The organism is Clostridioides sp. LIBA-7678 (assembly GCF_056716065.1).
In genome coordinates this window covers 346029-403699 of the sequence record NZ_CP196987.1, presented here as the reverse complement: position 1 = coordinate 403699, position 57671 = coordinate 346029, and the positions used below count along the sequence as shown (strand labels likewise).

The window sequence follows — 57671 nt, the reverse complement described above, 5'->3', positions numbered from 1 at the left end:
TTTGATATATTCGTTATATATTCTTTGGCATCTTCAGCTAAGCCAGTATTTAATAGAGAATATACTACTTGTAAATGTTTTAAATAGTCATGTTTTTGACTTCTTAATTTTACGATTATATTGTCCTTATGATTTATTCTACTGTCTAATTTTTGTAGCTTATACTCTTGTTTATTGTTATTGTCTAGTAATCTTATAAATTTAAATCCTATATAAAAGCTTAAAATAATTAAAATTAAAAAAAGTATAATATTTAATACTCCTTCAAGTAAAAAATTATATCCTAAACTTAATTGTATATACTCAATACCCTCCATGAATAAAATCCATACAAAACACGATACAAAAAATGTTAATATTCCTCTTTTTAATATGTCTAATTCTTTATAAAACCTGTATTTATTCATTATAAGATTACTAAATATAAACAAAGTTAGTATTACTATAGGAAATATAAAATTATTCTCCATAATTCCCCTCCCATCTACACTTTATATGAGGATTATATCATTTTAGAAAAATTATGTAAAAAGTCAAATTTTACATGTACATTAATTAAACTTGTAAATATGCATATAAATTTGTACAATTAAGTACTCAAAACTTGTAAATACTTACTTTGCTATATATTTTAAATAAACATATAATTGAGTTAGCTAAGAAAGGAAGTGGTAAATATGAAAGATAATTTGAAAATAGTACTAAGATACATAAAAAGTTATAAAGCAAGATCTTTGGCAATTACTCTGAGTATAATTCTTGCTACATCACTCATTGTCGGTATTGGCACCCTCTCAAGAAGTGCTCAGCAAGCAGATGTAGATAGATTTAAAAAAGACCTTGGAACTGACCATGTATACTTTAAGGATATAAATAAAAATCAATTAGAATACATAAAGTCTAGCAAAGATATTAAAAATTTAGGTATAACAGCTCACTATGGCTATACAGATCCTAATGAAAAATTACCTATAAACTTAGAATATGCAAATAAAAATTACCTAACTAATCAATCTAAACTTATAAAAGGTCACCTTCCAAAAGCTAACAATGAGGTGGTAGTAGAAAAATGGGTTTTAAATAGTATGGGTCTAAAACCAGAAATAAATCAAAACCTTACGTTTAAATTATATCAAAAAGAAAAACCAGAGACATTTAAAGTTGTCGGAATACTTGAAGATAGATCTATTCAGAAAAAACAAGGTATGTGCGAAATTTTTTTGAATCTCAATGAATCAAAATTGGATAAGTTTTCTTACACATATATTGAATTTAATGAGGGTAGTGATATAAATACAAATATAGATAATATAGTAAAAGCTACTATGTTGGATAAGAATAGTGTTGGAAAAAACAAAATGCTTATAGAAGCTACTATGGAAAATGGCACTTTAGATAACTCAAATAAATACACTGCAATTGCTATGAGCCTATTTTCTGGTATTGTAATATATAGTATCTATGTTATATCAATATACCAAAGAATACAGGAATATGGTATCTTAAGAGCTATTGGCGCCACTAACTTTAAGATTTTCAAGCTTATGTTTTATGAACTTTTCATACTTGCTTTAATAGCAATACCTATAGGTATATGTGTAGGTATTGGTGGTGCACAAATATTTAATAGAACTGCAGGAAATATTCAATTTGAAGGAAATGTAACAGTTACTCCTTTTGTTATCCCAGATAAAATAATCCTTTTATCAATTGGATGTATAATACTGACAATACTCATTATAAGTTTCTTTACATATTTAAAGATAAGAAGAATTTCTCCTATTGACGCTATAAGAAAAACTTTTGGAACTGATAAAAATATAAATAAGGTCAATTCTTTGATATCAAAATTAACTTTAAATATATCAGTAACAAAATCTATATCTGCTAAGAATATCTTTAGGAATAAAAAAGGATTCATTATAATTATATTATCTATGACTCTAGGAGGTATAATGGTCATAAAGGAAAATTATAAATATTCTTTTTCAGATATACAAAATAAAGATGGTCAAGAAAGAACATATATGAATGCAGATTTTATTCTATCAAATCTTACTTTTAAATTAAATGAAACTTATAAGACTAATTCTATCGCAGATATAAATGGTTTTAATGATAATCAGATAGACAAAATAAAAAATATAGATGGAATTGACAAAGTCAAAATTGCTAGCACCTTAAATACAAAAATAGAATTAGATAAAATAAATAAATTAGATTACTACGACATTATGAATTCAACGCCTTATTTTAAGGAGTTTCCTATATTGACAAAAAATAAGACTACTGGCAAATATACACTATCGCAAAAGTTAAGAGGTTATAATGATGAGATGATAAATTCATTAGAGAAATACTTAGTAAGTGGAAGTATAAACTTAGAAAAAATGAAAAAGGAAAACCTGGCTATAGTGTATGTCCCACAAATTTCTAAAACAAATAAATACAGCAAGAGTTATACTCCTGGTATAGGAACACCTGTTGTAGATATGAAAGTAGGAGATACTATAAAAGTCAAATATCCAAAAGGTGAAATAGATACAGATCTTTATATGAGAAGAAAAGATAATTATGAATATCTAGAATATGAATTTAAAGTTGGAGCTATTGTGAGCTATCCTTTTGCAGATAATAATTCATACTCTTCAGATAATGGTATAGATGTAATAACGAGTAGCGAATATCTAAAAAAATTAACTGGTGTAGATAAATATAACTTAGTTTATGTAGATCTTAAAGAAAATGCAAATATAAAAAAAATAAATACACTTTTAGGTAAAATAGGAAGTGAAGTTCCTGGAACTACAACAGTAAATATGTCAGTGGAAAAAGAAAACTCTGATAAGATGACAGCTAGAGCTCTGATTTATGCTTATGGAATAGTAGCAGTAATGTTTATAATTAGTGTACTTAACATAATAAATAATATAAGTTATAACTTAACTTCAAGAACTAGCGAATTTGGAATGTTAAGAGCTATTGGTATCTCTGAGAGAGGATTTAAAAATATGATACTCTATGAAGGAATATTATATGGAGCACTCTCAAGTGTAATTACTATTGTGGTAAGTCTTATAATACAATTTAGAATGTATTACACTTGTAATTTTGTATCATATGGCTTGGGATTTTCAATAGATTACAAAATATATATCCTAGTTGTTTTAGCAAACATAATTGTAGGTATTCTAGCTACATATATTCCATTAAGGAAAATAAATAAAATTAGTATAGTTGAAGCTATAAACATTACAGAATAGGAGGATTAATTATGCCTATATTAGAGATTCTTAACTTAGGTAAGATTTATGGAAAAAAGGAAACAGCTGTACATGCACTAAAGGATGCAAATTTAAAAATAAATAAGGGTGAATTTGTTGCGATAATTGGTCCAAGTGGAAGTGGAAAAAGCACATTTCTACATTTAGTAGGCGGTCTTGAGAGACCAAGTAGTGGAACTATAAAAGTCGATGGTAAAGATATATGTTGCCTTTCAGATAAAAGATTAGCAAAATATAGAAGACAAAAAGTAGGATTTGTCTTTCAACAGTATAACCTAATTCCAGTATTAAATGTAAAAGAAAATATAGAATTACCACTAAAGTTAGACAATAAAAAAGTTGATGAAGAATACATCGAAGACATTATAAATTTATTGGGTCTTAGTGAGAGGAAAAATCATCTTCCAAATCAATTATCTGGTGGTCAACAACAAAGGGTTGCTATTGCACGTGCTTTATCTGCAAAACCAAGTATAATACTAGCAGATGAACCAACAGGAAATTTGGACAGTAAAACTACAGAAGAAGTCATGGATTTACTAAAAAATTCTATAAAAAAATATAACCAAACTCTTATAATAATAACACATAATGAAAATATTGCTAGAAAAGCAGATAGAATTATATCTATAATAGATGGAGAGCTTAGTTAAACTAATACTCTAAAACTACTTATAGAAAAGAGGATTTAAATGTTATTGGTTTTAGGTAATTTAAATTTAGACTTGGATTTTGACTATAGAATAATAAGAGAAGAAAACGATGATGTAGATGTATTTATAGATATTAATTATCGTAGCTTAGATATAGATACTGACGGTTCTAACTTATTTAATTCTAGAATCCAATTTCCCTTTGTAAGAGCATTGATTCTAAGGGTAAATAAGAACAATCAATGTATGACAATTCATTTATTAAGGGACATAGATTTATTCTCTGCTTTTGCTAACTTTGAAGTAGATTATACTGATTCTATAATAAATATAAAAAATCAAAGTGAGAAAGTTATTCTAAATAAATCTATCAAAAAGTAGTAAGGGGGCCTTAATAGGCCCCAATTCTTTTTGTTTTCTAAACTTATTATATCATGATAAATAAATTAGTCAATAGAATTTTCTGAATATTTTTATAATTTTTTCATAAAGTTTTTTATATATTCTGCTTTAAAATTATATGTAATAAAAAAATTTTCCGACTAATTTTAAAGTTAATTGATTAAATACACATATTCAAAATCAATATGAATTTCTTAACTTTTTATCATTTCCGTTTAAGATTTAAGTTATAATGTATTATTAAAAACTATTTATATACGACTCTAATAAAAATCTATTTATATTCAAATCTAATAATTTATATTCAAGTCTAATAGAACCTATATTGTACAATAAATATTATTTACCATAATAAACTTTTAAATATATCTCTTTTAATTCACTCATCAATGGGTATCTAGGATTAGCTCCTGTACATTGGTCATCAAAAGCTTGTTCAACCATAGCATCTAATCCTTCTAAGAATTTAGATTCTTCTACCCCAGCCTCTTTTATAGTTTTAGGAAGTCCTACTCTTGCCTTTAATTCATCTATTGCTTTTATAAGGTTATCTACTTTTTCTTGGTCTGTATTTCCCTTGATTCCTGCAAAAGAAGCAAATTCAGCATATCTTTGTATACAATCAGGATATCTGTATTGTGAGAATGCACCCATCTTATTTGGAGCTTCTGCACAATTGAACTTAATTACTTCATTTATTAATAATGCATTTGCGACACCATGTTGAACGTGGTGGAATGCACCCAGTTTATGTGCTAGAGAGTGACAAATTCCTAAGAAAGCATTTGCGAAAGACATCCCAGCCATAGTAGATGCCATTGCCATTTTTTCTCTTGCTTCTTTATCATTCTTTCCATTTTTGTATGCACGAGGTAGATATTCAAATATTATTTTACCTGCTTGAAGTGCTAATCCATCAGCTGGTTCAGTTCTTAGCATAGACACATATGCTTCTAGTGCATGTGTTAAGGCATCAACACCTGATGCTGCTGTTAATCTTGGTGGCATCTCCATCATCATGTCAGCATCGATTATAGCCATGTTTGGCATTAATTCATAATCTGCTAATGGATATTTTACACCTGAATCTTGGTCAGTTATAACTGCAAATGGAGTTACCTCTGAACCAGTACCTGCTGAAGTTGGGATAGCAGCAAAGTATGCTTTTTCACCCATTTTAGGGAATGCATATACTCTTTTTCTTATATCCATAAATCTCATAGCCAAATCTTGGAAGTCTACCTCTGGATGCTCATACATTACCCACATTATCTTACCAGCATCCATTGCGCTACCTCCACCTACAGCTATTATTAAATCTGGTTGGAAATCAGCCATAGCCTTAGCTCCTTCTCTTGCACAAGCTAATGTTGGGTCTGGAGCAACATCAAAGAATGTAGTATGCTTAATTCCCATCTCATCTAACAAATCAGTTAGCTTCTTAGTGTATCCATTATTGTAAAGGAAAGAATCTGTTACTATAAAGGCTTTCTTTTTATCCATAACATCTTTAAATTCTCTTGCTGCTACACCTAAACAACCTTTTTTGAAATAAACCTTTTCTGGTGCTCTAAACCAAAGCATATTCTCTCTCCTTTCAGCTACTGTCTTGATATTAAGTAAATGTTTCACTCCTACGTTTTCAGATACTGAGTTTCCACCCCAAGAACCACAACCAAGAGTAAGAGATGGCGCTAATTTAAAGTTATATAAGTCACCTATACCACCTTGTGACGATGGAGTATTAACTAATACTCTACAAGTCTTCATAGCATTTACAAACTTCTCTACTCTATCTGGATGATTTATAGAGTCTGCATATAACGAAGATGTATGGCCATATCCACCATCTGCAACTAATTTTTCAGCTTTAGCAACTGCATCTTCAAAACTTTTAGATTTGTACATTGCAAGTACTGGAGAAAGTTTTTCATGTGCAAAAGGTTCTTCTACTTCAACAGATTCTACTTCACCAATTATTATTCTAGCTGTTTTTGGAACTTCTACATCAGCCATTTTAGCTATCACATGAGCTGGTTGACCAACTATCTTAGCATTTAATGAACCATCAATTATTACTACTTTTCCTACTTTTTCTGTTTCTTCTTTATTTAAGAAATGTGCTCCACGATATTTAAATTCTTTTTTAACTTCTTCATATATTTTTTCTGGCACTATTACTGCTTGCTCAGAAGCACATATCATACCATTATCAAATGATTTTGATACTAATATTGAACTAACAGCCATTTTTACATCTGCACTCTCATCTATTATTGCAGGTACATTTCCAGGTCCAACTCCAACAGCTGGCTTTCCTGAAGAATATGCAGATTTAACCATTCCAGGTCCACCAGTAGCCAATATAAGGTCTGCCTCTGCCATAACAACGTTAGTAAGTTCAATTGAAGGTACATCTACCCAACCTATAAGTCCTTTTGGGGCACCTGCTTTAACTGCTGCATCATGTACAACTTTAGCTGCTTCTATAGTACAGTTTTTAGCTCTTGGATGAGGAGAGAAAATTATACCATTTCTAGTTTTTAGTGCTATTAGGGACTTAAATATTGCAGTCGATGTAGGATTAGTTGTTGGTATAACTGCTGATAAAACACCTACTGGTTCAGCAATTCTTGTGAAACCAAATGCTTCATCTTTTTCTATAACACCACAAGTTTTAGTGTCTTTATAAGCATTATAAATATACTCTGAAGCAAAATGATTTTTTATAACCTTATCTTCAACAATACCCATACCAGTTTCTTCTACTGCCATTTTTGCTAGAGGTATTCTTTGTTGATTTGCTGCAGTTGAAGCAGCTAAGAAAATTTTATCTACTTGCTCTTGTGTAAATGTTGCAAATTCTTTTTGTGCTAGTCTGATTTCTTCTAGCCTCATTTTTAATGTCTCAACACTATTGACAATTTCAGGACTACATACTTCAACATTTAATTTTTCTACAGCTTTTTCTTTCTTCTCCATACTAAAAACCTCCCTAAATAATTATGTATCGCCTATTTTTATAAATCTTAAATACATCATCTATATTTTAACTTATACTTAAAATATTTTTATAGATTTCATGTCTATACCTTAGATTTTATTTACTTTGTCTCTCTAGGTCAAGAAGTTTTTTTCTGAATATTTTGTCAATTTATTTTTTAACAAATACATTATTTTTTTTACTTTTATTTAAATTTTTTATTTAAATGAGATATTTTTCATTTGAATAATTTACTTTGACTAAATAAAATACTAAAATGATAATTTATATCTTTCACTTTTTTTACTTATTAAATTTTATATGTTATTTATGTATTATTTGCATAAATAACATACAAAATTTTTGTCATATTTTCATAAAATAACACTTATTTTTGACTTATATGCAATTTTTCGTTCTACAACATCCGTATAATTTTAAAAAATATATAAACTGAAATTAGTATAGTTTATATAAGTTATTTTTAAATCAATACATACTTAGTATACTTTTCATATCTATAAATAATTTTTATGTTAAATCCGTTAATTTTTTACTTATAACATATATACAAAAAATTTTATAGTATAAAATATTTATAAATTTTTAGTTTATTATCATATTAATTAATTTTTTCGCAGGTATATTTAATCGATTTATTTCAAATAAAAGTAAATTTAATTGAGAATATAATTGGGTAAAAGTATAATATCATAATGATTTTTATATCAAATTCATTGTATTTATGTAAGAAATAAAATTTTATATAATATTTTTTCATTAAATTTTTTTCTTTTTACAACATATACCCACAACCTTTTGATATAATATTTTTATCAATTATTATTTATATTCAAGTTTTGAAAGGAGTATTAAAATGAGTTTATTAGTTTTCGGACATAAAAATCCAGATACAGATTCAATATGTTCTGCAATTTCATTAGCACATTTAAAGAACAAACTAGGAATAAAAGCAACAGCTTATGCTTTAGGAGATATCAGAAAAGAGGCTAAATATGCCTTAGATTACTTTAAGGTAGATGCACCTGAAATTTTAGATAATGTTAGAATACAAGTTAGAGATTTAAATTATGATAAAGTAGTTCCTTTAACTCCAACTTCATCTATATTAGAAGCTTATAATCTTATGGATGAAAAAAATGTTAAGACACTACCTGTAACTTATGATGATGGAACTTTTGCTGGTGTCATTACTATGAAAGAAATAGCTAAAAACCTACTTCATCAACACTTTACAACTATACACACATCACTATCAAATATTTGTAAAAACCTTAATGGTACTATTCTTGTGGATTGTGGTGAAGATGTAAAAGGTAGAGTGGTTACTCTATCATTTGGTATGGAAACTCTAATAGAGACTCTAAAAGAGGGAGACATAGCTATTGTTGGCGATAGATATGATAGTATTGAATATGCTATTGATACAAAAGTTAAACTTTTAATACTTACTAATCATACAGAGATTTCAAAAGATTTACTAGCTCTTGCTAAAATAAATGGAGTTTCTGTTGTTTCTGTTGAAAGTGATAACTATAAAACTTCTAATGTGATAAATCAATGTAGTTTCTTAGACTCTATAGAGGCTACAGAAAATTTAATTACATTCAAAGAAGATGATTACATGGATGAAATTAAAGAAATCATGCTAGAGACAAACTTCAGATCTTATCCTATATTAGATGATGATAATAAGTTTTTAGGATTGATTTCAAAAGGGCATCTATTGAACCCAACTAAAAAGAATGTTGTTTTAGTTGACCATAATGAATATGCCCAAAGTGCTGATGGAATTGAACAAGCAAATATAGTTGAAATAATTGACCATCATAAACTTGGTGGTATTTCTACTGATGTTCCTATGTCTTTTAGAGTTATGCCTGTTGGATGTAATAGTACTATAATTTACCAAATGTATAAAGAAAATAATGTTGAGATACCTTATGAAATAGCTGGACTTCTTTTATCTGCTATATTATCTGATACATTATTATTCAAATCTCCAACAACAACTGACATGGATAAAAAAGCATGTGAAGAACTAAGCAAAATAGCAAATGTAGATATGGAAAAATATGCTATGGATATGTTTAAATGTGGTACTTCTTTAGATGAATATACTATAGAAGAAATAGTAAATATGGACTTTAAAGAATTCAATATGAGTGGATATAAAGTTGGTATTGGACAAGTATTTACTTTAGATATAGATTCTATATTTGCTAAAAAAGATGAATTTTTATCTTATATAAATTCAACTGATTATGATAAATTAGTTATTGCAGTTACAGACATAATTAAAGAAGGCTCTTATTTAATCTATAAGGCAGAAGATAGATTAATTGCTGATGCATTTAGTGTTGAAGGTGTTCAAGGTACATTTGCACCAGGTGTTGTATCTAGAAAGAAACAACTAGTGCCTAATTTAACTACTGCAATCAAGAACTTTAAATAATATAAAATTTTTAAACAGAAAAACTGTTTCAAATATATATTTGAAACAGTTTTTTATTATACATATATTAATATTAAATATAAAGTTAAGTCATAATAGTATCAGCTATTCTAAATATAGTCAAAGCTGCCGCTGTCCCTGCTGATTGACCATTTCTTATTCCTACAGACACAGATGAAAAATTATTTATAGTAAATGTAGTTCCACCAAATAGAAAACCAGCGAAATATCCAGAAACCACACCTCCACCACCTGGCTCAGTAGTGATACCTGCTAAATCTCTCCCTCCTAAAATAGGAAATAAGAAAGAAAAAGAGTATTGATTTATACTTGATGAACCTGGTTGCAATGCTAATGAAACTGAAATGTAGTACACACCATTTTCTTCTACTTTAAATGTACCATTTGCATCCACTGTTATACTTGAACTATTCCCCAATACTGCTTGCCAATTTTTTATAGCTTCCCCATTATTTAAGATTTGTGCAGATGGAGCATTTACAAGAAAATTAGCAATTGGCTGTGAGAAATTACCTGTTGCTCCTGTATTTCCGGTTGGTCCTGTCGCTCCTGTTGCTCCTGTGTTTCCTGTTGGTCCTATTTCTCCTGTTACTCCTGTATTTCCGGTTGGTCCTGTTGGTCCTGTCACTCCTGTGTTCCCTGTTGGACCTGTTACTCCGGTTGCTCCTATTTCTCCAGTTGCTCCTGTATTTCCTATTGGACCTGTTGCTCCGGTTGCTCCTATTTCTCCAGTTGCTCCTGTGTTTCCAGTTGGACCAGTCGCTCCGGTTGCTCCTATTTCTCCAGTTGCTCCTGTGTTTCCTATTGGACCTGTTGCTCCGGTTGCTCCTATTTCTCCAGTTGCTCCTGTGTTTCCAGTTGGACCAGTCGCTCCAGTTGGTCCTATTTCTCCAGTATTTCCGGTTGGGCCTGTTGCTCCCATTGGACCTTCTAACCCTGTATTTCCAGTTGCTCCTGTGTTTCCGGTTGGGCCTGTTGCTCCCATTGGGCCTTCTAATCCTGTGTTTCCTGTTGAGCCAGTTGCTCCAGTTGGCCCTATCTCTCCTGTATTCCCTGTTGGACCTGTTGCTCCTGTTGCTCCTGTGTTTCCTGTTGGACCTGTTGCTCCTGTTGCTCCTGTGTTTCCTGTTGGACCTGTTGCTCCTTCTAATCCGGTGTTTCCGGTTGGGCCTGTTGGACCTATTTCTCCGGTATTTCCGGTTGGACCTGTTGCTCCGGTTGGCCCTATTCCTCCAGTTGGTCCTGTGTTTCCTATTGGACCTGTTGCTCCGGTTGCTCCTATTTCTCCAGTTGCTCCTGTGTTTCCTATTGGACCTGTTGCTCCGGTTGCTCCTATTTCTCCAGTTGCTCCTGTGTTCCCTGTTGGACCTGTTGCTCCGGTTGCTCCTATTTCTCCAGTTGCTCCTGTGTTCCCTGTTGGACCTGTTGCTCCGGTTGCTCCTATTTCTCCAGTTGTTCCTGTGTTTCCTGTTGGACCTGTTGCTCCGGTTGCTCCTATTTCTCCAGTATTTCCGGTTGGACCTGTTGCTCCGGTTGTTCCTGTGTTTCCTGTTGGGCCTGTTGCTCCAGTTGGTCCTATTTCTCCAGTATTTCCGGTTGGGCCTGTTGCTCCCATTGAACCTTCTAATCCTGTATTTCCGGTTGGTCCTGTTGGACCTATTTCTCCAGTATTTCCGGTTGGTCCTATTGGTCCTGTGTTTCCTATTGGACCTGTTGCTCCGGTTGGTCCTATTTCTCCAGTTACTCCTGTGTTTCCTGTTGAACCAGTCGCTCCAGTTGGCCCTGTTATTCCTGCATTTCCAGTTGGACCAGTCGCTCCTGTTGGCCCTGTTACTCCGGTATTTCCAGTTGGACCTGTTGCTCCTGTGCTTCCCATTGGGCCTCTTGGTCCGGTTGGACCTGTAACTCTAATTGGAGGACATCCGAATTTAGGAGGACAGCACTCTTTTTTTCTTTCTTCAAATGTTATAAGTATATATGGTTTGTTACGACCTCTACTAGATGTAAACTCTATAATCTTACAAGGATAATTTAAAGATAAAGCTAATCCATAATTAGGATACTTGCCCACCGCCCATGCTTTTACAATACTTGTAATATTTAAACATATATAGTTAGATGTATCACTTATACCAATTGGTAAATATCCTTCAATATTTTCTATAGGCAATTTATCATTCCATGATATAGTCCTTGAATTATAATATTCGATTATTCTTTTTACTTCAATATCTATTTTTTCATTAAAAATATAATTATTATCTGAATTAATATGAATAAATAACTCTGCTTTTAGTATATTTTTATCTTTTAATATTTCTGGTATTCTTACTTTGAAAAAAGTAAGAAGTTTTTCTTCTACAAAAGTACTTGAATATTTAGTTCCTATTAAACAATATTCTAAAAAACTAAAGTTTTTATCTGGATATTTTCTTGATATAAAGGTATCATCATTTAAATAAAGTATAATATTTCTCATTTATAATCCCTCCATTTTGGGTCTATATTATACTATGTTAAAAAACGTACTTAGTTACAACAAAGTTAAAAATTTACTTTCTTAAATATTTATATAATAATACCAATTTCTGCAAAAAAAGAACCTGTAATTAGAAGATTCTAATTACAGGTTCTTTTTCATTGTTATATATTACACTTTAAATTATTCCTTGACTGGCCTAGCTGGTGTAAACTAAACCAGTCTCTCTCAAATATTAAGCACTTTTTTCTTCTTATGTTTTTTAGGATTTATTGTCTCTATTATTGTAAACCAAAGTTATAAAATTGTAAATAGAAGATATTTCCATGATGATATTTTTTTATAAATAAAAAACATAGAAAAACTTATTTTTCTTAAATAAAATAGATAAAATAGCTTAAAAAGACACTGGAATAATTGTTTTCCATATGTCTTCCATATTTATTTAATATATTATTATATACAAACTTGGATAAAAATATTTTTAGTAAAATTTTTTTAACTATACTTTATTTTTTAATTAAAATTTTATGATACTAATTTTATGGAATAAGTATCATAAAAATCCAATGTTATTTCTAATTGGCACATTCTGTAATTTATTATTTTAATACACAATTTCTTATTATATAGAATAAATAAAAAATGAGATGTATTCGTCTAAAGACGTAACTACATCCCATTTTATCTTCAATAAACAACATATATTTTGACTTTTACTTATAACTAATTTTTATATATGTTTTAATTTTTTTCTACATCAGAGTAATCTATTCCAAAAGTCTCCACAGTAACAGATTTCATAACTTGTGAAGTTTGTGGTTTATCAGCTGCATCTGTTCTAACTGATGCGATTTCATCAACAACCTCTATACCTTCTATTACTCTACCAAATCCTGCATATTGACCATCTAAATGTGGTGAATTTTTATGCATTATGAAAAATTGAGAACCAGCTGAATTAGGTGCCATAGTTCTAGCCATCGATATGACTCCTCTTTCATGTTTTAAATTATTAGTAAATCCATTCCCACTAAATTCACCTTTTATAGAGTGACCTGGGCCACCCATTCCTGTACCATTTGGGCATCCACCTTGTATCATAAATCCTGGTATTACTCTATGAAATATTATTCCATTATAATATCCTTCATTTACTAATGATACAAAGTTTTTAACTGTATTTGGTGCTATATTTGGGTACAACTCAATTTTAATTTCTTTTCCATTTTCCATTTCTATAGTTACTATAGGATTTTTATTTTCCATAATTCATTACCTTCCTTTTCATTAGTTAAATTATACAATTACATTTATTATATTATACTCTAAATTAAAGTCTATCAAGTATATTTTTTCCTATTTCATATCCTTCTTGATAAATAGCTTTACAAAACTCATCATCAAAATTAAGAGTGTCTTTAGGTGCGAACTGAGTATTTGGTCTAACTACTATTATTCTGTCTTCATCGTATGTTTTTTTAATATCTTCTGGCAATTCATAATTATATTTCGTTGATATTAAAATAATCTTATCCACATTATCCACAATTAAAGGATCAATCAATGCACTCCTAATTAGACCTCCATCTAATTTAAAACCATCATATAGTCCTTCTTGAACATCTTTTGCAAATTGTTCTTTAAAACCAAGAGTGGCCTTTGGATTTGATGGTAACAATCCACTGTATGAAATACTGATAATTGCTTCATCACGAGTCATTTTTGATACATCAACAATCTTTTCTGATACTACCTTATTATTGACTTCTACATAGTTAACATAAAACTTCATTTCTTCAATTTTACTATCATCTAGTTCCCTCAAATTGTCTATAGCAGGAGAATTATCCACAGTATTATTTATTATTTTTACATTTCCATTCTGGATATCTTTTATATTTGTCCACATTTTTTCTAAGTTATCAACATTACCTGTGTACAAATAATATCCATTTATTGCTCCTATCGATGTCCCTGAAATTGAATAAAATTTATTTATTCCTCCATCATATAATGCCTTTACTACTCCTGCTTGGTAAGCCCCTTTTGCGCCTCCACCTTCTAAGCATAATCCTAATTTCATAGTCTCATCTCCAAATTGTTTATCTTATATTTATATTTCAAAAAACTTGCTAAACGTTTTATATATACTATAATGGTCTTCAACATTTCCTAATTCTCTTATAGAGTGCATTGCCAAAATTGGACTTCCCACATCCACAGATGGTATATCTATATGAGTTGAAGATATTGGACCTATAGTACTTCCACCTCTTTCATCTGACCTATTAACAAATTCTTGATACTCAACATTAGCTTCTCTACATATATTCTTATAAACAGCTATAGAATACCCATCACTTGTATATGCCTGACTAGCATTTATCTTTATAACAGGTCCTTTTCCCATAACTGGTTTATTAGTTGGGTCATGTTTTTCTGGAGTATTTGGATGGATAGCATGAGCCAAATCTGATGATATCATAAAAGATGAATAAATAGACTCAAAGAACTCTTCCCTATCTTTACCTATTGATAAACAAATTCTTTCCAATATATTTAATAGCATGTTTGAATCTGCACCTTGTTTAGTAGAGCTACCAACTTCTTCATTATCAAATACGGCCATTACATTTACGCCATTTTGACCTTTAGTATCGATAAGAGCATTCAAACTAGCATGTACCATAGCAAGATTGTCTTGTCTTCCTATAGATATAAATTCATCATTAGCCCCTATTAAACTTCCTTTTTCAAATTCATATAAAAACAAATCAAAATCTATGACATCTTCCATATTTACATCCAAATTAGATGCTATTTGTTTTAAAAGGAAGTTATCTTTTTCTAATGTATCATTCAACAAACCAACTAAAGGTAACATATCCTTTTGCTTATTATATGAATGACCATCATTTATACTTCTATTTAAGTGTATAGCTAGGTTTGGTATTATACAAATTGGCTTTTGAAAGTTTATAAGTCTTTCACTTGGCTTTAATACATTATCACTCTTTAAAACTACCCTGCCAGCTATGCCAAGAGGTCTATCTAACCATGTGCTCAATATTGCTCCTCCATAGCACTCTGTATTCAACTTCAAATAAGATTTTTCAGCTTCTATTTCTGCATTTGGTTTAATGCTAAATGTAGGAGAATCTGAATGAGAACCTATTATTCTAAAACCATCTTTCTCTATGTCTTCTGAATTAACTACAAAAGCTACTATAGCAGATAAATTTTTAGTAACATAGTATTTTCCACCCACTTTTAGGTTCCACTTATGATTTAAAGCTAACTCTTCAAATCCATTTTTATCTAGAATTTCTTTAGCACTATCAACTGCATGAAAAGATGATGGACTATCATATATGAAGTCTATTAAGTTCTTAGCAAAATTTATACTATCCATTCCCTATATTAACCTCCATTATAAAATATTTAGTGTTGTATATTCTTTGTTTATCTTTTTAATTCCTTGCTTGTCAAAAGCTATAGTAACATCTGTGCCAATTATAGATACTACTGTCCCAACCCCAAATTTAGGATGATGCACTTTAGAACCAAGTTTTATATCATCTGGATTAGTTTCTTTATTGGAATCTTTTATTGTAGCATTAACCTTGTCAGCAACTTTAGATTTACTTATAGTATTCATATACTTTTTAGTATATTTATCTAACATATTATAGCTTGCTTTAGAATAACTCAGTTCTTTCTTTACTTTGTACAATCTTTCTATACATTCTTCTGGTAACTCCTCCATAAATCTCGAAGCTATTGCAACATTTGTTTTACCATATAATGTCCTCTTCTCTGTCAATGACATATATAACTCTTCTTTAGCTCTAGTTATACCAACATAACAAAGTCTTCTCTCTTCTTCTATCTGTGAATCACTTAGAGACTTTATAGCTCTTGATATAGGGAATAATCCTTCTTCCATACCTATTAGGAATACTACAGGGAATTCTAGCCCTTTAGATGTATGAATTGTCATAAGAGAAACCCTATCATTGTCTTCTTCATCATTTGATTCAGATGTAAGTGCTATACTAGTTAAGAATGTTTCTAAGTCTTTGTTTTCATAATTCTCATCATTACTACTTTCAAACTCCAAAGCTATAGATATGAATTCTCTTAAGTTGTCAATTCTATCTTGAGCTTCCTCTCCCTTACCAGTCAAATCTTTTTCATTTTTATTCCTTATCTCTACAAGTTCATCCATATATCCTGTAGTATCTAAGACCTTTTCTATAAGTTTACTAACAGGATAAACTTCTTTTATAGTTCTAAGTGTACCTATAATATCAACAAATCCACTTATACTTGCTCTTGCTTTAGTAGATATATCTGAATTTGTCTCTATATCAATTAATACTGAATATATACTTTCCTGCTTTAAATTAGCTCTATCTTCAATTTTTTCTATTGTTCTAAGCCCTATACCCCTTCTAGGTACGTTTATAATTCTTTTTATAGATATATCATCTTGTGGATTTTGAATAACTCTTAAATACGCTAATAAATCCTTTATTTCTTTTCTCTCGTAAAATTTTGTACCACCATATATATTATATGGTATTTGACTTCTATTTAAAGCATCCTCTACAGGTCTAGCTTGTGCATTTGCTCTATAAAGTACTGCAAAGTCTTTATATGGTCTCTTCTCTTTTCTAGCTATTTGTGCAATTGAATCAGCAATGAAATCAGCTTCTTCTATTTCACTACCAGTTAATTGTATCTTTATAAGCTCTCCTTCTTTTTTTTCACTCCAAAGCTTTTTCCTTTTTCTTTCTATATTATTAGATATAACTTTATTAGCTGCATCTAATATCACTTGTGTAGACCTATAATTTTGCTCCAATTTTACAACATGTACATTATCATAATCTTTCTCAAATTCAAGTATATTTCTTATATCTGCGCCTCTCCATCCATAAATACTTTGGTCATCATCTCCAACAACACAAATATTTTGATGTTCTCTGGCTAATAATTTTATCAATTCATACTGAGCTTTACTTGTATCTTGATACTCATCTACCATTATGTATCTAAATCTACTTCTATAATATGCTAAAACTTCTTCATTAGCCTTAAAAAGCTCTACAGTTTTAAGTATTAAATCATCAAAATCAAGTGCACTATTTCTTTTTAAACGGTCTTGATATAATGCATAAATATCTGCAATTTTACTCATTCTATTATCTGCCATGTTAATGTCTTTAAACTGTTTTGGAGTATAAAGCTTATCTTTTGCTCCTGAAATAGCACTTATAACTGCTTTTGGTTCAAACACCTTATCACTTAAATTTAGTTCTTTAAGACAGTCTTTAACCAATGTAACTTGGTCTGCTGCATCATAAATTACAAAACTCCTGTTGTAACCAATCTTATTTATATCTTTTCTAAGTATACGAACACAGCAAGAATGGAATGTACTTATCCACATTTCCTTAGTCTCAGAACCTATATTTTGTTCAACTCTTTCTCTCATTTCATTTGCAGCTTTGTTTGTAAATGTTATCGCTAATATATTTGGTGGTTGTACACCTTTATCTTCTATAAGGTATGCCATTCTCGTTGTTAATACCTTAGTTTTACCTGAACCAGCTCCAGCCAGTATAAGTACTGGACCTTCAGTCTTTTCTACTGCTTCTCTTTGAGCAGGATTTAATGTATCTAAATTCATATTTCTCCTCCTGTTAACAGCCATAAATATATTTTAATCTAAAATATGAATTACTTCAAATTATAATTATGTATTGTACTAATAGATTATTTCCAATATATTACAATTAAATAACACTTTACATATAATTTATTTTATTATTTAATAAAAAAATAACCTTATGATTTGGGGAATCATAAGGCACCTTTAAGGGGTCTAGGTTAAGGGTTATTATATATAAATCTATTTTTTTAAAATAGGTTTAGGGCTTAATTATTTGTTTGTATTAAGTTCTCTTTCTTTCCAGTACTTATACAAATCTTCTTCTTTCTTAAATAAAGGTAGGTTCATATTTTTGTGTACCTTTACTAGCCATGGGGATTCTAAGCCAGCTTGTATAATGTTATTTTCATTTACAAATACATTTTCTGCCTTTCCTTCATCAATTAAAATCCCCTTATCCAATACATATATATAATCGCATATTTCATACATTAAATTCATATCATGACTGGATATTACTATTTTTATATTATCTTTATTCAATCCCTTTATTATATCTACAATAGACCTAGTACTTACTGGGTCTAAACCAGCTGTAGGCTCATCAAGCAATATAATTTCATTTTCCATTGCTATAACTGATGCTATCGCTACCCTTTTTTTCTGACCATAACTTAAAAAATGTACTGGTCTATCTATAAAATCTATTCCATTAACAGCTACTAGAGCTTTGTTTATTCTCTCTTTAATTATTTTTTCATCTATACCAATATTTCTCATTGCAAATGCTATATCATCGTATACTTTTGAATAGAAAATTTGTTTTTCTGGGTCTTGAAAGACAATACCCACATTTTTTCTAAGATTATACAAACTTTTTTTATCATATTTTAATTTTTCTTCTTTAAAAAGAATTTCTCCAGATGTAGGTTTTAATATACCCATTAAATTCATAAATAATGTTGATTTTCCCGAACCATTTGAACCTATTATACCTATAACATTTCCCTTTGAGAAATCCATATTAATGTTTAATAATGCATTGGCATTCTTTTCATATTGATAAGTTAAATTATTTATTTTAAACATCATTATCCCCTACTATGTGAAATTTACCATCATACAATTTTATGTCTAATGATATACACATATCATCATACCTTGTCATAAGTCTTTTGTACAGCATACTTCCAAGAATTCCTAAGGATTTATATGAAGTTTTTAAATTTATGTACCCAAATCTTAGTTCTTGTGACTTATATATTTCTGAAAATTCTTCTAAAAATATGAATATAAACCTATATATTAACATTGATAGTTCAACAAAAGTATCAGGCAAATGCATTTTTTTAAAGAAGAATATTAATTGATTAAAAGGTGTTGTAAGTATACAAAAGTATACACAAGTCAAACAAGACATAGCTCTAAATAATACATGAATAGACATGTCAATAGATGCTTTTGATATTCCTACATTGAAACTAAAAATTTCAAAACTATATAATAAGTCTGCCTTATTAAAAGATATATTTACAAGAGTTATTCCTATACTAAGAAATAAAAAGTACATTGGTATTCTGAGTAATTTTAAATAATTCTTTAAATCTATTCCAGCTACACAAACAACTAGAATACTCATTAAAATCATAATTCCACTTAAAACAAATATATTTTTTATTACCATAGAAGCAATCAGAAAGATTACTCCTATGGCTACTTTTTTATTTGGATTTACTTTACTTAATCTATTTGTATATGCATATTTATCAATTATAAGCATAATTAACTTCTCTTTCCTTTTTGAACACCTAATATGTACCCTATTACACCAGCACCTAACGCTGCTTGTGCAGAGAATAATAAACTTTCTATTTCTCCACTTGGTGGCTCATATGGGCTACTAAACCATGGTTCATAATCTGGATTTATCTTAGTAATTTCACTCTCAGCTTGACCATCTGCTCCTCCATATTCAGCTCCCGAATTAACAAGTAATGGGAATATGATAAGAGCTACTACTAATAAAAGTAGTAATATATTAGTTTTCGTCTTTGTTTTAGCACTCATTAGCTTTAACTCCTTTATCATTATTTTCTAGTATGCTTTTTTCTCCATTTTCTGTAATTAAATTATATACAATTACAGTAAGTATACCTTCTGCTATCGCTATTGGTATTTGAGTCATAAAGAAAATTCCTAAAAACTTAATTGCTGAAGCCATCACTCCACCTGATGGGTCTGGGAAAGCCAGTGCTAACTGTATCGAAGTTACTGTATATGTAGCCAAATCTCCTATTGCTGCTGCAAGAAATACTGGCATTGCATTATTTCCGTCTTTTTTCTTTAATGCTTTAAATATTAAGAATGATATAATTGGTCCTATAATAGCCATTGAAAAAGCATTAGCTCCTAAAGTAGTTATTCCTCCATGTGCCAATAGTAATGCTTGGAATATTAGAACTATAGTTCCAAGAACAAACATTACACTTGGTCCAAACATTATTGCTCCAAGACCTACTCCAGTAGGATGTGAACAACTTCCTGTTACTGAAGGTATCTTTAGTGCTGACAATACAAATACAAATGCTCCACATAGCGCTAATAATACTTTCTTTTTAGGGTCTTGCTTTACTATTTTTCCTATTGATTTTAGTCCTACTAAAAAAAATGGTATAAATATAACTCCCCATGCTATAGACCATTTTACTGGTAAGTATCCTTCCATTATGTGCATTGCATTCGATGTAACTGGAGTTAAAATGATTAACATAAGTGCAGCTATAACCCCTAATTTGATATTTTGTTTCATTTTACTATCCCCTCTCTCCCTTTCTAATAATTAAAATATAAATAATATATGTCTGATTTATTTTAAAAATAAAAATAAAAAAGCCTAACTCGATGGCTAGGCTTCTAATTTTCGACAATCCAAATACAAACACATAAAATGAACATATCTGTATAATTATTATAAGAAACTTTCTCCATCCCCGAAGAAATTACTTTAATATTTTAGGCAGGTCTCCTGACTTAGCTTCTTCCTACTCCTCTTCCTTCCCATGAAATATAAAAGTATATCATCATAGTGGCTAACAAAAGTTTCGTCTGCATCACAGTAGCGGGGGCTGTAAAGGAATTTAACCTTTTTCCCTATTAATCTTGCTTGAAGAACCTATAATATTATATATTTAATTTTTAAATTATTCTTAAAATATTTTCTATATAAATCATTGTATACCTTTTCTGTGAAAATTTCTACATTTTTTACAAATTTTATTCATTTTTATATTTTTATGTATATAAATTATTTTTTATAATCTTGATTAATTTCTAATTATCTTCTTTAAATACATCGAAACCACATCAGAAAATCTAGTTATATCTCTTGAATATATAAAATCGTTTCCATATATTAACCTTTCAGCCTCAAGCTCCGATTCTTTCCCTGTGAATACTCCTAATACTAATATATTTTGTTTCCTAGCTTTTCTTACTTCATTAGCTGTATCTCTTAAACCAACTATCCCTCTATAAGCTTTTTCTCCTCTTAAGGTTCTCTCACTATTTTTTCCTATCTTTACATCATTGGGTCTTCCATCACTAAGAACTATCAAAATTTTATTTTCTTCATCTCTATTTATTAGACCACTACATATAGATTTTATAGCTAAACCATCTCTATTATTACCAGCACAAAAGTATTCAAATATATTTTCACTATTTTTTAAACTATCATCATAATCTTTAAATCTTTTTAATATTGTATAATCCAAAAAACTAGAAAATCCCATAACTCTATTTGGTATGCCAACCTCTGTTAAGGCATTTGCAATTATATACGCCTGAATTGCCACATTTCCTTGATTTCTACTTTGAGAACCACTTGCATCTAATAATATATCAATAACATACTTTCCTTTTTCATTTTCTATATCTTTATAAAATATTTTATTATTATTACTTCTACCCACTCTCCAAGCCCTATTTGCTAATATAGTTCCACAATCAGAGTATACTCTTGTTTTAGCATTTTCTTCTCTGAACCTCCCATGACTAAAGTCACAGGGTTCCTGCTTCATAGAATTTTGCATACTGAAATATGTCTTACCAATTCTCCACAGGCTATCCCCATAGTTCCTACGGTTCTTACATACATTATTTATTTTAAACTCTTATTAGTCTTAGTCCTTCTTTTAGTATATTTATACTTGCATTTATATCTCTATCGTGAGTTTCATTACAACAAGGACAAATCCATTCTCTTATACTTAAATTCTTCATTTCCTTGTTTTTGTGCCCACATTTATTGCATATTTGTGAACTTGCAAAGAACTTACCTACCTTTACAATTTGTCTATCATACCAATTAGCCTTGTATTCTAATTGACGAATAAATTCTGACCATGACACATCAGAAATTAGGCGAGATAGTTTACTATTTCTAGTCATATTCTTTACTTGTAATTCCTCTATGCAAATAATATCATTCTCTCGTATTAATTTGGTAGATAGTTTTTGTAGAAAATCCTTCCTTTGATTAGCTATATGTTCTTGAAGTCTTGCAACTTTTAATCTTGCTTTATTTCTATTTAAACTACCAATTGTTTTTCTCGATAATTCTCTTTGTAATTTAGCAAGTTTATTTAATGACTTCTTAAGATACTTAGGATTTTCTATAAAGTCTCCACAACTTGAGATACAAAATTCTTTAACTCCTAAATCTAAACCTATCTGATTATTAGTATTTTCAAATGCTTTAATATCTATATCAGTACAACATAATGATACATAATATTTTCCACTTGGTTCTTTGGATATAGTAGCATTAAGTATTCTTCCTTGAGGTACTTGTTTATCCCTTACTTTAACCATTCCAAGTTTAGGTAATTTTATATATTGACCAAGGTGCATAATATTTCCATTTGTAAAGTTCGTTCTATATGAAAATCTATTAGTTTTTTTTGATTTAAATTTAGGAAATCCTGCATTTTCTTTAAAGAATTTTTTATATGCGTTTTCTAAATCTTTTAAGGTGTTTTGTAGTGAAAATTTATCAGGTTCTTTAAGCCACTCTAACTCTTTTTTTAAGTTGGTCAAATCAGAACTACATAGTTTATAAGTAAAAGTTTCTTTATTGTTTTCATAAACTTCTATTTTTTTAGCAAGATATTTATTATATACAAATCTACAACATCCAAAAGTTTTGTTAATTAACTCTTGCTGTTTTTTATTTGGATACATTCTAAACTTATAAGCTTTTTCCACTACTATCACCTCACTTTAATTGCTTTTTATGATTATTAATATACATATCTGAGTAACTTCTATTTTTCATCACTCATTATAATATTAACAAACGTAATTATCTAAAACAATTATTTCGAAGGTTTTATATTTATTTCTAAATAACATATGTAAAAACCGTAAGTCCTAACTTTTATCATTTTTGAGGTTGTCGTTCACATAAGTTCGCTACTACCTATGCAGTTCTCTTATGAACTTCTTACACTTTCATGTAAGCACAGACTATATCTTATCCTTCGGCATTATCCGTTAAGGTCTACCCACTTCCACTACCGATAACTTGTAGTGTACTTCCCTCAGGAGGAATAGTCGTTGAAGTTTCTCCTATTCGGAGCTTACCTGCTGATTGCCCATTTTAAAGTACTTAGGGTTTAACCTTATACCATCTAACCAATTTTTTCTACTTTCGTAACTTTCACACTTAGGTTTATTTCATCCTTATGTTTTAGTTTGGTTAGCTTTAGGGGTTTCCAGCAATTCAAGTAGTATTGGATAGGTTCTATCCTATCTCTACATATAAGTTTCCCCATATGCTGACTATTTTAGCTACTAACTCACGACTAAAGTCACAAGTGTGCGTAGCTATTTTTTAATCAAAATTCTAGCTAGACTTTCTTTTAATCTCTTTATCTGCTGTCTATACATTCTAGCATGTTCTCTAAATTTCCCTAAATTATTTTCTTTTTGCCTTGTCACATATTTTAACTGGAATACATTATTACACTCACTTCTAAGAACTCCATCTGTAAAGTGTATTCTACACCCTTCATGAACATTTCTACAATTTTGTGTTTCAATCTTCTTAATTTCACCTTTACTCAAATAAGTTTTCCCATAATAATGTTCTATCTTTGAATATATCTTATTTGCAGTCTCTTCATCAACATATATTACTCTGTCTGCTGAATTGCTAGATTGAGAATCCTCAAAATCTCCTACTCCCTCTATAAGCATAGATGAAGATATAGAGTCTATATCACTTTCAATAATATTTTCTTCTTCATCACTATAAAGTTCTTCATACATAAAATCAGCAAATGTATCAAAATTTACATCAACATCTTTTACATTATTTTCATCATATGTAGAACTACTTTCTTCTCCATTTAACATATATTCAAAATAAGTTAAATATATAACATCTAATGCTTTTAAAATCTCCATAATATCTTGATTTGTATCTATATTCTTTATGTCATTAACTATTCTTCTAGTTAGGCTATCTAATGCTGGATGCTTGTCCATATTATAAAGTACAAAGGCATATTTAATTTTATCCATAATATTGTCATTGTGTATTTTGGTAAAACGTGAAACAATATCTTTATAAGCATTTCTTCTTATATCTTCTATCCCTGGTCTATCTTTAATAGCCTTTTCTTCAACTATTGTATTTAATATGACTTGAATCAGACCCAATATAATATCTTTGTCATATCCTTTTCGTATTCTATTTGTAAGGTATTTTTTTACTATGTCCCAATCTACATACTTTCTTCTAGCACCTGCAATTATTGCAAAATATAAACCTATTTCTTTTGAAGAATAATCTTTTTCTGATATATCTATACTTTCATTGTAATCTCCAGCTATTGTCCAAGATAAATTATTTGCTCTGTTTTCAAATTCATAATCATCATATATCCATTTCATAATCTCACCTATATTAAATATGACTTATTGGAAATACATCTATACTCTCCCATTTATTAGGTATTCTAGTTTTAATTACATCTCCAACCATTTCTTTCTCATATATATCGAAGGTCTTTCCTGTAAGTCCCATGTTAATTGCAAGAGTTGGTTTCAACCCTCTTCTTATAGTCTTAAGTGATGCCATGAGACCACGCAAGTCAATAGCTTTACTAGATATTTCACCATTTTGAGACTTCAACTGTAAATCTAGAAATATTCCTGCAAAATGCATTAATTTTTCTTCATCAGCATCTGGAAATTCATTTTTTAAAATCATCATCAACTTATCTTCTTCTATAGGAGGAATATCTATTACCATAAATCTAGATACTAGTGCCTCATTAAGTTCTTTTGTTCCTGCATATTCATAATTCATAGTTCCAATAAATCTCGTTGCTGGATGCAGATTTACTCTTTCATATCCAGGAACATCAATCAGTCTTCTATAATCTAAAGCTGAATGTACTACAACTACAGCATCATTCTTTGCCATATTAATTTCATCAAATACACCAAATCCCCCATTGATGGCACATTCATAAACAGAACCCCTTCTAAGCTTAACTTCATTATCTATAAATGTGTCTGTACCTATAAGTGTTGAACTATCTGTATTTATGTGAAATGATGTATTCCATTGAGGTCTATTAAATATCTCACCCAAGTTGTCAGCAAGTAAGTTTTTTCCTGTTGCTTTTGGTCCTGATAATAATATATTTTCTTCTTCCAAAATAGCTGCTATACACATAGACAAAATATCTCTTCCATAAAAATAAGTTTTAGACTTAGTTACCCTGTATTCTAAATCTTTCTCTAGAGCATAATAACGTCTAAAATATAGTACATCTTCAATAAGTTTCTCATCTACCCCTTGTACCCTTAGATTATCTATTATATCCATATTCTTACCCCTTTTATATAAATAGTATTTGTTTCATTTCTTAACACCATTTTAGCATAAAAGGATATAAGGTGACTAACATATAAATTATTGTATTATTCTCTCTTTTATATTTATTATCTTGACAAGACTGATTTATAGACCTATACTGTACTTAACCAACAAGTACAGTAAGTACAGTATAGGAGGATTAAATGGAAATAATCATTAGTAATAGTAGTGATAAACCTATATATGAACAAATATGTTTGCAGATTAAAAGTCTTATAATGAATGGAACATTATCTGCTGGTGAGATGCTACCATCTATGAGAAGTCTAGCAAAAGATTTACATATAAGTGTAATTACTGTTCAACGGGCATACGAGGATTTAACTCGTGATGGATTTATTGAAACTGTGTCTGGTAAAGGTAGTTTTGTATCTAGTCAAAATAAAGAGTTCATCCAAGAAGAACAGTTACGAATAGCAGAAGAATTATTGCAAAAAGTTTCAGAAATTGGTCGAACACATGGTATATCTTATGAGCAGATGACCAATATTCTCAAATTATTCTATGAAGATTAAGGGGATGTAAACTATGGAAAAGAATAATGTTTTAGTTCAAAACTTATATAAAAATTTTGATGATTTTTCATTAAAAGATGTTTCATTTTGTATTCCAAAAGGTAGAATTGTCGGCTTTATTGGAGAGAATGGAGCTGGTAAAAGTACCACAATTAATTTGATACTGAATGAATTGAAAAAAGATGCTGGAAAAATTGAGATATTTGGGGTAGACAATGCAACGTATTCAATTAAAAATGATATTGGTATTGTCTTTGATGAGTGCAATTTCCATGATATTTTTACTGTAAAACATATCAGTAAAATACTATCTGGCATATATACGTCATGGGATGATACACTTTATCAACATTATCTAGAAAAATTCAAGCTTCCATTAAAAAAAACTATTGGCTCATTTTCCAAAGGAATGAAAATGAAACTTTCTATTATATGTGCTATGGCTCATAGACCAAAACTTCTAATTTTAGATGAAGCAACAACTGGGCTTGACCCTGTTAGTAGAGATGAAATATTGGATTTGTTTTTGGAATTCATACAAGATGAAGAACACTCTATTTTCTTTTCATCCCATATCACATCAGATATACAAAAAATTGCAGATTATGTAATACTAATTCATAAAGGAGAAATTGTTTTTGAAGAACAAAAAGATAACTTAATCTACAATTATGGAATTATTAGATGTGGAAAAGAAAAATTTAAAACTATCTCACAAGATGATTATCTTATTTGCAAACAGACAAATATGAGTATAGAATGCTTAGTTGATGATAAAGAAACTGCAAGAAGAAAATATAAGGATGTAGTTGTTGATAATGCGACATTGGAAGATATTATGCTTTTCTATATTAAAGGAGGAATATTATGCGAGGATTAATTTACAAAGACTTCTATCTTTTTTTTAAAAGTATTGATAAGAAACTTATTATAATTGCAATATTGGCTATTATCCTTCTCATTATGAATATGGGGATATATGCTGGATTAATGACTTCAATTATGTTTTCTATTTCAGTAGGTATGCAAAACATTATAAGTTTTGCAAGTGATGAGAATGTAAACTGGAAAAAATATCAATTAGCTATGCCTGTTAGTGGATATTCTGTAGTGGCAAGCAAATATATTTCTGTTATATGCACATTGGTTTTTAGTTTATCTGGAAGCATTATATTTAGTTTGATGAGCAGTATTTTCTATGGTAATTTTGAAATCAGTATATTGAGCTTATCTATTATTGCAGCAATTATTTTGCCACTTACTTGTACTGCTATTTGCTTACCTCTTACATATTGGTTTGGTTTCCGTTCAGCACAAACAATAGGATTACTTTTCGTCGTTCCTATTTTCTATTTTATCAAATATTTTGAGGATGGACCTGGACTTTCTACCATTATGACTTCTACTCAATCCTATTTGTTGATGGCTTTCACTACAGTTATAGTCTTATTCATTGTTTCTTTTGTAATAAGTGTACTTGGATATTCAAGAAAAAATAGCTGTATATAAAAATAAAGCTGATAATTAATTGCTCTTAACTACTACTCAATATGTCATTTCATTATTAAATTTAACTTATTCATTACAATTTGACATTAAATATCCCCGTTTCTACATTGTACTAAAAACGGGGATTTTGATTATTAGAAATTATCTCAAACACTTAAATCTTACAGTAAGTATAAAAAATGATGAAAAAATCTATTAATTTTTTATAATCTTAACTTATGATGTTTTTTATGTATATATGACTTAATAGTAAATCCAATAAGAATTAAAACTATTGGTATAATTAGAACTAGGAATTTATAATCATTATAATGGGACATTATTTTTACCCAACTCTCTGAGAAAATATACCCTATGCTAATTAGTGAAGTATTCCATATGGTAATTCCTACAATAGATGATACTACAAAAGTTATAATATTCTGACCTGCTATACCTGCTATAAAAGATATGTATGTTCTACATAATGGAATTAATCTACATACACAAACAGAAATAGAAGAATATTTATTAAAATAGTCCTGAGATGCAAATATTCCTTTCTTTGTCTTTGGACAAATCTCTACTATTTTATTTATGATAGATTTCCCACCCCAATTTCCTACTGTATAACAAAATATTGACCCAAGTATACCTGCAATTATACTCAAAATCAAAATTGTCAAAAACCCAAAATGATTCCTTGCGGCAATTGCTCCACATAATGGCAATACAACTTCGCTAGGTAATGGAAAACAAGCATACTCAATCATAATTAATACAAATACAGAGATTAATCCATATTGTAGAATAAAACTATTGATTACAGACACTTACTTATCTATCTCCTTTCTTATTTAAAAGTACATATCTATAAGAGCTCGCCACTCTATATTTAAAGAATCAATCTCTTTAAACTATTATATGTATTTATACAAAGTATTTATAACATACTTTGAAAATAGTACTTTAAAAATAAGAAACTTATATAAATAAAAAAGATTACGTGGCTACGTCCTACTCTCCCAGGCAGTTTCCCACCAAGTACCATCAGCGCTAGAGAGCTTAACTTCTGTGTTCGGAATGGGAACAGGTGTATCCTCTCTGCTATTGTAACCACATAATCTTTATGCTTAATATTTCTATTAAGTTTTTAGAATCTAGTAATACTAGTTTCTTTAGAGTTAACACTCTAAAAACTACACATATATTTTATTGAATGGACATCAAATAATTTGGTCAAGTCCTCGACCTATTAGTATCGATAAGCTAAATACATTGCTGCACTTACACCTTCGACCTATCAACCAGATAGTCTCTCTGGGGTCTTACCCTTGCGGTGGGAAATCTTATCTTGAAGTTGGCTTCGCGCTTAGATGCTTTCAGCGCTTATCCATTCCGTACATAGCTACCCAGCCATGCCCTTGGCAGAACAACTGGTACACCAGAGGTACGTCCATCCCGGTCCTCTCGTACTAAGGACAGGTCTTCTCAAATTTCCTACGCCTGCGACGGATAGGGACCGAACTGTCTCACGACGTTCTGAACCCAGCTCGCGTACCACTTTAATGGGCGAACAGCCCAACCCTTGGGACCTACTACAGCCCCAGGATGTGATGAGCCGACATCGAGGTGCCAAACCTCCCCGTCGATGTGGACTCTTGGGGGAGATAAGCCTGTTATCCCCAGGGTAGCTTTTATCCGTTGAGCGATGGCCCTTCCACGCAGAACCACCGGATCACTAAGTCCGATTTTCATCCTTGCTCGACCTGTATGTCTTGCAATCAAGCTCTCTTTTGCCTTTACACTCTACGTACGATTTCCGACCGTACTGAGAGAACCTTTGAGCGCCTCCGTTACCTTTTGGGAGGCGACCGCCCCAGTCAAACTGCCCACCTGACAGTGTCCCAAGACCAGATTCATGGCCTATGGTTAGAGTCCCAGTACTACAAGGGTGGTATCCCAAGGATGGCTCCGCCAAAACTGGCGTCCTGGTTTCAAAGCCTCCCACCTATCCTGTACATGTAGTACCAAGACCCAATGTCAAGCTACAGTAAAGCTCCATGGGGTCTTTCCGTCCTGTCGCAGGTATCCGGCATCTTCACCGGAATTACAATTTCACCGAGTCTGTTGTTGAGACAGTGCCCAAATCGTTACGCCTTTCGTGCGGGTCGGAACTTACCCGACAAGGAATTTCGCTACCTTAGGACCGTTATAGTTACGGCCGCCGTTTACTGGGGCTTAAGTTCACTGCTTCGATTGCTCTAACAGATCCCCTTAACCTTCCAGCACCGGGCAGGCGTCAGCTCCTATACATCGTCTTGCGACTTAGCAGAAACCTATGTTTTTGGTAAACAGTCGCTTGGGCCTATTCTCTGCGGCCACCGGATGGTGGCACCCCTTATCCCTAAGTTACGGGGTCATTTTGCCGAGTTCCTTAACAACAGTTCTCTCGCGGGCCTTAGGATACTCTCCTCACCCACCTGTGTCGGTTTGCGGTACGGGTACCTTTAACCTCGATAGAGACTTTTCTTGACAGTGTGAAATCAGCTACTTCGCTACTAAATTTCGCTCCCCATCACATCCCAGCATTATCAAAGCGGATTTACCTACTCTGACTGCCTCAATGCTTGGGCACACATAACCAACAGTGTGCTTAGCTTATCCTACTGTGTCATCCCATCTCTCAAACGGTTATCGGTAGTACAGGAATATCAACCTGTTGTCCATCACCTACGCCTTTCGGCCTCAGCTTAGGTCCCGACTAACCCAGGGCGGACGAACCTTCCCCTGGAAACCTTGGGTTTACGGCCTGTGGGATTCTCACCCACATCTCGCTACTCATGCCAACATTCTCACTCCCATACTGTCCACATGTCCTTACGGTCATGCTTCAACCCGTATGGGAAGCTCCCCTACCCATCATAATGATGCCGTAGCTTCGGTAGTAAGTTTTAGCCCCGGAAATCTTCGGCGCAGGATCACTCGACCAGTGAGCTATTACGCACTCTTTGAATGAGTGGCTGCTTCTAAGCCAACATCCTGGTTGTCTGTGCAATCCCACATCCTTTACCACTTAACTTACATTTAGGGACCTTAGCTGACGATCTGGGCTGTTGCCCTTTCGACTATGAATCTTATCACCCACAGTCTGACTCCCAAGTATAAGATGACGGCATTCGGAGTTTGATAGTCTTCGGTAGGTGCAATACCCCCTAGGACATTCAGTGCTCTACCTCCGTATCTCTCACCTTGAGGCTAGCCCTAAAGCTATTTCGGGGAGAACCAGCTATCTCCGGGCTCGATTGGAATTTCACCGCTACCCACAAGTCATCCCCGAGCTTTTCAACGCTCGTGGGTTCGGACCTCCACGAAATTTTACTTTCGCTTCATCCTGCTCATGGGTAGGTCGCCCGGTTTCGGGTCTACGTCAAGTAACTGAACGCTCAGTTAAAACTCGCTTTCGCTACGGCTCCACACCTTAAGTGCTTAACCTTGCTACTTAACGTAACTCGTTGGCCCGTTCTACAAAAAGTACGCGGTCACACAAGAAATGTGCTTCCACAGCTTGTAAGTGCAGGGTTTCAGGTTCTATTTCACTCCCCTCCCGGGGTTCTTTTCACCTTTCCCTCACGGTACTATACGCTATCGGTCACTAGGTAGTATTTAGCCTTGGAGGGTGGTCCCTCCTGCTTCCCACAGGGTTTCACGTGTCCCGTGGTACTCTGGATCATATCTAAAGTCTTCTCGTTTAACATACAGGACTATTACCTTCTGTGGTGGGTCTTTCCAAACCTCTTCAATTACGATACCTCTTCGTTATGATATGTCCGCAACCCCAATAAAGAAAACTTTATTGGTTTGGGCTCTTCCGCGTTCGCTCGCCGCTACTTACGGAATCGAATTTCTTTCTCTTCCTTCAGGTACTTAGATGTTTCAGTTCCCTGAGTTCCCCTCATTAAGCTATGTATTCACTTAATGATACTTAGACATTACTCTAAGTGAGTTTCCTCATTCGGAAATCTTCGGATCAAAGTTTACGTGCAACTCCCCGAAGCTTATCGCAGCTTATCACGTCCTTCATCGGCTCCTAGTGCCAAGGCATCCGCCCTGCACCCTTAATAACTTGACCAGTTAAAAAGGTTTGATAGATTAAAGTCTATCAACTTGATAATTTTTAAAAGTTATCAGCTTTATATATTACAAATTAGATGTCATATCACTAAATATATATGCAGTTTTCAAAGTGCTAACGCACGTCGCCAACAAACAAACTTCGCATACGCTCAGCTTATTCTGTTGCTTAAAGTGCTAACGCACAGCGCCAACGGATAAATCCCGTTGCTTTAAGTGCTAGTTTTGAGTATTCGTAAAAACGAACCCTCAAAATTAAACAGTAGGTAATTCTCCTTAGAAAGGAGGTGATCCAGCCGCACCTTCCGATACGGCTACCTTGTTACGACTTCACCCCAGTTATTGATTCCACCTTCGACGACTTCTTCCAAAAGGTTAGATAATCGGCTTCGGGCGTCTCCAACTCCCGTGGTGTGACGGGCGGTGTGTACAAGACCCGGGAACGCATTCACCGCAGCATTCTGATCTGCGATTACTAGTAACTCCAGCTTCATGTAGGCGAGTTTCAGCCTACAATCCGAACTGAGAGTAGCTTTAAGGGATTAGCTCCACCTTACGGCTTGGCAACCCTCTGTACTACCCATTGTAGCACGTGTGTAGCCCTAAGCATAAGGGGCATGATGATTTGACGTCATCCCCACCTTCCTCCAGGTTATCCCTGGCAGTCTCTCTAGAGTGCCCAACTTAATGATGGCAACTAAAGACAAGGGTTGCGCTCGTTGCGGGACTTAACCCAACATCTCACGACACGAGCTGACGACAACCATGCACCACCTGTCACCAATGTCCCCGAAGGGAACTCTCCGATTAAGGAGATGTCATTGGGATGTCAAGCTTAGGTAAGGTTCTTCGCGTTGCTTCGAATTAAACCACATGCTCCGCTACTTGTGCGGGTCCCCGTCAATTCCTTTGAGTTTCACTCTTGCGAGCGTACTTCCCAGGCGGAGTACTTAATGCGTTAGCTGCGGCACCGAGGGGGGTAACCCCCGACACCTAGTACTCATCGTTTACAGCGTGGACTACCAGGGTATCTAATCCTGTTTGCTCCCCACGCTTTCGTGCCTCAGCGTCAGTTACAGTCCAGAGAGCCGCCTTCGCAACTGGTGTTCCTCCTAATATCTACGCATTTCACCGCTACACTAGGAATTCCACTCTCCTCTCCTGCACTCAAGTCTCCCAGTTTCAAGAGCTTACTACGGTTGAGCCGTAGCCTTTCACTCCTGACTTGAAAGACCGCCTACGCACCCTTTACGCCCAGTAAATCCGGATAACGCTAGCCCCCTACGTATTACCGCGGCTGCTGGCACGTAGTTAGCCGGGGCTTCCTCCTCAAGTACCGTCATTATCTTCCTTGAGGACAGAGTTTTACGACCCGAAGGCCTTCATCACTCACGCGGCGTTGCTGCATCAGGCTTTCGCCCATTGTGCAATATTCCCCACTGCTGCCTCCCGTAGGAGTTTGGACCGTGTCTCAGTTCCAATGTGGCCGATCACCCTCTCAGGTCGGCTACTGATCGTCGCCTTGGTAAGCCGTTACCTTACCAACTAGCTAATCAGACGCGGGTCCATCCTGTACTGGCTCACCTTTGATATTCAAGAGATGCCTCTCAAATATGTTATCCCGTATTAGCATACCTTTCGGTATGTTATCCGTGTGTACAGGGTAGGTTACCCACGCGTTACTCACCCGTCCGCCGCTCTTTACCGAAGTAAATCGCTCAACTTGCATGTGTTAGGCACGCCGCCAGCGTTCATCCTGAGCCAGGATCAAACTCTCAAATAAAAGTTTATCAGGCTCAGATACTATTGTTATCAAAATATCTGGCTTTATGGTTTGTTTCTTGTTTTATAAATTAACCTACTGTTTAATTTTCAAAGTTCATTTTTCATGTTTGCCCTTTTCTTAAGGACAAGTAATACTGTATCATCTTAAAAATAATTCGTCAACACTTTTTAAAATTATTTTTTAAAACTTTTTAATTCTTTATATTACGTATTTCGCTGAATAGTAGCTATATCATAGGATTAACGACTTTTTATACAGATATTTTCTTATAAATTTATAATTATCAATCTACACATTTATAATTATTATGATTCTTATTTCTTCATATAAGCTTAGTAATATACATGAATCATCTATATATAAGTAAAAAATATATACCACATAAGACCATTAAATCAAAATAATAGATATAGGTTTATATACAAAAGAAAAAGTATCAATAGATTAAAAATAAACTTATTGATACTTCTCTTTATAATTATATATTTCATTACTGTATTACTATACGTTTTTCTATAATAGTATATATTTAAATAGTATATGTTTATATTTATACTTTATCTCATAGCCCTCATAGCATTTATTACTGCTATAAGTGCTACCCCTACATCAGCAAATATAGCTTCCCACATAGTAGCTATTCCTCCAGCTCCTAATATCATAACTATAATTTTTACTCCTAAAGCAAATATTATATTTTGCCATACTATTTTATTAGTCTTATTTGCTATCTCAATTGCTTTAGATATTTTACTAGGCTCATCCGTCATAAGAACTACATCTGCTGCTTCAATTGCTGCATCTGAACCTAGACCTCCCATTGCTATACCAACATCAGCACGAGCTAGTACTGGAGCATCATTTATTCCATCACCTACAAAGGCTATTTTTTCTTTTTCAGTTCTTCCTTCATATAAAGATTCTAATCTATCAACTTTTTCATTAGGAAGTAAATTTGAATAAACTGTATCTAATTCTAATTCTTTAGCGATATTTTTTGCTACTTTCTCATTATCTCCAGTTAACATTACAACTTCTTTTATTCCTATTGATTTTAAACTTCTTATAGCATTTTTACTATCTTCTTTTACTTCATCTGATATAACTATATAACCTCTGTATACTTTATCAACAGCAATATAGACTACTGTACCCACTTCTTTAGCTGGTGAATAGGATATATTCTCCTTCTTCATAAGTTTCTCATTACCTGCTAATATAAGTTTTCCATTATGCTTTACTCTGATTCCATAAGCTGCTATTTCCTCATAGCTATCTATTGTATCTAAATCAATTTTTTTACTGTAGTAACTTAATATAGATTTAGCTATTGGATGATTTGAGTTTACTTCTGCAATAGCTGCAAATTCTAGTAACTCTTCTTCTGATATACCTTCAGGATTTAATTTAGTTACATTAAACACACCTTTAGTAAGTGTTCCTGTTTTATCAAATACTACAGTATCTACACTTCTTAAAGCTTCTAAATAGTTACTTCCCTTAATAAGGATACCATTTTTAGATGCAAATCCAATTCCACTAAAGAAACTAAGTGGTATTGATAAAACTAGTGCACAAGGGCAAGAAACAACTAAGAATATCAACCCTCTATACACCCAATCACTAAATACCTCACCAGAGATTACAAGTGGTGGCACAAATGCTATCAATAAAGCAGCTATTACTACTACTGGAGTATAATATCTTGAAAATTTAGATATGAAGTTTTCTGTTTTTGATTTTTTAATACTAGAATTTTCAACAAGGTCAAGTATTTTTGAAACTGTTGACTCTCCAAAACTCTTTGTAACTTCAATACTCAATAAAGCATTCTTATTTATAACACCAGATAAAATTTCATCACCTTTTTCAACTTCTCTCAGTACTGATTCACCTGTAAGTGCAGAAGTATCTAGCATAGAAACTCCATCCACTACTACCCCATCTAGTGGTACTTTTTCACCAGGTTTTACTACTATTATATCTCCCACATTTACTTCTTCTGGTGAAACTACCTTAACTTCAGAATTAACTTTCAGATTTGCATAATCTGGTCTTATTTGCATAAGTGAAGTTATAGACTTTCTGGACTTACCAACTGCAACACCTTGTAAATATTCTCCTATTTTATAGAATAGCATAACCCCTACTGCTTCTGATAATTCTCCTATTAATAATGCTCCTACTGTAGCCAGAGCCATCAAGAAGTTTTCATCAAATACTCTTCCTTTTGATATGTTTCTTATTGCTCTTAAAAGTACATCGCCACCTACTATTACATAAGCAACTATAAATACTATATTACTAAATTGACTTTCATAACCTGTAGCTGTTTGATATATACCAAATATATATACAAGAGCTCCAATTATAAGTGGAATTAATTCTTTCTTATTTGTATCATTTGCACTCACTGCTTTCTCAGAAGTTCTCGGCCCTGTTTTGACCTTAGACTCCACTTGTATATCAAGTCCTGGTTCTGTTGAATCTATTATTTCTTTTATTTTGTTTATAACACTATCTTCTTCAAAGTCATTAAGTATATTTACTGTAAGTTTTTTATTTACAAAGTTTAAATTAGAAGATTCAACTTCTTTTAATTTAGAAACTTTATTGTTAATCTCTTCTGCACAATGTGCACAGTTTAATCCTCCTAATATAAGTTCTTTTTTAATTGATGTCCTATTAGATGTATTTTCTTTAGAACTTATTTGTATATCAAGACCTGGTTCTGTTGAATCTATTATGTCTATTATCTTTTCTATAGTATTATCTTCATTGGAACTATTCTCTATATTTACTGTAAGCTTTTTATTTATAAAATTCAAATTGGAAGACTTAACTTCTTGTAACTTAGAAACTTTATTGTTAATCTCTTCTGCACAATGTGCACAATTTAATCCTCCCAATATAAATTCTTTTTTAATTATATTATTTGCTTCCATATATATTCACTCCTCTCTGTTATCATTTATAAGTCTCTCTAATATGGTTTAATCCACAATCAAATATTTGGCTTATATGACTATCATCTAATGAGTAATACACTGTCTTTCCTTCTCTTCTAAACTTTACTAATCTTGCCTGCTTTAATACTCTAAGTTGATGAGATATTGCAGAGTGAGTCATATTTAATAAACTTGCTATATCACATACACACATTTCATTTGCAAATAATGCATACAATATCTTTACTCTAGTAGTATCTCCAAATACTTTAAATAACTCTGCTAAATCATATAACATTTCTTCATCTGGCATAGTCGATTTAGCTTCTGTTACTATTTCTTCATGTATTACATTACAATTACAATCATTTATCTCTTCTCTCATTTTTAATCCTCCATTATTTTAATATATGAATAACTGTTCATATGTTCATTATATTCCATCACTTCTAAATTTGCAACAATAATTTTTATTTATTTAATAACAATTAGAATGCACATATTATCACCTTTTTTAATATATATATTATTAGAATAAGTTTTTGTAAACTTTTTTATAGTTTTCTAGGAGGTGCAAGTTTAATATGAGTAACAAGAAAAAAAAGGATTTAGACAATAGTTACATGCCTTACTTAGACCCAGCTAACTATGCAGATTATATTACTAATGAAGAAATTCCCCAAGATGAATTGAGAAATGACCCACAAATTTCTAATGGTTATACAAAGATACCTAATAATCAGAATGTAAATAATATTTATCCTAACAGCGCAAATAATTATCCTAAAAGTAGTAATTCTCCAAACAACTTGCCTAACACAAATAATACATCCGGAAATATGAATTACAACACATCTGCTTCAAATAATATGCCTAATAACATGAACTATAATGCATCTAATAATATGGGTATGCCTAACAATATGTCTGGCAATATAAATAATAACATGGGCATGCCTAACAATATGTCTGGCAATATGAATAATAACATGGGTATGCCTAACAATATGTCTGGCAATATGAATAATAACATGGGTATGCCTAACAATATGTCTGGCAATATGAATAATAATAACATGGGTATGCCTAACAATATGTCTGGCAATATGAATAATAACATGGGTATGCCTAACAATATGTCTGGTAATATGAATAATAACATGGGTATGCCTAACAGTATGTCTGGCAATATGAATAATAACATGGGATGGAATATGAACAATAATATGGGTATTCCTAACTTCTCATGTAATCAAAATATGCCTCCTAATGTACTTATGATGATACCAGGTGTCATATGTCATAATACAATGCAAGGTATGCCTGTAGTTATGCCTAGTACTATGCCTCCTAGTATATTTCCTACTCCTTATGGTTCTAGTAATATGACTATGCAAGGAATACCACAAAATACTAATATTGAGGAATTTGATGAGGAAGAAATGTAAAATATTTTTTAAGTAATTTTAAGTAAATTGTATAAGACATCAATAATTGGCCATAATAATAAATGTATTCCTCATAATATTCCCCCAATATTATTATAGGTATAGAGAGTTGACTGAATATACTTTTATTCGGTCAACAAATATTAACATAATCTAATAAAATAAATATAAAAAAATCAGATAAAATTAAATTTTATCTGATTTTTTTGCTTGTTGGCATTTTCTTCTTTTTAAATTATCAGTAATATTTAGGTAACAACCTCTATCATGATTACTTGGATTTTTCGGTTATTTATCAACTACAATACAAATCTTTTTGGCTTTCTATTAAGTTAATTAGTTATATGTTATAATGACTCTAACAAGCTACTATTATATTTAATAGGAGGCATCACTTTGAATAAATTATGTATGTTTTACTTCTCTGGAACTGGCATGACAGAATATATAATTAATAAACTAAAGCAAGAATTTGAAAATCAACAATTTTGTGTTGAGTGTACAAAAATAGAAAATATTAAAAAATCTAAAATTCATTTGACATCATATGATATGGTAGGAATAGCTTACCCTGTACATTCTTTTAATGCACCTCAGATTGTATTAGATTTTGTAAAAACTTTGCCTAACACACACTCTATGGATACATTTATAATACATACAGCAGGTGAAGACAATCATATGAATTATGCGTCCTCAAATTTATTAATCAAAAGATTAGATGCTAAAGGTTTCAAAGTATTTTATAATAAATTGTTTGCTATGCCATCAAATTTTATGGTCAAATATGATGATACAAAAACAAGAGAGCTTATTGATAAAGCAGATAAAGAAATACATAATACTGTACATAATTTAATTAATCGAATTTCATACCTTCCAAATAGTAGCACTTTAGTAAAAACACTATCCTTTATTGGTAGGTCAGAATGGTATGGAGCTCATATCTTAGGTAAATTTTTTTATGTCAAAAATAATTGCATACACTGTTCTAAATGCGCCAATAATTGTCCTAAACACAACATAAATATTACAAAAGATAAAGTTAAGTTTAATTGGAGTTGTTGCTTGTGTATGAGATGTATTTATAATTGTCCTGAAAATGCAATTAATATACATCAACCATTTAAATTTATCCGTTTTAATAACTGGTATGATTCTAACCTATTCACAAAAAAATAGAGATTAAAAAATAAAATGTATTTAATATCTTGTAAATTAACTCGTATATATAATACATACTAAAAATTAATATTGGTAAATAATATGAGGAGAATTATAAATTTTTTTATTTTTCTAATAAACTGTATAAAATTTTAATAATTGACCACAATAATAAATGTATTCCTCATAATATTCCCCCAATATTATAGAAATTAATTTAAGCGAGATTAAATTCAGTTAATCTCGCTTAAATAATGCCCAAAAATATTATTCCAAAAAATCATCAAAATCTATTGAACCTGATTCTGCAAAATCATATAACGCATTTTGTTCAAAGAAAAAATTCTCTTCAAACTTTATATATTTACTATAGTTAGCTTGACTTATCTCATTAATATAATTGCAATCATTTTCATTATAAGTGCCAATAAAAAGTTTATTTCCCATTAAGTAATATATAGCTTTCATATCATTATTTATTATATACACATTTTCTTTAACATGGTCATTATTAAAATTAAATCTAGTAAAAAATATACCTTCATTCATATAACTTTTTAATAAAAATGGATTATCTCTATAAAATACTTTAGCAAATTCTTCAGATGAGTTTACACTATAAACACTTACAAATTCATTCTTAGAAATCTCATCAAATACCTCAAAATCATACATTGCTTCTTTATCTGTTACCAATAAAGAATTAATCTTAAAACCAGTTTCATTACATTTACTTATACAAAAAGCAATTTTACAGATATAATATCCATCATTGTCTTCATATAAGGCTTCACTTATATACCTACCTTGACCTTTACCACTTACCACATTTTTGAGCAATGTGCCATTTATATTTGTAATATGCATATTTGCAATCTCATCACTACCAGAAAAATATTTTAAACTTTCCCTATCCCATGCTATAAATCGCATAGTCATGTAGTTTATAAATTCAACTTCTTCATCAACTCTTTTACATATTTTGTTATATAATTTTTCTATAGTTAAATTTGTTTTATAATTTTTTATAATATCAATGTACTCAACTTTATCTCCTGGCAATAACTTGTCATAGTAAAGATTTTTATTCCCAAAATGAGAGACTAAAAACAAAGATTCATCCTTTGTTAATTCAACTCTATCTGAACCAAATCCGCCCATTAATCTTTCTTCTTCCATGTAAGCTTCTTCTTGTGTTGGATTTTTTAAACTTACATAATCTGCTAAACCTAATCCCTCTGCATCTAATAGAAAATATTGACAGAAGTGATTATTTTTATCATCTATCCAATTTATTATAAGACCTAAACTACCCATAAGTCTAGAATTCGTAACCTTTGCAAAATTAAAATTCATATAATCACACCCTTTAGACTTTAAAATATTTGTTTTTTAATATATAAATTATTATACATATATTTTAACAACTTAGATACAATTTATAATATAATATAAGGAAATGATTAATTGAGGTGGTCTTATGAAAAATATAGCAGCTTTTTTTGATATAGATGGTACTCTTTATAGAGACTCTCTTATGGTTGAACATTTTAAGAAATTAATTAAATACGATATAATTGACCAAAAAAATTGGTATAAACATGCTAGAGACACTTTTATGGATTGGGATAAAAGACAAGGTAATTATGATGATTATCTATTGGAAATATGTGACCTTTATGTCGATTCATTAAAAGGATTAGATAAAACCTGTATTAATTTTACAAGTGACCAAGTAATTAAATTAAAAGCAGATAGAGTTTATAAATACACACGTTCAAGAATCGATTGGCATCTAAATCAAGGTCATATAGTCATATTCATATCTGGTAGCCCTGGATTTCTGGTTGAAAAAATGGCAAAAAAATATAATGTAACTGATTTTCTAGGAAGTGACTATGTATTTGAAAATGGTATATTTACAGGAACAGTTATTCCAATGTGGGATTCTATAAGTAAGAATAATGCTATAAACGATTTTGTTGTAAAGTATGATTTAGACTTATCAAACTCATATGCTTATGGTGATACTAATGGTGATATAAATATGTTAAAAAGAGTTGGAAATCCAATTGCAATAAATCCAACAAAGGAACTTTTAGCTCAAATATCACTTGATAATGAAATTTCTAAAAATGTTGAAATAATAGTAGAAAGAAAAGATATTATTTACTCTTTATCTACAGATGTAAATATAGTAGATATTTAATTTATATTATATCTTTTAAAATAAACCATTCTATCTAATATATAAAAAGCTTTGACTAAAAATCAAAGCTTTTTATATATTAATACCAAGTATATATTAAATTTATTTTTAAATATAAATACATATTTAGATACATTATTTATATTTATTTAAATTACAATTCCATTAAAATTAAATATAAAAATCAACTCTTATTTTTAAATAGCATCTTTCTTAGCTTATTATTGTAATAACTTATAAAAGAGCTATAAACATAGTCATATACTATAAAGGCTACTTCAAATGAACCTATAATAAAAATATTTATTGGGATATAAACTATTGTTCTTAATAAAAAATACAATATAAGTATCATTATATTTGCAAATACTAACTTCATGAAATATTCAATATATATTGCCCTATCTTTTTCTATAAGATATTTTGCAATACCATATATTCCAAATGTAAGTGAATACACAATCCATTGAGACTTACTTACCATCACTATAAATCCCAAAACTATAGAACCTATATAAAAAGCAATTCCACTCTTAAATCCCCATTCCATTATTACAATTGATACTAAAAGTGATGCTACTCCCATAATGAACAATGTATTTATAGGAATAATATTTGTAAGAGTCAACAATATCACATTTAATGCTAATAAAACTCCTCCATAAGCAACTTTTATACTCATATTTATCATCCTAACAACAAGTTATTAAATCTCCTCCAAAGCATTCACAACATGAATCTAGACACCAAAGTTTAGCACAGTTTTCACAACAATCATCACCTAGACAACAGCAACAATCATCACAACAACAGCAACATCCACCTAAATCATTACGTCTTCTTCTATTATAGTTATCAGCTCTATTGTTATATTCATTTCTATATTCTGTATAACTTCTAAGTGCCTCACTATATTCATGATTTTCTGGCTCCATAAATTTTGCTCTTTTTAAGAAGTCTTCTCCTTCTTCATAATATCCTATGTTCATTGCAGAAAAACCAGTTAGATAATACCATTCTGCACACTTGTCACTCAACGACTTTAAAAAATCATATGCTTTTCTAAATTCACTATTTTCTATAAAAGCTCTTGCTCTCATAAAGTTTTCATTATTATAAGTATTACTGTACATTCTTTCCACCTCTGCTTTCTAATATATTCATATATCTTAAATAAACACCAGAATAAATTATATTTTCTATTATCCCGACATTTGTATTTAGATTTAAATTATCAATTCCTCTAGCTAAAAATCCCAATGATGTTACAATTATTTTTTTTACCTTTTGTTTTAACTCATCGTTTTTATCTACATATTCTATAAAAGGATTGTATCTTCCTTTCTTAAAATCTTCATCTAAATCTTCATATGCATCTAGTAGATATATATACTTACCTATATTAAAGCCTATCATTCTTAAGTTTCTCTCATTTTCATCTTTTTTATAGGCAAACACTTCACCCATTATATTTCCAAATGTATTAGATACTTCATCTATATTTATATTGTTTTCCTTTTCTAACTTATTTAATTCATTTAGCTGTTGTTTTATATACTCTGCTTTTTCGGGATACTTTTCATATGCTAAGTTTAATTTGTTTTTATATATATAATATGCTAATTTATCTTTTATGCGTTTATCATCCATTAAATTATCTTCCAATTTATAATATGTTAAAAGAATATTCATACTTGCTGCATATTCTGTAATATCATTTGTAATTACCTTTTTCTTTTTAAATGGATTAACTATACATGCTTCCTCTGTATTTATAGATTCTGGCTTATATACTGAAGTTAATAAAATAATTAAAAATGTTATATCGTAATTCAGAGAAAATCTAGAGATTTCTCCATGATTTCTTTTTAAATATTTACATAGACCACAGTAATAAGCTTTATAATGGTCATATTCTCTAAATGTTAAATCCATTTTGTTTATTTTAACATATCCAAACATAAATACTCCTTTTTGTACTACTTTTTATATAAATTATATATAGTATAACACTTTTTATCAAGATTATATAATTTACAGTATTCTAAGAAACTTTAAAAATACCTTCTAATCATTGTATCTTAGATTGAAAATAATTAGAAGGTTAAGTTAAAAATAATATTAAATTATATACTTATACTAATTCATGCACATAATCTTACTTACATTAACTTGATTTTTAGATAATTGGAATATATTCGAAATTGCCTATAGTATCCTTTAATTCCTTTTTTGCTTTACCTACAATAGATTCATCAAGCATTACATCACTTATTGAACATGCTATAGCTTTAGATGCTAATAACATTGCTTTAAATCCCATATTAGAACCTGCACTAGCACAAGATTGCCATGTATGAGCAGAAATGCCAATAGGCCAAACTGAGCAAGAGCATTGTGCTGTAGGAGTTATATAACTAACATCTCCAATATCTAATGATAATGATATACAGTTATTATGAGTAAAAGTATCATCTGTAACTTCATCATGTAAAGCCATTCTAGTAATATCTTTGTTTCCACTTAATACACTAGAAACACTAATTCTTTTATCTATAGAAACTGTTTTAGCTAATTCTTCTGCAAAATAGTAGTCATTTTCATCATAATTTTGAGTTCCTATCAATTTCATATTTTGTGATAGAATATCTGTTAATATTGTATTTGGAATATAGTCATATACTCCACTTATAATATTATATTCCATACTAGTACCTGTCATCAGTGCTGCTCCTTTTGCTATATCAACCACTCTATCAAATACATCTCTTACATGTTCCATTTTCACACCTCTTATGTAATACCATACTTCTGCGAAATTTGGAACTATGTTTGGCATTTTTCCACCATTAGTAGTTACATAATGTACTCTACAACTATCAAATATATGCTCTCTTAAATAGTTACAACCTATGTTCATAAGTTCTACTGCATCAAGTGCACTTCTTCCATTATAAGGAGCTTGTGCCGCATGAGCACTAATTCCATTATATCTAAATTTTACAGAATAATTAGCAAGGGTTGGAATCCTTATTGGAGTATTTATATCAAATGGATGCCAACTAAATGCACAATCTATCCCATCAAAAAAACCTTTTTTTATCATTAATACCTTTCCAGACAAATCTTCCTCTGCGGGACACCCATAGTACTTTATAGTTCCTTTAATCTTTTTTAGTTTGATTAGTTCTTTTATCGCAACTACAGCCCCCATTGAACCTGTACCAAGTAAGTTATGTCCACATCCATGACCTGCACCACTCTCTAAAATAGGTTCTTTTGTAATGGATATTTTTTGAGATAAACCATCCAAAGCATCATATTCTCCTAAAACTGCTATAACTGGTTTACCTTCTCCATAACTAGCTACAAATCCTGTATCCATACCTTCTAATTCATCTATATTAAAATCATACTTTCTTAAATATTCTTTTTGTAAGTTTGAAGCATAATATTCTTTATATTGAAGTTCTGGATTTTCCCATATCTTATCTGATATATCCCTTAACTCTTCTTGTATCTCATCTATATATTGCATTAAAAATTTTTTATTTAAATCTTTCATATTAATTGTATAATCCTCCTTAAATCAGATACTTTATACTTAACTAATTAAAATAGCTAATTTTAAAATATATTCTACTTTATAATCATTCTATAAAATAAAACCTCTTGACTTGTAAGCTTCACTTTATCAAGTAAGAGGTTTTCAAATTTTATAAAATTTTTAACATGTTAACCAGTCTAGCATGTTAACCCATAATTTATTATAGTACTTCCAATCAGTAAATTCTTTAGGTCCCCAATGAGGTGCACAGTCAGAACTAAATATAGCAGATTTTCCTTTTCCAAACTCCCCAACTGCCACAAATGGGTCTCCTCCAATTGTTGCTAATACAGGACAATTATCTCTGGCAACTGTCTTGTTATATCCTAAAAACTTCGGCCAGTCTTTTGGAATATCTTTCAATACTGGATGCTCAGAATCGACAACTACTGGAATTATTCCTGCTGGTTTTTCTACTCTATCATCTTTATCTATCATAGTTATTGGTAATACATCTTTTATAGCAGTTTCTCCAAATCTAGCTTTTGCATCTATACCTGTAAATGACATGTATCCACCTACCATAATTAATGCTCCACCATTATTTACATACTCTTTGATTAGTTCAAGTCTATCTGGATTACTATTACAATCTATAAAAGTGCTATTAGATAGTAAGAAAGTGTTAGAACCTATATCAGACAATATTATACAATCATACTCATCTAATTCTTCTAATGTATATGGGAAACTATCTGCTGCTACATGTGCAGGCATATGAACTGTCTCATATCCTCCAGATTCTATTGCTTCTTTTAACCACTTTACAGCTTCTTCGTAGTGAGTTGTAACAAATGTATCAAACCCTTTTATATGAGTTATATTTTTTACCCAAGATTCCCCTACTATTAATACTTTTTTCATTTATATAATCCTCCTACTTTTATAAGTTTAATATTAGACTTGCATACATAAGTATACTGTCTAAATACTCATTGATTTCAACATACTCATTTATTGAATGGCATTGTTCTATTGAGCCTGGTCCCAATATTAATGTTGGTATTTCAGCTAAGTTTTTCATCAATCTTGCATCATTTCCAGCTGTCGAACCTTTTATTTCTAATTTTTTCTCTAAAACATCTTCTAGTATTTTATGTGCATTCACTACAAAATCAGAATTTTTATCCATCTCAAAACCTAATCCTGATTGATATATATTTATATTTGGCTTATTGTCTTTAAGCCACAAATCTCCATTAGACCTTGTCATTATAACATCAGTCACATCATTTACAACTTGTTCATAGCTCATTATATTTGGTAAGAAGTGCACACACAAATTAAATACACACTTATCTGGCACAGTAGAGCCTGCTGTTCCACCGTTTATTACACCCAAATTTATTGTAGGCGAAGGTAATAGTGGATGCTTATATATCATAAGCCAGTTATGTTCTAATTCTTTTATATCTTGAAGCAGTAACATAGCCTTCTCTATTGCGTTTACACCCTCCCACTTACTACCACAGTGAAGAGATACACCTTTAACCTCGACTTCAAAGAATACAAATCCCATATGTGCAATTATTAAATTCTGTTCTGATGGTTCACAAATTACACAGTAATCTCCATCAATTCCATTCATAACTGCATTTATGGTCCCATTTCCTCCACCTTCTTCATCTACTACTGACATTACCTTTACATTACCAGGTACATTTAAACCACTATCTTTTATAAGTTTTATAGCTAATAGTGATGCTATAAGTCCAGACTTCATATCCGCAGTTCCAAGACCATAAATCTTACCATCATCTTCTGTACCACAATATGGATTGTATCTCCACTTACTTATATCACCTGGTGGCATAGTATCTACATGACCATTAAATACGATTGTCTTCCCAGGTAAATTATCACTGTATTTACAAATTAAATTATATCTATCTTTATAATTGTGACCTAGATTTCCTTCTTTATAGGTGTCTTTTGCTTTTTTAATTAGCTCTTCACTCATGTCTTGTCTATCTACACTAAAACCTATGTTATTTGCAAGTTTCTCAATATATTCTTGTCCCTCTTTTTCAAATCCACCTAGTATTCCGTGACCAATATCTTCAGTCTTTATACTTACAAGTTCTTTTAAATAATCTATGTATTCTTGTTTTTTATTATTTAATGTATCTAAGAGAATTTTTTTCATATTTCCCCCTAAGATTTATTTTTTCATTTAAAGTATAACCATTATTTAGCTTTAGCTGATTTTTTTAATTTTATATTATTTATCCATATAGCAAATAGCATTACCAACCCTTTTATAATCATTTGATTATATGAAGATACACTCAATAGATTTAGACCATTTCCTAATATTCCTATTATCCCAACACCTATACATGTACCTACTATAGAGCCAGAACCACCCATCATATTAGTTCCACCAAGTACAACTGCTGCTATAGCATCCAACTCTGCTCCATCTCCAACAGTTGGTGAACCTGATGCTAAACGTGATGATAATATTATTCCAGCCAATGCTGTTAGTAATCCAGCTAGTGCATATACTTTTACTATTACTTTATTTACTTTTACTCCGCATAATCTAGCAGCTTCTTCATTTCCACCTACTGCATGTACATGACGTCCAAAATTGGTTCTTTTTAATAGAAAATGGCCAACTATTACAACTATAATCATAATTATAACTGGTATTGGTATCGGCCCAACATATCCTCTACCTAGCATCTTAAATGCATCTGTATTTACTGATATAGGTCTTCCTCCTGTAAATACAAAGCTTGCTCCACTTATTATTGTCAACATGGCTAACGTTACAATGAATGGTGGCAGTTTTTGTGTTGAAATAATTGCACCTTTTATAACTCCTAATATTGTTCCTATTGCCAAGGCAAGTATCATACCTACCCATATAGGTGCATTATAATTTACTACTGTTGTAGCCCAAAACGTACCTACTAGGGCAATTACTGCTCCTACACTTAAATCTATCCCTCCAGTAATTATTACAAATGTCATACCTACTGCAAGTATTGCATTTATTGATATTTGTCTTCCAACGTTAATTAAATTATCTAAAGTTAAAAAATTAGATGAAGCCACACTCATTATTATAAAAATTATTACAAGTCCTATAGCTGCACTCCCTTGGTCTCTAAATGCACTTGTTAATTTTGTTAATAATGGAGATGAATTATCTTCTCTATGCTTAGTTATTGAACTCATTAATTTTACCTCCGAAAGCCAATTTTAATACATTATTTTCAACCATTTCTTCACCTTCTAAAAATCCACTTATATGACCTTCTCTCATAACCATTATCCTATCACTCATTGATATTAATTCTGGTATTTCGGAAGATATCATTATGATACTTACACCACTCTCTACTAAATCTCCCATTAGATTGTATATCTCTGCTTTAGCATTTACATCTATACCTCTAGTTGGTTCATCCATAATTAATATGTCTGGCTGTAATAAAAGCCATCTTGCTATTATAGCTTTTTGTTGATTCCCACCACTTAAACTCTGTATAACTTGATTCATATGTGGTGTTTTTATCTTTAATGCTTCTATGTATTTTTCTAGTACTTCTTTTTCTTTTTTTCTGTCTATAACTGATTTAAACTTAGATATTTTCTTTAATCCAGCCATAGTTGTATTTTCTTTTACACTCATCTGCAAAAACAATCCAGTACCTTTTCTATCTTCTGTTATTAATCCTAATCCATTTTCAATTGCATCTGATGGTGTTTTAAATTTAATCTCTTTATTATTTAAGTATATTTTCCCATAATCATATGTTCTAAGCCCAAATATAGCTTCTACTATTTCACTTCTCTTACTTCCAACTAATCCACCTATTCCAAATATTTCACCTTTTCTTATGTTAAAACTTATGTTATTGAAGACGTTGTTCTTAGTTAAATCTTCCACTCTCATAACTTCTTCTTTTATCTCTACATCTCTTTTAGGGAAAAATTGGTCTAGCTTTCTATCTATCATTAAGTTAACTAATTCTTCCTCAGATGATACTTCTTTAGTATTTAGAGTCGAAATCGTTTTCCCATCTCGCATTATAGTTATTCTGTCACAAATTTCAAAGAGCTCTTCCATTCTATGAGAGATATATATTATACTAACTCCACTACATTTTAAATCATTTATAAGTCTAAAAAGTATTTCAGTTTCTTTTTTACTTATTGAAGATGTAGGCTCATCCATTATTAATACTTTGGTTTCTGATGATAAAACTCTAGCTATTTCTACCATTTGCTTTTGAGCTATACTAAGCTCTTTAACTAAACCATTTGGATTTATATCTATCCCCATATTGTCAAAAATCTTTTTAGCCTCTTCATTCATTTTTTTATCATTAGTTAAGACTTTGCCATTTATTTCTTTTCCCATAAAAATATTTTGTGCTACTGTCAATTCATCAAATACTGTTAATTCTTGATAGATTGCATTTATACCTATCTTCTTAGAAACATCTGGTGATATATTCTCTATTTCTTTACCTTCAAAGACAAATTTGCCAGAAGTTTTTGGATGTGCACCAGTTAAAATCTTTATCATAGTTGATTTACCAGCACCATTTTCACCCAGTAGTGCATGAACTTCACCATGAAGTAACTCAAAATTAACATTATCTAATGCTCTGACACCAGGAAATTCTTTAGCAATATTACTTAACTTCAGAATTGTATTACTCATAATGACACTCCTTTTTAAATAGGATTTATTTCATATAATCTCATTTTATTTTACTAATTCTTAAAGTCTTTTATATTTTCTTTATCATAAAGTAAAGCTGGTACTGGTATATTTTTTTCTACTTTTTCACCTTTTATAGCTTTTACTACTGCTTCTACAGCTAAACGTCCCATTTCCTTAGGTTGTTGTTGAATCATAGCAAGAATAGTTCCATCTGTTATTCCACTTGCTGCTTCTTCAGTTAAGTCAAATCCTACAATCTTAACATCTTTATTCTTTGCAGATTCAAGTGCCGCTTTAGCTCCTAGTACACTATTTTCAGCTGTTGCGTATATTATATCTACATCTGGATTAGATTGAATTAAGTTTTCAACTGTATTAAGAGATTCTTCTCTATCATATCCTGGTTGTGAGTTTAATATCTTAACATTTGCTGAGCCTTTTAATGCATCTTTAAATCCATCTATTCTTTGCATTTGTATTTGAGATTTTAAATCTGTTACTATTGCTATTTCTGATTTCCCACCTAATTTTTCATCTATGTACTTTTTAGTGTATTCCCCTAATTTTTTACCAGCATCATAACTAACTGTTCCTACATAACTTGTAATATTTTCAGTATTTAATACAGCATCCACTGTCACTACTGGCATTTTTTCAAATGCTCCCTCTACAGCTGGTACTATAGCTGAGTTATCTGTTCCAAGTACTATCATTCCATCCACATTTTGTTGTATAAAATCTTCTATTGCTGATGTTTGCTTTGCCACGTCTTGGTCTGGGTCATTTACTATGACTTTCACGCCTAGTTCTTTGGCTTTTTCTTTGATTCCCTCATCAATATCTATAAAAAATTGATGTTGAAGAGTTATTGTAGATACTCCTATAGTTAAATCTTTCTTATCTGAGCCACTTTTATTATCTGACTTGCTTGGCCCTTCCATTGAACATCCTGTTAACATTCCTATTGCTAGTGTTCCAGCAATTCCTAAAGATAAAATTTTTCTCACTCTCATAATTAACCTCCATTTTTAATAGTTTTAAATTTGAACAAATTGGATTTCTATTTATTAATATTTAAATATTTTTCAACATCTTCTTTATAAGGCATACCAGATTGAGCTCCCAACTTTGTTACAGAAAGACCTGATACTACTACTGCATATTCCACTGCTGTATATAGATTTTTACCTTCTGTTATAGCCACTGACAATGCTCCATTAAACGTATCTCCTGCTCCTGTAGTGTCTTGGACATCAACTCTTATGCAAGATACATGCTTGATTTCCTTACCATCATAAAATCTAGCTCCATTTTTTCCTTCTGTTATTACAAGTTTATTAGGATATTTTTTTAATACTTCCTCTATCTCTTCCTCTGTATCAAAAACTATTTTATATTCATGTTCATTTGGTGTTAAGTAAGTTGCTTTTTCTATTATATCTTCATCTAATTTTATTGCAGGTGCTGGATTTACCAAAACTTTTATCTTATTTTCAAAACAGAAATTTACCACATAATTTATTGTTTCTAATGGAATCTCTAATTGTAGTAATACTATGTCTGCATTCTTTATCTCTTCTTCATTCTTTTTAATTAATTCTATGTCTACTAATTCATTAGTCCCTGGCACAACAACAATACTATTATCATTTTCACATAGTGTTATGACAGCAACACCAGAACTTTTGTGCTTATTTCTAGATACTAAGCTATAATCAACTTTATTATCTCTAAAATTTCTTATTAACTCTTCTCCTAAGCTATCCTCACCTACACATGATATCATTTTCACATTTGCTCCTAGCTTAGATGCTGAAACAGCTTGATTAGCACCTTTTCCACCAGGTGACGTAAAAAAACTATTACCTAGTACTGTTTCTCCTTTTTCTGGTCTTTTATCTACAGAACATACCATGTCCATGTTTACACTTCCTATGACAACTATGTTTCCCATTACATTACTCCTTTACATATCTATTTATGTCTCGAATGTTGCTATTTATTATCTTTTGTTGAATCTCTTATAACTAATTCTGGCTTAAAAATCAACTCATCAAATGATTCTTTTTTATCTCCTCTTAAACAATTTATCAGTATCTCACTAGCCTTGTATCCTATGTCATAAGATGGCTGTCTCACTGTTGTAAGAGAAGGACTTATTAGGCTAGCTGTCTGAATATCATCAAAGCCTACAACATTTACATCATTCGGTATATTTAATCCTCTTTCTTTAAGCCCTCTTATAACACCTATTGCAATCAAATCATTTGCACAAAATATTGAATCAAAATCTATTTTTTCCAGTTTTTTTATAAATTCCTGTCCCCATTCAATTTTATACTTACCTTCAAATACATAATCAGGGTTGTAACTTAAATTACACTCAATTAATGCTTTTTTGTATCCCTCTAATCTATCTACTGCTATTTCATTTTGAAGAGGACCACTTAGGTATATTATTTTCTTACTCCCAATATCTAATAAATGTTTTGTAGCTATATATCCACCTTCAAAGTTGTTTATTTTAACTATTCCTTTTAAAGTTTCTTTGTTCATACTTATTTTCTTATCAATTAATACAGTTGGTATTTTTATGTCTTTATAATTTGCCTCTTTCCAATTTGTATTTGAAGAAGCTGCAAAGATAATTCCATCTATCATTCTCTCTGATAATGTTCTTATCCCTTCATATTCTTTTTTGGCATCTTCATCCGTATTACATAAAATTATGTTGTAACCTTCTTCATTAGCCTTGTCTTCCACTCCTCTTGATACATCTGTAAAAAATGGATTTCGGATATCTGGTATAAGAAGCCCTATAGTGTTAGTTTTTTTAGTTACTAGGCTTTGTGCTAGTTTGTTTGGTACATAATTTTTTTCTTTCATTATTTTTAAAATTTTTTCTCTTGTTGCTTGACTTATATTTTCATCTTTATTATTAATGACTTTTGACACAGTTGTTTTAGAAACACCAGCCAATTCGCCAATTTCTTTTATAGTAATACTCAAGAAGTTCACCCCCACAATTTAGGAAACCGTTTTACTTAACCGGTTACCTAGATATTAGCACATCCTTTTTTCCTTTGCAACTATTTTATATAAATTTTGATATTTTTCTTATTTTTCATAATATTGCAATTTATAATTCAAATTTAATATTTATATTAATATACAAAAAAAAATTAATATACTTTTATAATTATTTAAAAGTACATTAATTAATTTAAGTAATCTTTATTAAAGTTCAAGTCCTTGTTCTATAATCATTTTTTTATCATTTTCAATTCCATTTCCGACAGTTGTTAAATAATCACCCACAATTGCAGAATTTACACCACCATTAAATCCAATTTTGTCATACCCTTTTAAAGATAGCCTTCCTCCAGCATATCTTATGTATACATTGGGAATTATGAATCTAAATACTGCTGTTGTTTTTAATATTTCCATAGGCTCTAATATATCATAAGCTTCCATAGGAGTATTCTTAATAGGGTTTAAAATATTTATTGGAATTGATTTGACATTTAATTCTCGTATTTCAAAAGCCATTTGTAGTCTTTGTTCTTTACTTTCATTCATCCCTATTATTCCACCTACACATACATCTAATCCAGCCCTTTTAGCTTCTTTAATTGTTCTTATTCTGTCTTGATAAGTATGTGTTGTACATATATTATCAAAATTATCTTTAGATGTCTCGACATTATGATGATATGTAGTCACACCTACTAATTTCAGCTTTTTAGCTTGCTCATAATCTATAATACCTAGAGATGCACATAATTTTAAATTAGTATTTTCTCTTAATCCTTCATAGATATTTAAAATATCATTAAACTCTTTTCCTGTCATACCTTTACCACTTGTAACTAAAGAGAATCTATGTACTCCTTTACTTTCCATTTCTTTAGCTCTCCTTAAAATCTCATTGTACTCGAGCAATGAATATTCATCTACCCCAGTTTTATAATGGGATGATTGTGCACAAAATTTGCAGTCTTCACTACATTTGCCAGACTTAGCATTCATTATTGTACATAAATCCACTCTTCTTCCCATAAAAGCTTCTCTTATTTCATTTGCAGATTTTAATAATATATCAAGAATATTTTTGTTATTTGTATCAAGGCTTATTAAACTAAGAGCTTCTTCATAATTTATTTCTTTTCCATCCAAGACTTTATTTTTTAATTTAATTATGTATTTTTCCATATACCCTCCTATTCGTAAACCTATATTATTTATATAGTTTACTTATTATATATAGTATTACATAGGTAGTATTTATTAGTCAACCTTATCTCATATACAAGTTTACTATTAAGCAAAAAAATACTGCCTTAAAATAGTATTCGTATAATATATTTATACATATCACTATTAAAGCAGTATTTTTTATTAAATATTATTCTTATTAATTTACAAAACTATCCTTGTCTTAACTCCATCCAAGCTTTCCATTGTAACAACCTCTAAACCTTCATACTCTCTAAATAGCCATTTTAAATCCTTCATAGCTTGATTAACCTGATTTTTTGTTAGATTATTTATAAAATATTCTTTTCTAGTTTCCTCATACTCTTTGCTAGTTAAAAAGTTTCTTAGAAAATTAAATGCAAATACACTTGGGATATTGTTTACATTAGCTTTCTTGCTATTTTCTTTCTCATAGTAAATTTTCATAAATGCATACTCCTTTGATACTTTTAAATTTCTCTTACAATAATTATATGCATTTAAGTCCTACTATTCTTATAATTTTATTAATTCATATTCTTTATTTCCCATTCCCATTTCACATGCATAGTCTATTATTCTAGTTCCATTTACATGAGGATGCTCATGTTTGAACACATCATGACCCATTTCCTTACAAACCAAATCATAGCATGCTTGTTCAATAGCTACTGGGTCTGTTGATGCTAATATCCCTATATCATGTGCAATCGGTCTACCTGACCAAGGCACGCAATCACAAAGTGGAGTTACATTCATGACAAAAGTTATATATCCTACCTTATCTTTTTTGTTTGATACTGCTCCATAAGCGTATTCTGCCATCTTTTCAACAAACACATCTGAGTCACTTTCCCATTGTATAGTTACTGCTCTAGTTGGACAGACAGTTGGACATTCTCCACATCCATAACACACATCAGAATCTATAATTGCCTTCTTATCTACTATACTTATAGCTTTTGTAGGACAAGAATTAACACATTTTCCACATCCTATACACTTCTTCTCTTTTACTACTGGCGTAACATCAGAATGTTGCATTTGCTTTCCTGCTGCACTTGCACACCCCATAGCTAAATTTTTTAATGCTCCTCCAAAACCTGCTGCTTCATGACCTTTAAAATGACTCATTACTATCATTGCAGAAGAATTATAAATTTCGCCACCTATTTTCACACTTTCAAAATGTTTTTTATCTATTTGTACATTTTCATAATTTCTACTGTACAATCCATCTGCAATTATTACTGGCGCATTTACCACTGCATAGGCAAAACCATTTTCTATAGCTGTTGTAAGATGGTCTACAGAATTTGTTCTACTCCCTGTATATAATGTATTTGTATCTGTCAAAAATGGCTTTCCTTCACAATCTTTAATCTTATCAACCACTTGTCTAACTGCTACAGGACTCATATATGTAGTATTTCCTTTTTCTCCAAAGTGAAGTTTGATTGCTACTTGGTCATTCTTTCCTATTAAATCTTTGAATCCTGCTGTATCAAATAATCTTCTTACATTGTTTGGCACATTTTTATTTTGCGAATTTGAGTATAAGTCACAAAAATATACTTTTGACTTTTCCATATCTACACCCCTTTAAAATATTTACTTGAATTAATTTTATCACTTTTAAAGTGATTTTTTAGTATATTTTACCACAATTAAAGATTCTTATCTTTATTTAATAAAAACAATATTATTTTAACTCCTTACTACACCGTTTTAACTTTTTACTAGTTAGGCTCTATATACTATAGCATATCTTAAATAACTGATAATCACTATATTATAATCTATCTCCTTTTTATTTTTAAATAATTTCTTAAGGTAATAATTTAATTATTATAAAATAGAATGAGTAGAAGTAAAACAAAAAAAGACTTGAAACTTAAGTTCAAGTCTTTTTTGCTTAGATATATTCTTATACATTATTAAGTTTATTTCTACACAATATATTGCTATTTATATTTATAATGAAGATATCATTAAACTGGTTTTTTATTAAATAAAATAACAGCTGATAACAGACACACTATTGAAATAATGATTGTTACAATGATTGGAATAATAAATTCTGGAGCTGTCACTTTCCCTGAAATCAAATCTATATTTTTTGATAATATGAAATTAGGGGTATAAGGTGCAATCTGCTTAGGAATAGAAATTAAACTCAAAGCAAGGGTTACTACTAATACAAGTAATACACTTGCAAATGCTGGTCTAAATAGTACACATCCAAGAATTAATATAGTAATATACATAATACCAATTATCCATAAGTTAAATGCTGAAAATACAACATGATTAAGATTTGCAGTTGGCCAAAAATACATTGTATAACCATAAGTACATAAAAAACTCAGCCAGAAACCAATGGTCATAATAATTACTGCAATAGAAAATTTAGATAATACTACAGATGAACGTGACAATCCTTTAGTCAACATAATGACAAGTGTTCCTTTAGAATATTCGTTTGATAAAATATTACAAAAAATAATTAGAGTTAAACTCATTCCAAGACCAGAGATATTACTAGAAAACTGTGTCCAAGAATCTAAAGCAGTTGGTAAAGCAGTAACTTTTAACGTTGGGGCAAAATGAGCAATTAAGTCTGGCATAAATTTAGCAGAAAGAGGACTCATTATTCCAAATATTAAAAATAAAGTAATCAGACTAAATAATTTGTAATTTCTTACGTTCTCTACAAATTCTTTTTTTGTAAATGCTATGTATTCTCTCACTTTACTACCTCCAAAAATAAATTTTCAAGTGACAATTCTATTAATTCCATCTTTATTGGACAAAGATTCATTTCTGCAAGTGTAGATATGACTGTTTGTTGTATTGATTTTATATCTTTACCATGGAAAATAATTTCCATATTAGTCTCTTCTGAATCTTTAAGTAAGGATTTCATCCTACTACTAGACTTAAATACTTGGATTTCATCATTACTTGAAAACTCCAATAAAAGTCTATCTTTTCCGTGCATACTTTTTATTTCTGAAAGTGTACCACTAAGAGCAATGCTTCCGTTATTTAATATAGCAACATGGTCGCAAATTCTTTCAACATCAGACAGTATATGTGTTGAAAATATTACGGTTGTTGAGTCTTTGATTTTAAACATAATATCTAATATTTCTTTTCTACCAACAGGGTCAAGTGCGCTTGTTGGTTCATCACAAATAAGTAATTTAGGGCGTGAAAGTAATGCTTGAGCTATCCCAAGACGTTGCTTCATTCCACGAGAAAATCCACCTATTCGTTTCTTTTCATTTCCAAGTCCTACAAGTGATAACAACTCTTCACTTCTTAACTTTATTTCTTGTTTTGAAAGCCCTGTGATTTCTCCACAAAGAGAAAGATATTCAAGTGGTCTCATATAGTTATAAAACTCTGGAACATCAGGTAGATAACCTACATGGCGATTAGAACTTGTTCTTCCATAGGTCACTTTCTCACCACAAACATTTATAGTTCCACTATCTGTTTCAAGTAACCCAAGCAC

At 30.8% G+C, this 57671-nt stretch carries 45 protein-coding genes, 3 rRNA genes and 1 riboswitch (2 of these 49 cut by a window edge); of the genes, 10 read left to right on the top strand and 38 right to left on the bottom strand.

The genetic code is table 11. The features are described 5' to 3' along the window. Positions 1 to 470 carry the 5' portion of a sensor histidine kinase gene (locus tag ACTG46_RS02220; RefSeq protein ID WP_479923511.1) on the bottom strand. It extends 466 nt beyond the left edge of the window, so 470 of the gene's 936 nt are visible here — the first part of the coding sequence; the start codon lies at positions 468 to 470; its stop codon lies off the left edge, out of view. 207 nt (positions 471 to 677) lie between these two features. Here ACTG46_RS02220 and ACTG46_RS02215 point away from each other — a divergent pair, with 207 nt between their 5' ends. The 3 genes from ACTG46_RS02215 to ACTG46_RS02205 are packed head-to-tail and all read left to right on the top strand — an operon-like array spanning position 678 to position 4318. Then, a complete protein-coding gene (locus ACTG46_RS02215) occupies positions 678 to 3263 on the top strand; it encodes an ABC transporter permease (RefSeq protein ID WP_479923510.1) in 2586 nt (861 codons plus the stop codon). An 11-nt stretch (positions 3264 to 3274) separates the two neighbouring features. Beyond that, positions 3275 to 3937: an ABC transporter ATP-binding protein gene (locus ACTG46_RS02210; RefSeq protein ID WP_054275714.1), complete on the top strand. Its 663-nt coding sequence runs from the start codon at positions 3275 to 3277 to the stop codon at positions 3935 to 3937. Positions 3938 to 3976: 39 nt separating this feature from the next. Beyond that, positions 3977 to 4318, top strand: a complete 342-nt coding sequence (locus ACTG46_RS02205) for a hypothetical protein (RefSeq protein ID WP_021382906.1) — start codon at positions 3977 to 3979, stop codon at positions 4316 to 4318. A 360-nt stretch (positions 4319 to 4678) separates the two neighbouring features. Here ACTG46_RS02205 and adhE read toward each other — a convergent pair whose 3' ends face one another. Further along, a complete protein-coding gene (gene adhE, locus ACTG46_RS02200; protein WP_074179962.1) occupies positions 4679 to 7321 on the bottom strand; it encodes a bifunctional acetaldehyde-CoA/alcohol dehydrogenase in 2643 nt (880 codons plus the stop codon). An 878-nt stretch (positions 7322 to 8199) separates the two neighbouring features. On the opposite strand from adhE, the gene ACTG46_RS02195 reads away from it, so the two are divergent. Beyond that, entirely contained in the window at positions 8200 to 9798 is a 1599-nt protein-coding gene (locus ACTG46_RS02195) for a putative manganese-dependent inorganic diphosphatase (RefSeq protein ID WP_479923509.1), read from the top strand. Between the two features lie 85 nt (positions 9799 to 9883). Here the strand turns inward: ACTG46_RS02195 and ACTG46_RS02190 are convergent, their stop codons facing one another. The 13 genes from ACTG46_RS02190 to ACTG46_RS02130 all read right to left on the bottom strand — a co-directional run bounded on the left by ACTG46_RS02190 (position 9884) and on the right by ACTG46_RS02130 (position 25878). After that, a complete protein-coding gene (locus ACTG46_RS02190; RefSeq protein ID WP_479923508.1) occupies positions 9884 to 12298 on the bottom strand; it encodes a DNRLRE domain-containing protein in 2415 nt (804 codons plus the stop codon). Positions 12299 to 13042: 744 nt separating this feature from the next. Continuing rightward, on the bottom strand, positions 13043 to 13567 hold the full coding sequence (locus ACTG46_RS02185) for a peptidylprolyl isomerase (protein WP_407813704.1): 525 nt from the start codon (positions 13565 to 13567) through the stop codon (positions 13043 to 13045). Between the two features lie 64 nt (positions 13568 to 13631). After that, positions 13632 to 14384 (bottom strand): patatin-like phospholipase family protein, encoded by a 753-nt coding sequence (locus ACTG46_RS02180; protein ID WP_479923507.1) that lies wholly within the window; start codon positions 14382 to 14384, stop codon positions 13632 to 13634. A 30-nt stretch (positions 14385 to 14414) separates the two neighbouring features. Then, on the bottom strand, positions 14415 to 15713 hold the full coding sequence (locus ACTG46_RS02175; protein WP_074179959.1) for a M18 family aminopeptidase: 1299 nt from the start codon (positions 15711 to 15713) through the stop codon (positions 14415 to 14417). A gap of 18 nt (positions 15714 to 15731) precedes the next feature. Beyond that, the gene (locus ACTG46_RS02170; protein ID WP_054275709.1) at positions 15732 to 17996 is read right to left on the bottom strand and encodes a DUF3553 domain-containing protein; all 2265 of its coding nucleotides are present in this window, start codon (positions 17994 to 17996) and stop codon (positions 15732 to 15734) included. Positions 17997 to 18248: 252 nt separating this feature from the next. Beyond that, positions 18249 to 19067, bottom strand: coding sequence for an energy-coupling factor ABC transporter ATP-binding protein (locus ACTG46_RS02165; protein WP_054269003.1), 819 nt, complete (start codon positions 19065 to 19067; stop codon positions 18249 to 18251). After that, entirely contained in the window at positions 19060 to 19758 is a 699-nt protein-coding gene (cbiQ, locus tag ACTG46_RS02160; protein WP_009888184.1) for a cobalt ECF transporter T component CbiQ, read from the bottom strand. Before cbiQ ends, ACTG46_RS02165 begins: the two co-directional genes overlap by 8 nt. Positions 19759 to 19760: 2 nt before the next feature. Beyond that, complete coding sequence (locus tag ACTG46_RS02155) at positions 19761 to 20045, bottom strand: energy-coupling factor ABC transporter substrate-binding protein (protein ID WP_009888183.1); 285 nt, start codon at positions 20043 to 20045, stop codon at positions 19761 to 19763. After that, the gene (locus ACTG46_RS02150; RefSeq protein WP_054269001.1) at positions 20035 to 20787 is read right to left on the bottom strand and encodes an energy-coupling factor ABC transporter permease; all 753 of its coding nucleotides are present in this window, start codon (positions 20785 to 20787) and stop codon (positions 20035 to 20037) included. Before ACTG46_RS02150 ends, ACTG46_RS02155 begins: the two co-directional genes overlap by 11 nt. A 189-nt stretch (positions 20788 to 20976) precedes the next feature. Beyond that, positions 20977 to 21169, bottom strand: a riboswitch (cobalamin riboswitch). Between the two features lie 132 nt (positions 21170 to 21301). Further along, positions 21302 to 22057, bottom strand: a complete 756-nt coding sequence (locus tag ACTG46_RS02145; RefSeq protein ID WP_479923506.1) for a cobaltochelatase CobT-related protein — start codon at positions 22055 to 22057, stop codon at positions 21302 to 21304. An 85-nt stretch (positions 22058 to 22142) separates the two neighbouring features. Beyond that, positions 22143 to 23252, bottom strand: coding sequence for an IS200/IS605 family element RNA-guided endonuclease TnpB (gene tnpB, locus ACTG46_RS02140; protein ID WP_479923505.1), 1110 nt, complete (start codon positions 23250 to 23252; stop codon positions 22143 to 22145). A 612-nt stretch (positions 23253 to 23864) separates the two neighbouring features. After that, the gene (locus tag ACTG46_RS02135) at positions 23865 to 24935 is read right to left on the bottom strand and encodes a hypothetical protein (RefSeq protein ID WP_479923504.1); all 1071 of its coding nucleotides are present in this window, start codon (positions 24933 to 24935) and stop codon (positions 23865 to 23867) included. Positions 24936 to 24948: 13 nt separating this feature from the next. Next, positions 24949 to 25878 carry an AAA family ATPase gene (locus ACTG46_RS02130; RefSeq protein ID WP_054268999.1) on the bottom strand — a complete coding sequence of 310 codons (930 nt, stop codon included), beginning with the start codon at positions 25876 to 25878 and terminating at the stop codon, positions 24949 to 24951. Positions 25879 to 26072: 194 nt separating this feature from the next. On the opposite strand from ACTG46_RS02130, the gene ACTG46_RS02125 reads away from it, so the two are divergent. The 3 genes from ACTG46_RS02125 to ACTG46_RS02115 are packed head-to-tail and all read left to right on the top strand — an operon-like array spanning position 26073 to position 27953. Beyond that, on the top strand, positions 26073 to 26444 hold the full coding sequence (locus ACTG46_RS02125) for a GntR family transcriptional regulator (RefSeq protein ID WP_054268998.1): 372 nt from the start codon (positions 26073 to 26075) through the stop codon (positions 26442 to 26444). A 13-nt stretch (positions 26445 to 26457) separates the two neighbouring features. Beyond that, positions 26458 to 27324, top strand: coding sequence for an ABC transporter ATP-binding protein (locus tag ACTG46_RS02120; RefSeq protein ID WP_054275706.1), 867 nt, complete (start codon positions 26458 to 26460; stop codon positions 27322 to 27324). Beyond that, the gene (locus ACTG46_RS02115; RefSeq protein WP_479923503.1) at positions 27312 to 27953 is read left to right on the top strand and encodes an ABC-2 transporter permease; all 642 of its coding nucleotides are present in this window, start codon (positions 27312 to 27314) and stop codon (positions 27951 to 27953) included. Before ACTG46_RS02120 ends, ACTG46_RS02115 begins: the two co-directional genes overlap by 13 nt. 203 nt (positions 27954 to 28156) lie before the next feature. Here the strand turns inward: ACTG46_RS02115 and ACTG46_RS02110 are convergent, their stop codons facing one another. The 6 genes from ACTG46_RS02110 to ACTG46_RS02085 all read right to left on the bottom strand — a co-directional run bounded on the left by ACTG46_RS02110 (position 28157) and on the right by ACTG46_RS02085 (position 37185). Then, the gene (locus ACTG46_RS02110; protein ID WP_479923502.1) at positions 28157 to 28765 is read right to left on the bottom strand and encodes a DedA family protein; all 609 of its coding nucleotides are present in this window, start codon (positions 28763 to 28765) and stop codon (positions 28157 to 28159) included. A 171-nt stretch (positions 28766 to 28936) separates the two neighbouring features. Further along, positions 28937 to 29053 (bottom strand): 5S ribosomal RNA (gene rrf, locus ACTG46_RS02105). Positions 29054 to 29167: 114 nt separating this feature from the next. After that, positions 29168 to 32064 (bottom strand): 23S ribosomal RNA (locus tag ACTG46_RS02100). A gap of 282 nt (positions 32065 to 32346) precedes the next feature. Continuing rightward, positions 32347 to 33849, bottom strand: a 16S ribosomal RNA gene (locus tag ACTG46_RS02095). The 16S, 23S and 5S rRNA genes sit together here, the layout of an rRNA operon. 560 nt (positions 33850 to 34409) lie before the next feature. Next, the gene (locus ACTG46_RS02090) at positions 34410 to 36797 is read right to left on the bottom strand and encodes a heavy metal translocating P-type ATPase (RefSeq protein WP_479923501.1); all 2388 of its coding nucleotides are present in this window, start codon (positions 36795 to 36797) and stop codon (positions 34410 to 34412) included. Between the two features lie 22 nt (positions 36798 to 36819). Further along, complete coding sequence (locus ACTG46_RS02085; protein ID WP_054268993.1) at positions 36820 to 37185, bottom strand: ArsR/SmtB family transcription factor; 366 nt, start codon at positions 37183 to 37185, stop codon at positions 36820 to 36822. Between the two features lie 199 nt (positions 37186 to 37384). On the opposite strand from ACTG46_RS02085, the gene ACTG46_RS02080 reads away from it, so the two are divergent. Both ACTG46_RS02080 and ACTG46_RS02075 read left to right on the top strand, forming a co-directional pair. Continuing rightward, positions 37385 to 38248, top strand: a complete 864-nt coding sequence (locus ACTG46_RS02080) for a hypothetical protein (protein ID WP_479923500.1) — start codon at positions 37385 to 37387, stop codon at positions 38246 to 38248. Positions 38249 to 38644: 396 nt separating this feature from the next. Then, positions 38645 to 39430, top strand: coding sequence for an EFR1 family ferrodoxin (locus ACTG46_RS02075; RefSeq protein WP_167641072.1), 786 nt, complete (start codon positions 38645 to 38647; stop codon positions 39428 to 39430). 249 nt (positions 39431 to 39679) lie between these two features. Here the strand turns inward: ACTG46_RS02075 and ACTG46_RS02070 are convergent, their stop codons facing one another. Next, positions 39680 to 40768 (bottom strand): hypothetical protein, encoded by a 1089-nt coding sequence (locus tag ACTG46_RS02070; RefSeq protein ID WP_479923499.1) that lies wholly within the window; start codon positions 40766 to 40768, stop codon positions 39680 to 39682. A gap of 124 nt (positions 40769 to 40892) precedes the next feature. Between ACTG46_RS02070 and ACTG46_RS02065 the strand changes: the two genes are divergently transcribed. Beyond that, positions 40893 to 41621 (top strand): HAD family hydrolase, encoded by a 729-nt coding sequence (locus ACTG46_RS02065; protein ID WP_479923498.1) that lies wholly within the window; start codon positions 40893 to 40895, stop codon positions 41619 to 41621. A gap of 184 nt (positions 41622 to 41805) precedes the next feature. On the opposite strand, the gene ACTG46_RS02060 is transcribed toward ACTG46_RS02065, so the two are convergent. From ACTG46_RS02060 to ACTG46_RS01985, 16 genes are all read right to left on the bottom strand, one after another. Beyond that, the gene (locus tag ACTG46_RS02060; RefSeq protein ID WP_479923497.1) at positions 41806 to 42303 is read right to left on the bottom strand and encodes a hypothetical protein; all 498 of its coding nucleotides are present in this window, start codon (positions 42301 to 42303) and stop codon (positions 41806 to 41808) included. A 10-nt stretch (positions 42304 to 42313) separates the two neighbouring features. Further along, on the bottom strand, positions 42314 to 42754 hold the full coding sequence (locus tag ACTG46_RS02055; RefSeq protein WP_074179321.1) for a hypothetical protein: 441 nt from the start codon (positions 42752 to 42754) through the stop codon (positions 42314 to 42316). Further along, positions 42744 to 43583 carry a DUF5685 family protein gene (locus ACTG46_RS02050; RefSeq protein ID WP_054268908.1) on the bottom strand — a complete coding sequence of 280 codons (840 nt, stop codon included), beginning with the start codon at positions 43581 to 43583 and terminating at the stop codon, positions 42744 to 42746. Before ACTG46_RS02050 ends, ACTG46_RS02055 begins: the two co-directional genes overlap by 11 nt. 217 nt (positions 43584 to 43800) lie before the next feature. Continuing rightward, a complete protein-coding gene (locus tag ACTG46_RS02045; protein WP_479923496.1) occupies positions 43801 to 45186 on the bottom strand; it encodes a M20 family metallopeptidase in 1386 nt (461 codons plus the stop codon). Between the two features lie 162 nt (positions 45187 to 45348). Beyond that, the gene (locus ACTG46_RS02040) at positions 45349 to 46092 is read right to left on the bottom strand and encodes a glutamine amidotransferase (protein WP_054268906.1); all 744 of its coding nucleotides are present in this window, start codon (positions 46090 to 46092) and stop codon (positions 45349 to 45351) included. Positions 46093 to 46111: 19 nt separating this feature from the next. After that, the gene (locus ACTG46_RS02035; protein ID WP_054275694.1) at positions 46112 to 47374 is read right to left on the bottom strand and encodes a M20 family metallopeptidase; all 1263 of its coding nucleotides are present in this window, start codon (positions 47372 to 47374) and stop codon (positions 46112 to 46114) included. A 41-nt stretch (positions 47375 to 47415) separates the two neighbouring features. After that, entirely contained in the window at positions 47416 to 48414 is a 999-nt protein-coding gene (locus tag ACTG46_RS02030) for an ABC transporter permease (RefSeq protein ID WP_054275693.1), read from the bottom strand. Then, a complete protein-coding gene (locus ACTG46_RS02025) occupies positions 48398 to 49909 on the bottom strand; it encodes a sugar ABC transporter ATP-binding protein (RefSeq protein WP_054275692.1) in 1512 nt (503 codons plus the stop codon). The genes ACTG46_RS02030 and ACTG46_RS02025 overlap by 17 nt, the downstream gene beginning before the upstream one ends. Positions 49910 to 49962: 53 nt before the next feature. Further along, on the bottom strand, positions 49963 to 50925 hold the full coding sequence (locus ACTG46_RS02020) for a substrate-binding domain-containing protein (RefSeq protein WP_054268902.1): 963 nt from the start codon (positions 50923 to 50925) through the stop codon (positions 49963 to 49965). Positions 50926 to 50972: 47 nt separating this feature from the next. After that, a complete protein-coding gene (rbsK, locus tag ACTG46_RS02015) occupies positions 50973 to 51866 on the bottom strand; it encodes a ribokinase (protein ID WP_054268901.1) in 894 nt (297 codons plus the stop codon). 41 nt (positions 51867 to 51907) lie between these two features. Beyond that, positions 51908 to 52930 (bottom strand): LacI family DNA-binding transcriptional regulator, encoded by a 1023-nt coding sequence (locus ACTG46_RS02010; protein ID WP_236730030.1) that lies wholly within the window; start codon positions 52928 to 52930, stop codon positions 51908 to 51910. A gap of 219 nt (positions 52931 to 53149) precedes the next feature. Then, positions 53150 to 54127: a biotin synthase BioB gene (bioB, locus tag ACTG46_RS02005; RefSeq protein WP_479923495.1), complete on the bottom strand. Its 978-nt coding sequence runs from the start codon at positions 54125 to 54127 to the stop codon at positions 53150 to 53152. Positions 54128 to 54334: 207 nt separating this feature from the next. Further along, positions 54335 to 54598, bottom strand: coding sequence for a hypothetical protein (locus ACTG46_RS02000; RefSeq protein WP_054275688.1), 264 nt, complete (start codon positions 54596 to 54598; stop codon positions 54335 to 54337). A 69-nt stretch (positions 54599 to 54667) separates the two neighbouring features. After that, positions 54668 to 55741, bottom strand: a complete 1074-nt coding sequence (locus tag ACTG46_RS01995) for a DUF362 domain-containing protein (protein WP_074179325.1) — start codon at positions 55739 to 55741, stop codon at positions 54668 to 54670. Between the two features lie 401 nt (positions 55742 to 56142). Then, positions 56143 to 56901, bottom strand: coding sequence for an ABC transporter permease (locus ACTG46_RS01990; protein ID WP_479923494.1), 759 nt, complete (start codon positions 56899 to 56901; stop codon positions 56143 to 56145). Then, a protein-coding gene (locus ACTG46_RS01985) for an ABC transporter ATP-binding protein (protein ID WP_479923493.1) crosses the window boundary here: on the bottom strand, positions 56898 to 57671 show its 3' portion. It continues 147 nt past the right edge of the window; only the last 774 of its 921 coding nucleotides appear in the window; its start codon lies off the right edge, out of view; its stop codon occupies positions 56898 to 56900. The genes ACTG46_RS01990 and ACTG46_RS01985 overlap by 4 nt, the downstream gene beginning before the upstream one ends.

What these genes read in the sequence shown, in the direction of transcription:
- ACTG46_RS02215 (WP_479923510.1), top strand. Translation starts at nt 678, where the DNA reads ATGAAAGATAATTTGAAAATAGTACTAAGATACATAAAAAGTTATAAA.
- ACTG46_RS02210 (WP_054275714.1), top strand. Translation starts at nt 3,275, where the DNA reads ATGCCTATATTAGAGATTCTTAACTTAGGTAAGATTTATGGAAAAAAG.
- ACTG46_RS02205 (WP_021382906.1), top strand. Translation starts at nt 3,977, where the DNA reads ATGTTATTGGTTTTAGGTAATTTAAATTTAGACTTGGATTTTGACTAT.
- adhE (WP_074179962.1), bottom strand. Translation starts at nt 7,321, where the DNA reads ATGGAGAAGAAAGAAAAAGCTGTAGAAAAATTAAATGTTGAAGTATGT.
- ACTG46_RS02195 (WP_479923509.1), top strand. Translation starts at nt 8,200, where the DNA reads ATGAGTTTATTAGTTTTCGGACATAAAAATCCAGATACAGATTCAATA.
- ACTG46_RS02190 (WP_479923508.1), bottom strand. Translation starts at nt 12,298, where the DNA reads ATGAGAAATATTATACTTTATTTAAATGATGATACCTTTATATCAAGA.
- ACTG46_RS02185 (WP_407813704.1), bottom strand. Translation starts at nt 13,567, where the DNA reads ATGGAAAATAAAAATCCTATAGTAACTATAGAAATGGAAAATGGAAAA.
- ACTG46_RS02180 (WP_479923507.1), bottom strand. Translation starts at nt 14,384, where the DNA reads ATGAAATTAGGATTATGCTTAGAAGGTGGAGGCGCAAAAGGGGCTTAC.
- ACTG46_RS02175 (WP_074179959.1), bottom strand. Translation starts at nt 15,713, where the DNA reads ATGGATAGTATAAATTTTGCTAAGAACTTAATAGACTTCATATATGAT.
- ACTG46_RS02170 (WP_054275709.1), bottom strand. Translation starts at nt 17,996, where the DNA reads ATGAATTTAGATACATTAAATCCTGCTCAAAGAGAAGCAGTAGAAAAG.
- ACTG46_RS02165 (WP_054269003.1), bottom strand. Translation starts at nt 19,067, where the DNA reads ATGTTTAAAATAAATAATTTAACTTATCAATATGAAAAGAATGCCAAT.
- cbiQ (WP_009888184.1), bottom strand. Translation starts at nt 19,758, where the DNA reads ATGCTTATAATTGATAAATATGCATATACAAATAGATTAAGTAAAGTA.
- ACTG46_RS02155 (WP_009888183.1), bottom strand. Translation starts at nt 20,045, where the DNA reads ATGAGTGCTAAAACAAAGACGAAAACTAATATATTACTACTTTTATTA.
- ACTG46_RS02150 (WP_054269001.1), bottom strand. Translation starts at nt 20,787, where the DNA reads ATGAAACAAAATATCAAATTAGGGGTTATAGCTGCACTTATGTTAATC.
- ACTG46_RS02145 (WP_479923506.1), bottom strand. Translation starts at nt 22,057, where the DNA reads ATGAAGCAGGAACCCTGTGACTTTAGTCATGGGAGGTTCAGAGAAGAA.
- ACTG46_RS02135 (WP_479923504.1), bottom strand. Translation starts at nt 24,935, where the DNA reads ATGAAATGGATATATGATGATTATGAATTTGAAAACAGAGCAAATAAT.
- ACTG46_RS02130 (WP_054268999.1), bottom strand. Translation starts at nt 25,878, where the DNA reads ATGGATATAATAGATAATCTAAGGGTACAAGGGGTAGATGAGAAACTT.
- ACTG46_RS02125 (WP_054268998.1), top strand. Translation starts at nt 26,073, where the DNA reads ATGGAAATAATCATTAGTAATAGTAGTGATAAACCTATATATGAACAA.
- ACTG46_RS02120 (WP_054275706.1), top strand. Translation starts at nt 26,458, where the DNA reads ATGGAAAAGAATAATGTTTTAGTTCAAAACTTATATAAAAATTTTGAT.
- ACTG46_RS02115 (WP_479923503.1), top strand. Translation starts at nt 27,312, where the DNA reads ATGCGAGGATTAATTTACAAAGACTTCTATCTTTTTTTTAAAAGTATT.
- ACTG46_RS02090 (WP_479923501.1), bottom strand. Translation starts at nt 36,797, where the DNA reads ATGGAAGCAAATAATATAATTAAAAAAGAATTTATATTGGGAGGATTA.
- ACTG46_RS02085 (WP_054268993.1), bottom strand. Translation starts at nt 37,185, where the DNA reads ATGAGAGAAGAGATAAATGATTGTAATTGTAATGTAATACATGAAGAA.
- ACTG46_RS02080 (WP_479923500.1), top strand. Translation starts at nt 37,385, where the DNA reads ATGAGTAACAAGAAAAAAAAGGATTTAGACAATAGTTACATGCCTTAC.
- ACTG46_RS02070 (WP_479923499.1), bottom strand. Translation starts at nt 40,768, where the DNA reads ATGAATTTTAATTTTGCAAAGGTTACGAATTCTAGACTTATGGGTAGT.
- ACTG46_RS02065 (WP_479923498.1), top strand. Translation starts at nt 40,893, where the DNA reads ATGAAAAATATAGCAGCTTTTTTTGATATAGATGGTACTCTTTATAGA.
- ACTG46_RS02060 (WP_479923497.1), bottom strand. Translation starts at nt 42,303, where the DNA reads ATGAGTATAAAAGTTGCTTATGGAGGAGTTTTATTAGCATTAAATGTG.
- ACTG46_RS02055 (WP_074179321.1), bottom strand. Translation starts at nt 42,754, where the DNA reads ATGTACAGTAATACTTATAATAATGAAAACTTTATGAGAGCAAGAGCT.
- ACTG46_RS02050 (WP_054268908.1), bottom strand. Translation starts at nt 43,583, where the DNA reads ATGTTTGGATATGTTAAAATAAACAAAATGGATTTAACATTTAGAGAA.
- ACTG46_RS02045 (WP_479923496.1), bottom strand. Translation starts at nt 45,186, where the DNA reads ATGAAAGATTTAAATAAAAAATTTTTAATGCAATATATAGATGAGATA.
- ACTG46_RS02040 (WP_054268906.1), bottom strand. Translation starts at nt 46,092, where the DNA reads ATGAAAAAAGTATTAATAGTAGGGGAATCTTGGGTAAAAAATATAACT.
- ACTG46_RS02035 (WP_054275694.1), bottom strand. Translation starts at nt 47,374, where the DNA reads ATGAAAAAAATTCTCTTAGATACATTAAATAATAAAAAACAAGAATAC.
- ACTG46_RS02030 (WP_054275693.1), bottom strand. Translation starts at nt 48,414, where the DNA reads ATGAGTTCAATAACTAAGCATAGAGAAGATAATTCATCTCCATTATTA.
- ACTG46_RS02025 (WP_054275692.1), bottom strand. Translation starts at nt 49,909, where the DNA reads ATGAGTAATACAATTCTGAAGTTAAGTAATATTGCTAAAGAATTTCCT.
- ACTG46_RS02020 (WP_054268902.1), bottom strand. Translation starts at nt 50,925, where the DNA reads ATGAGAGTGAGAAAAATTTTATCTTTAGGAATTGCTGGAACACTAGCA.
- rbsK (WP_054268901.1), bottom strand. Translation starts at nt 51,866, where the DNA reads ATGGGAAACATAGTTGTCATAGGAAGTGTAAACATGGACATGGTATGT.
- bioB (WP_479923495.1), bottom strand. Translation starts at nt 54,127, where the DNA reads ATGGAAAAATACATAATTAAATTAAAAAATAAAGTCTTGGATGGAAAA.
- ACTG46_RS02000 (WP_054275688.1), bottom strand. Translation starts at nt 54,598, where the DNA reads ATGAAAATTTACTATGAGAAAGAAAATAGCAAGAAAGCTAATGTAAAC.
- ACTG46_RS01995 (WP_074179325.1), bottom strand. Translation starts at nt 55,741, where the DNA reads ATGGAAAAGTCAAAAGTATATTTTTGTGACTTATACTCAAATTCGCAA.